Genomic DNA, 54,720 nt, shown 5'->3' with positions numbered 1-54,720 from the left:
CGCCGGGCCGGTCGGCTTCGGCGTCGTCGAGGTACGGCAGGAGGGGGAAGTCGCGGGCGGGCGGGGCGACCCGGGCCGTCTCCAGGGCCTCCAGCGGGGTGACCCAGGCGGAGACGGAGGTGGCGAACGACTTGCCGAGGAAGGGGCCGAGCGGCACGTACTCCCAGGCCTGGATGTCGCGCGCCGACCAGTCGTTGAGCAGGAACAGCCCGAAGACGTGGTCCTCGAAGCCGGCCAGCGGAACCGGACGGCCCTGCTCGGACGGGGTGCCGACGACGAAGCCGACCTCCGCCTCGATGTCGAGCTTGACGGACGGCCCGAAGACGGGCGCGGCGTCGGCCGGGGTCTTGCGCTGCCCTGAGGGGCGCACGACGTCCGTCCCCGAGACCACGATCGTGCCGGAGCGGCCGTGGTAACCGATCGGCAGGTGCTTCCAGTTGGGGGTCAGCGCCTCGCCGTCCGGGCGGAAGATGTGGCCCACGTTGGTGGCGTGGTGCTCGCTCGCGTAGAAGTCGACGTAGTCCGCGACCTCGTACGGCAGGTGCAGGGTGACGGCGTCGAGCGGCAGCAGGTGCGCTTCGACCGTCCCGCGGTGGCCGGGGTCGGTCACCCACGCGGTCAGCGCGCGGCGCACGTCGCGCCAGGTGGTGCGGCCGGCGGCGAGCAGCGGGTTGAGCGAGGCCTGCCCGAGCAGCGCGGCGTACGGGGAACCGAGCGCGGCCGCGGCCGCCCCCGCGTCGAGCACGTGTCCGCCGATGCGCACGCCGATACGACGGCGGGCCGGCTCCGCGGCGGTCGAGAAGACGCCGTACGGGAGGTTGTGCGGCCCGAACGGGTCGCCCTCGGGGACATCGAGGGGGCTCTGCTGGGGCATGGGGTACTGCCTCGCTTTCGATGCGGACCGGGGGTGTCCCGGGGGCTGGTTGATACGTTACGTGGCCAGTGGGGCCGGTGGGAGGCCGGATTGCGGCTCTATTTGTAGGACTTGTCCAAAGGGGTCCGTATCCTTGCGCCGTGACTTCCGCCCTGTTTTCGGCCCTCCCCTTCGCCTTGATCGCCACTGACCTGGACGGGACCCTGCTGCGCGCCGGAGACACCGTCTCCGCCCGCTCGTACGCGGCGCTCGCGACGGCGCGCGCCGCGGGCGCCCGGCACATCATCGTCACCGGACGCCCCGTCCCGCAGGTCCGTCACGTACTCGACGACCTCGGCTACACGGGGCTCGCGGTGTGCGGGCAGGGCGCGCAGGTGTACGACACGGCGGCCGCGCGCCTGTTGCACTCCGTCGTGCTGGACCGGGAACTGGCCGATGTGGCGCTCGGGAAGATCGAGGCGGAGATCGGCGAGGTGTACGCGGCGGTCAACCAGGAGGGCGTGGACGCCGAGATGCTGATAGGGCCCGGCTACCGGATGTGGCATCCGCACCTGCCGACGGTCCGGGTGCGCAGGCGCGCCGACCTGTGGGCGGCGCCGATCAACAAGGTGCTGCTCCAGCACCCGGAGCTCGACGACGACGAGCTGACACGGGTGGCCCGCGCGGTGGTCGGGGACCTGGTGAACGTGACGATGGCGGGGGAGCACACGGTGGAGCTCCAGCCGCCGGGCGTCAGCAAGGCGAGCGGTCTGGCGCTGGCGGCGCAGGCGCTGGGCGTCGGCCCGTCGTCGACGATCGCCTTCGGCGACATGCCGAACGACATCCCGATGTTCGCCTGGGCGGCCCACGGAGTGGCCATGGCCAACGCCCACCGCGAACTGATGGAGGTGGCCGACGAGCTGACCCTCTCCAACGAGGAGGACGGCATCGCGGTGGTCCTGGAACGCCTCTACCGCGGCTGATCCGCCCCGCGGAGCCCCCGGGGCCTTCCCCGGGGTCCGGGACGCGGCCCCGGGGAAGGGGAAGGGGGAGGGGAAGGGGGAGGGGGAGGGGCCGGTGGGGACCGGCCCCGCAGGGCCCTCAGCCCGCCGCCCTCGGCAACCGCCTCTCCCACGTCCGGTGGAAGAGGATCTCCTCCCCCTCCCGGCACACCACCTCGTTCGAGGTCAGGAACCCGCCCTCGTCACACGTGATCTCCGACCGGGTGTCCACCCGCACGTCCCACCCCGACTCCGGCCGGTGCAACCGGATCCGCCACTGCGAGCCCGCCCGCGCCGACAGCGCGTCCGCCGAGTCGATCTCGTAGACCTCCTCCGCGTCCTCCCCGTACTCCAGCCCGTCCGGATACACCCGCGTCCCCCCGTACCGCGGGTCCACCTCCAGCCGCCACCGCCCCCGCGCCACGTCCCGTACGACCAGCCGCTCCGGCCGCGGCTCGTCCAGCGTGGCCGGGTACGACACCCCCAGCGGCTCCGCCTGCTCCGGCGGCTCGAAGCCGACCTCCGGCTCCGACCCCGCGGAGCGGACCGGCAGGACCACCGCACTTCCCGCCGGATCCAGTGTCCACCCCGCCTCCGAGCCGGCCCGCGGCCAGATCCACGGCCAGTACGCCGACGACAGCGCGAGCCGGATCCGGTGCCCCGCCGCGAACCGGTGCCCGATGCCGTTCAGCTCGAACACCACGTCCTCGTACGCGCCCACCGGCCACGGCACCGCCTTGTCCCGCCCCAGCCGCGCCGAGAGGTTCAGCGCACCCCGCGTCACCAGCGTCGAGGACCCGTCGGGCGCCACGTCGCACAGCCGCGCCACCACCTGCCCGTACGGGACGTCCATCCGCAGCCGGGCCGTCACCTGCGCGCGGCCCAGGATCTCCACCGGCTCGCGCCCCACCGGGAACTCGAAGCAGGCCGACTTCGCGTCCTCCTCCCGCTGGTCCGGCGGCAGGTCCGCCTCGTTGCCGAAGGGGAAGAACCGCCCCGCGTCCAGCCCCGTGTGCTGCGGGGAGGCCACGGCCACCGGCGCGCCCTGGAGCGCGTACGTGACCGGGGTGACAGCCGGGGAGGGCCACTCGGCGTCCCCGACCCAGCGCCCCGGCAGCGCCTCGTACGTGGTCGCCGGAGGGTGGGACTCCGAGATCCAGGACCGCAGCAGCGGCTGGTCCATCACCCCGTTCTCTGCGCCCTTGAGCCAGTGGTCCCACCACCGCAGGGTCTCCTGCAGGAACCCGATCGCCGGCCCGGGCGGCAGTCCCCGGTCCGGGTACTGGTGCGACCACGGGCCGATCAGCCCCCGCACCCGGTCGGCGGGCAGGTGCGAGACCAGCCGCAGCACGGCGTCGCGGTACGGGTCGTGCCAGCCGCCCACCGCCAGCACGGCGGCGCCGATCGCCGGGTAGTCCTCGCAGACGCTGCCGTGGCGCCAGTAGTCGTCGCGCGTCTGGTGGGAGAGCCAGGTGTGGATCAGGGGTTCGACGGATTCCAGCCGCGCCAGCCACTGCTCCCGCCAGCCGTCCCCGGCGAAGAGCGGGTCCGGCGGCCGCGCCGCGAAGGCCAGCATGGTCGCGGCCCAGGCGTGCATGTCCACGGCCAGCACCGAGCCGCCCATGTAGTGGACGTCGTTGTCGTACCGGTCGTCCGTCGAGCAGACCGTGACGACCGCCTTCAGGGCCTCGGGGGCCAGCGCCGCGATCTGGAGGGAGTTGAACCCGCCCCACGAGATCCCGAACATGCCCACCGACCCCGTGCACCACGGCTGCTCCGCCAGCCACTCCACCACCGCGACCCCGTCGGCCAGTTCCCGCGCGTCGTACTCGTCGCCCGGGTTCCCGCCGCTGCAGCCGTGGCCCCGTACGTCCACCCGGACCGAGGCGTAGCCGTGGCCCGCGTACCAGGGGTGGCGCTGCCAGTCGCGGGGCGCGGTCCAGTCGGTCAGCCGGTACGGCAGGTACTCCAGCAGGGCCGGGACCGGCTCGTCGGTCAGCGGGCGCCAGATCCGGGCGTACAGCTCGACGCCGTCGGGCATCGGGATCCGGACGTCCTCGTGCGCCGTCTCGTACGGGAACTCGGTGCGGATGATCATTCGGCAACCACCTCAGTGGACGGGGTGCATCGTGCGCCGCAGCCACGGCGCCAGCGCGATCACGGCCAGTCCGGCCACCACCGCGATGGCGCCGTTGACGCCGAAGTACGCGGGGGCGGACACCTGGCCGTAGAGCTTGACCACCTGCGCCTGGATGCCGTTGGCGAGGGCCAGCGAGAGGAACCACAGCGCCATGGTCTGGCTGGCGAAGGCCTTCGGGGCGAGCTTCGTGGTGGCCGACATGCCGGAGGTCTCCAGCAGGACGTCGCCGAGTCCGAGCAGCAGGTACGAGCCGACGATCCACCAGGCGGCCATCCGGTACGCCTCCCCGCCGTGCCCCGAGGTGGGGATGACCATCAGCAGGAAGGACAGGCCGCCCAGGATGACGCCGATGGCGATCTTGTTCGAGGCGTGCGGCTGGCGGCGGCCCATCCGGACCCACAGCGCGGCCACGACCGGGGCGAGCGCCACCTCGAACGCGCCGAGCGCGGAGGCGTACCAGCTCGCGGGGAAGTGGAAGCCCAGGATCTCGGTCCGGGCGTTCGTCGACGCGAGCAGCATCATCGTCGAGTACGCCTGGAAGAGGATGAAGTTGAAGGCGACCGAGGCCAGGAAGAGCACCACGTACGGGCGCAGCCGCCCGCGCTCCTCGCGCGCCACCCGCGGGCTGCGGAACATCACCGCGAAGTAGACGGCGGGCGCGATCACCGAGACCAGCGTGAGCAGGTCGACGAAGCGGTCCATGGTGAGCAGGCCGACGCCCGCCAGAAGGGTGGCGAGCGCGCCCGCGGCAAGGAGTCCGGCGGTGATCCACCGCACGGCGCGGCGCATCGCGCCGGGCGCGAGGGCGTACTCGGCCGAGTGCTTTCGCCCGGCCAGATGGCGGCGGCCGAGGACGTACTGGACCAGGCCCGCGGTCATGCCGACGGCGGCGGCGGAGAAGCCCCAGTGCCAGCCCTGGTGCTCGCCGAGCCAGCCGGTGATCAGGGGTCCGGCGAAGGCGCCGATGTTGATGGCCATGTAGTAGAGGGCGAAGCCGGCGTCGCGCCGGTCGTCGTTCGTCCGGTACAGCCTGCCGACCATGCTGGCCACGTTGGGCTTGAGGAGACCGGTGCCCGCGCTGATCAGGCCGAGGCCCGTCCAGGTCATGGCGGCCGTCGGCACCGCCATGGCGTAGTGGCCGCAGGCGATCAGAATGCCGCCCCAGAGCACGGCCCGGTACGAACCGAGGATCCTGTCGGCGAGCCACCCGCCGGCGACGGAGACGAGGTAGACCATGGTCCCGTAGGCCGCCGCGACGGATGCCGCGGTGCCCGGGTCCATCCCCAGGCCGCCGTTCGCCGCCGTGTCCGCGAAGTACAGGACGAGGATGGCCTGCATGCCGAGGAACGAGAAGCGCTCCCAGACCTCCAGTCCGGAGAGCGTGGCGAGGCCCCTGGGGTGCCCGAGGAAAGCGTGGTCGTCTCCGGGCGGCGGCTGGTCCGCCTCCGGGTCCACCGGTTCCGCCGGCTCCTCTATTGCGGTGACAGTTCTGGACAAAACGCGTTCTCCGGTTGTTTCGGCTCCTCACGAACATACCGGTGCGCATCGGGCAGTGCGCGGGTGGCGACATGGCGGCCGCTCTCGGTGATCGAAAACAGACCGGATACGCTGGCTTGAGTGATGGCAGCGACACATCGACAATCCAGGTGATCGTCACCGTGATCGTCAGCAGACAGGAGTACCCCTCGTGACCGTCGTCGGGCCGTTCGGACTGAGCGTGCGGGACCAGGCTCTTGAGACCGATGTCCAGGCCGGACTGGCCGCCGTCGAGGCGGGTCTGCTGGAGGCCACCAAGAGCGAAGTCCCCTTCATCACCGATGCCGCGCAGCACCTGCTGCGCGCCGGGGGCAAGCGGTTCCGGCCGCTGCTGGTGATGCTCGCCTCCCGATTCGGCGACCCCTACGCGCCCGGCATCGTGCCCGCCGCGGTGGTCGTCGAGCTCACCCACCTGGCGACGCTCTACCACGACGACATCATGGACGAGGCGGACGAGCGCCGGGGCGTGGCCAGTGCCAACGCCCGCTGGGGCAACTCGGTGGCCGTCCTGACGGGTGACTTCCTGTTCGCCCGCGCCTCGCACATCCTGGCCGACCTCGGGCCGGAGGCCGTACGCATCCAGGCCGAGGCCTTCGAGCGGCTGGTCACCGGCCAGATCCTGGAGACGGCCGGCCCGCGCGACGGCCGCGACCCGGTCGCCCACTACCTCGACGTCATGGCCGGCAAGACCGGCTCGCTGATCGCGGTCTCCGGCCGGTTCGGCGCGCTGATGTCCGGCGCCGACGAGTCGGTCGTCGACATCCTGACCCAGTACGGGGAGCGCCTCGGCATCGCCTTCCAGCTCGCCGACGACGTCCTGGACATCGCCTCCGACTCGCACGAATCCGGGAAGACTCCGGGGACGGACCTGCGCGAGGGCATCCCGACGCTGCCTGTGCTGCGGCTGCGCGAGATGGCCGCCCAGGGCGGCGACCCCGACGACCTGGAGCTCGTGCGCCTCCTCGACGGGGACCTGACCGACGACGCCCTGCACGCGGAGGTGCTCGCCCGGCTGCGGGTCCACCCCGCGCTCGAGCAGGCCCGCCGCGACACCGTCCGGTACGCGCAGGAGGCGCGGGCCACGCTGGCGCCGCTGCCGGAGGGCTTCGCGAAGTCGGCGCTCGAGGAGCTGTGCGACGCGGTGGTGCACCGCGCCGGCTGACGGCCGTTCGGCACGGGCGAGGGCCCGGCATCCCCTACGGGTAGGGGATGCCGGGCTCTCGCCGTGTCATCCCTGGGGCGTACGCCGAGTTGGCCCCGGGGAGTGACGCCCCGACCCGCTCTCCTTTGGTCATATGGAGACACACCAGAACGGGTGACACAGAGGTGGGGCAGACATGGCAACGAACGCAAAGACCCGCAAGGCCGCCCGGTACGCCGTACCGGTAGCGGTGGCGGGTGTGGCCGCCGCGACCGTGGCGATGGTCCCGGCCTTCGCGAACTCCGGCGGCCCCGACCTGCCGAAGATGACCGCGCAGCAGCTCATCGAGAAGGTCGCGGCCTCCGACGTGCAGCAGCTGTCCGGCAGCGCGAAGATCAGCACCGACCTGGGTCTGCCGAAGCTGGCGAGCGGCCTCCTCGGCGGCGGGGGCATCGCGGGCGGCTCGGCCAACCCCGAGGACAAGATCGCGCAGCTGGCGAACGGCTCGCACACCGTGCGCGTCGCGGCCGACGGCCCGGACCGCCAGAAGCTCACGTTCGTGGACGGCAAGGACGAGTACAGCCTCGTCCACAACGGCGCCGACGTCTGGGGGTACGACAGCAAGGCCAACGAGGTCTGGCACGAGAAGGACCCCGAGGCGGCAGCAGCCGGCAAGGACCGGAAGAAGACGGCCGAGCGGCTCGGCGGCGCCTCGCCCCAGCAGCTGGCCCAGGACGTGCTGAAGGCCGCAGGCCCGACCACGGACGTCAGCGTGGGCGAGACCGCGCAGGTGGCCGGCCGGGACGCGTACCAGCTGGTGCTGAAGCCGAAGCAGAGCGGATCCACGGTCGGCTCGGTCAAGATCGCGGTGGACGCCAAGAACGGCGTGCCGCTGCGGGTGCAGCTGCTGGCGGCCGAGGGCGGCAAGCCCATCGTCGACGCCGGGTTCACCAAGGTGGACTTCGCCAAGCCGTCCGCCGACACGTTCGCGTTCACCGCGCCCAAGGGCGCCAAGGTGACCGAGGGCGCTGCCGAGGCCGGCAAGGACGGCCACGGCAAGGAGTTCAAGGGCCTGGACTCCTTCCCCGGCCTCGACGCCCTGACCGGCGGCATGGGCGGCGCGGGCAAGGGCGGCGAGACGAAGGTGCTCGGCGAGGGCTGGGCGACCATTGCCCGCATCGATACCGGTGCCGGCAAGGGCCTCCAGGACCTCGGGAAGTCCGCGGACAACAAGGACGCTCCGAAGGAGGCCAAGCAGTTCCTCGACTCCCTCGGCGGCAAGGTCACCGGCAAGTTCGGCGAGGGCCGGGTCTTCAAGACCCGCCTGGTCAACGCCCTGATCACGGACGACGGCAAGGTCTATGTCGGCGCGGTCACCAAGGACGCGCTGGTGCAGGCGGCCGACGCCAACAAGTAGGGCCGCACGGCCGGTAGAGCTGTCCGAAGGGGTGGGCGGGGACTGTGTCCCTGCCCACCCTTCGGCCGTTCCGGTCCTGTGTACAGCGGGTCCGCTGTACCGTGAAGAGCATGTCGAGACACGTCACCATCCGCCTGGACGAAGAGTTCCACGAGCGCCTCAAAGCGCGCGCGGCGGCACTGGGGACGACGGTCACCGCGCTGATCACCGAGGTGACCGAACGCGAACTCGACGAGGACCGGAAGAACTTCCTGTCCGGCATCGAGGAGTTCGCCGACCACTGGAGCTACTTCCAGGAGCGGTTCGGCAATTGAAGATCACCATGGAGTGGGCCTGGACCGCTCTGGCCCACCATCTCCCGTCAGATCCCGCCGTGTGGGATCCCTCCGGGGTGGTCGCCGCGGTCGCCCGGCACCAGAACGACCTCGTCCTGGTGCCCGAACAGCCCGCCCCGGACACCGCGTGGCGGGCCGCCGCGTTTCTGCACACCCTCGCGGTGTGCCCGGCGCTGGAATCGCCGATGAACGAGTTCTACGCGGCCGCCGCCACGCGCTCGTACCTGCGCGTGGCGGGGGCCAAGCAGCTGCCCTCGCCGGAGGACCTCGGCGACCTGGTCGAGGCGGCCAAGCTGGGCCGCGCCGACATCGCCGCGGTCGCCGAGGAACTCCGGGTCCTCATACAGGAACCGCAGACGGCATCGTCCTAGGCCCGTTCCCGCTTCAGAAGGTGATCTTCCAGCTGTTGATGTAGCCGGTGTCCTGCGCCGCCCCGTCCTTGACCTGCAGCTTCCAGAGGCCGTTGGCCACCTCGCTCGACGCGTTGACCGTGTACGTCTGGACGATGTTGTCGGCGCTGCCGCCACTGCGGTTGTGCAGGTTGTAGACGGTGCCGTCGGGGGCCACCAGGTCCACCACCAGGTCACCGCGGTAGGTGTGGACGATGTTCACGTCCACCTTGGTGGTGGCCGGGGCGTTGCCCGTGACGCCGGAGACCGTGATCGGCGAGGTCACCGCGGCGCCGGGGGAGTCCGGGATGTTCACGTCCGCCGTGTTCTCGAAGGACTGGCCCGGCGGGACCGGGGTGGCCGCCCCCAGGTTCCAGATCGCGTACGCGATGGCGTCCGAGTTGCGGTCCAGGGCGGTGTCGTCGATGTTCGCCGAGGTGTCGCAGGAGGCGTGGTAGCAGCGGTCGAAGGCCTGCCCGGAGGTGCCGCCCCACTTCTGCGCCTGCGCCGCCGTCTTGGTGTAGTCGGCGCCGGAGAACAGACCGCCGACCGGGATGCCCGCACTCTTGAACGGGGCGTGGTCGGAACGGCCGTCGCCCTCGGTCTCGATCTCCGTCGGGATGCCGACGCCCGCGTAGTAGTTCTTGAAGGTCTGCTCGATGGTCGGGTCGTCGTCGTAGACGAAGTAGCCCGGGTTCGGCGAGCCGATCATGTCGAAGTTCAGGTAGCCGGAGATCTTCGACTTCTCGGCGGCCGGCAGGTTGTTCACGTAGTACTTCGAGCCGATCATGCCGAGCTCCTCGGCGCCCCACCAGCCGAACCGCAGGTGCTTGGTGGGCTGGAGCTGTGCGCGCGAGACGGCCAGTGCCGTCTCCAGGATGGCGGCCGAGCCGGATCCGTTGTCGTTGATGCCGGGACCGGCGGTCACCGAGTCCAGGTGCGAGCCGGCCATCAGCACCGAGTTCGGGTCACCGCCCGGCCAGTCGGCGATCAGGTTGTAGCCGGTCGCACCGCTGCTGGTGAAGGTCTGCAGGGTGGTGGTGAAACCGGCCGCGTCCAGCTTGGCCTTCACGTAGTCGATCGAGGCCTTGTAGCCGGCCCGGCCGTGGGCGCGGTTGCCGCCGTTGGCGGTGGCTATGGACTGCAGCTGTGCCAGGTGCGCCTTGACGTTGGCGACCGGGATGTCGGGCGGGGTCGGCGCCGCGGTCGCCGCCGTGGGGGCGGCGAGTGCGGCGGGAGCGGTGGAGGCGAACAGGCCGGCGACCGCGATCGCGGTCACGGCGGCGAGACGCCGGGAGACGTACAGGCTCATGTGGGGGACTCCGGGATTCCGTTGGGGATTGAACGGAACGTGCGGGGTGGCGCAATTGAGCGATCGTGCGTCAGTGCGAGCCTGATGTTCAGTGGAAGGGTGACTGCCCGTCAAGACCGAGATTCGGTCAGGGTCGTTCGGAAAACGGACGATCCCCGCCACGGAAGTTCCGTAGCGGGGATCGTGGGGGTATTGGGGGCTCGGCGCGGTGTCACGCCGGCTCGGTCGCCGGGGCCGGCACCGGAGCGGTGGCGGCGCGGGCTGCTTCGAGCCGGGCCCGGTTCTTCCGCGCCGTGCGCAGCGCGTCCCAGGTCAGCAGCGCCAGCGCGACCCAGACCAGGGAGAACCCGGCCCAGCGCTCCGGCGGCATCGCCTCGTGGAAGTAGACGACGCCGAGCCCGAACTGGAACACCGGCGCCAGGTACTGCAGCAGCCCGAGCGTGGACAGCGGGACCCGGATCGCGGCCGCCCCGAAGAAGACCAGCGGGATCGCGGTGACCAGCCCGGTCGCGGCGAGCAGCGAGGCGTGCCCGAGGCCCTCTGCGGCGAAGCTCGACCTGCCCTGGGCGCCCAGCCACAGCAGGTAGCCGAGGGCGGGCGGGAACAGCAGTGCGGTCTCGGCGGCGAGCGATTCGACCCCGCCCATGTTGAGCTTCTTCTTGATCAGCCCGTAGGTGGCGAAGGAGAAGGCCAGGACCAGTGAGATCCACGGCGGCCGCCCGTACCCGACGGCGAGCACCAGCACGGCGGCCACGCCGATGGCGACCGCCGCCCACTGCGCCCGGCGCAGCCGCTCGCCGAGGAGCAGCACGCCGATCGCGATGGTGACGAGCGGGTTGATGAAGTAGCCGAGGCTGGCCTCGACGACCGCGCCGTTGTTGACCGCCCAGATGTACAGGCCCCAGTTCACGGAGATCACCGAGGCGGCCAGCGCGGTCAGGGCCAGCTTGCGGGGCCGGCGGAGCAGGTCCCGTATCCAGGCCCAGCGGCGCATGGCCAGCAGCAGGATCCCGACCACGCCCAGCGACCACACCATGCGGTGGGCCAGGATCTCGATGGCCCCGGACGGCTTGAGCAGCGGCCAGAACAGGGGGACCAGCCCCCACATCCCGTATGCGCCGAATCCGTAGAGCAAGCCCGTGCGTTGCTCGTTCTCCGCCTTCACGGGGCCCTCCAGTCGTGATTCGGCCAACCTCACGAAGGTAGCGCCGCAGCGACCGGATGTCATGCCCGTTCACAGGAGATACTCATGACACGTCCCGGGTCTTGCGTGGCCGCGCCGAGGCGGACTCAGGCCAGCGCGGAGGCGATCGCGTGGGCCACCGGGGTCGTCGGGCGGCCGATGAGCCGGGACAGGCCCCCGCCGGTGTGGGCCAGCCGGCCGCGGGAGATCGCCGCGTCCACGTCGACGAGGATCGCCGCGAAGCCCTCGGGCACCCCGGCGCCGGTCAGGATCGACAGGTGCGCCTCGGCCGGGACCTCGCTGTACGCGACCTCCTTGCCGGTCTGCGCCGCGACCTCGGCCGCGTACTCCGCCAGGCTCCACGCGGAGTCGCCCGACAGCTCGTACACCCGGTTCAGGTGGCCCTCGCCGGTCAGTACGGCGGCCGCGGCGGCGGCGTAGTCCGCCCGCGCGGCGGAGGCGATCCTGCCCGCGCCCGCGCTGCCCACGACCGCGCCGTGCTCCAGGACGGTGCCCAGGTGCCCGGTGTAGTTCTCGTGGTACCAGCCGTTGCGCAGGAAGGTGTGGGGCAGGCCGGAATCGAGGATGGCCTGCTCGGTGACCTTGTGCTCGGCGGCCAGGTCGAAGTCGGCCTCGGGGCCGCCGAGGATCCCGGTGTACGCGAGCTGGGCGACGCCGGCGGCCTGCGCGGCGGCGATCACGGCGAGGTGCTGCGGAACGCGGCGGCCGACCTCGTTGCCGGAGATCAGCAGGACGCGGTCGCCGGAGCGGAAGGCGCCGGCCAGGGTCTCGGGGGCGTCGTAGTCCGCGATGCGCACCTCGACCCCGCGCGCGGCCAGGTCGGCGGCCTTCTCCTCGCTGCGGACGACGACGGCGACGCGCTCGGCGGGGACCTGGTTCAGCAGCTCCTCGACGACGAGGCGGCCGAGGGCTCCGGTGGCTCCGGTGACGACGATGCTCATGGGGTGCGCTCCTTGGGTGGGGACCGTGTCTTGTTTCGCGGTGTGACACCACCCTAGGGAGAGCGCTAACCTTTCGTAAGTACCCACTTCAAAGTAAGGTACTGGTATGAAGGTAAGTGAGCAGCCCCCGGTCAGCGTGAAGGCCCCGATGTGCCCCTCCCGCGGAGTGCTGGAGCACGTCACCAGCCGCTGGGGCGTCCTGGTGCTGGCCGCGCTCGTCGAGCGCTCGTACCGCTTCAGCGAGCTGCGCCGGGAGGTGGGCGGTGTCAGCGAGAAGATGCTGGCCCAGACCCTCCAGACGCTGGAGCGCGACGGATTCCTGCTGCGCGACGCCAAGCCCGTGATCCCGCCGCGCGTGGACTACTCCCTGACCGGGCTGGGGCGCGAGGCCGCCGATCAGGTGTGGGCGCTCGCCCGCTGGACCGAGCGGCGCACCGCCGACGTGCAGGCGGCGCGGGCCGCGTACGACGAGGCCCGGAGCTCCTGAGGCAGGAGCTCCGGGCCTCGTCGTACCGTCCGGCGGGCGCGGGTCAGCCGACGACGGTCCAGGTGTCGTTGCCGGCGAGGAGGGTGCTGAGGTCGCCCTTCCCCTTGGCGTCGACGGCCGTCTCCAGCTGCTCGGCCATCAGCGTGTCGTAGACCGGCCGCTCCACGCTGCGGAAGACCCCGATGGGCGTCTGGTGCAGGGTGTGCGGGTCGGCCAGCCGGGACAGGGCGAAGGCGGTGGTCGGGCCGGCGCCGTGCGCGTCGTGGACCAGGATCCGGGACGCGTTCTCGGGGGTCACCGTGACGACCTCCAGCTCACCGGTGGCCTGGTCGCGTACGACGCCCTTGTGCCCGTCGGCGCCGAAGCGGATCGGCTGCCCGTGCTCCAGGCGGATCACCGCCTCCTGCGCCTGCGCATTGTCCTTGAGGACCTCGAAGGCGCCGTCGTTGAAGATGTTGCAGTTCTGGTAGATCTCCACCAGTGCCGTGCCCTGGTGGTCGGCGGCCGCGCGGAGCACTTCGGTGAGGTGTTTGCGGTCGGAGTCGACGGTGCGGGCCACGAAGGTGGCCTCGGCGCCGAGCGCCAGCGAGACCGGGTTGAAGGGGGCGTCGAGCGAGCCCATGGGGGTGGACTTGGTGATCTTGCCGACTTCGCTGGTGGGCGAGTACTGGCCCTTGGTCAGTCCGTAGATCCGGTTGTTGAAGAGCAGGATCTTGAGGTTGACGTTGCGGCGCAGGGCGTGGATCAGGTGGTTTCCGCCGATGGAGAGCGCGTCGCCGTCTCCGGTGACCACCCATACCGACAGGTCGCGGCGCGAGGTGGCCAGCCCGGTGGCGATGGCGGGGGCGCGGCCGTGGATCGAGTGCATCCCGTACGTGTTCATGTAGTACGGGAAACGCGAGGAACAGCCGATCCCCGAGATGAAGACGATGTTCTCCTTGGCCAGCCCCAGCTCGGGCATGAAGCCCTGCACGGCCGCCAGTACCGCGTAGTCACCGCACCCGGGGCACCAGCGGACCTCCTGGTCCGACTTGAAGTCCTTCATCGACTGCTTGGCCTCGGCCTTCGGCACGAGGGAGAGCAGATGGGGAGCGTCGGTCACCTCAGTCATTGATGGCCTCCTCGAGAACCTTCGCGAGCTGCTCAGCCTTGAACGGCATTCCGTTGACCTGGGTGTACGACTGGGCGTCGACCAGGTACTTCGCCCGGATCAGGGTGGCGAGCTGCCCGAGGTTCATCTCCGGCACCACTACCTTGTCGTAACGCTTCAGGACCTCCCCGAGATTCCTCGGGAACGGGTTGAGGTGGCGCAGGTGGGCCTGTGCGACGGGGCTGGCGACATTGCGCAGGCGGCGGACGGCTGCGGTGATGGGGCCGTAGGTGGAGCCCCAGCCCAGGACGAGGGTGCGGGCGCCGTCGGGGTCGTCGACCTCCAGGTCCGGGACCAGGATGCCGTCGATCTTGGCCTGGCGGGTGCGGACCATGAAGTCGTGGTTGGCCGGGTCGTACGAGATGTTGCCGGTGCCGTCCTGCTTCTCGATGCCGCCGATGCGGTGTTCGAGCCCGGGCGTGCCCGGCACCGCCCACGGGCGGGCCAGCGTCAGCGGATCGCGCTTGAACGGCCAGAAGACCTCGGTGCCGTCCGCGAGCTGCTGGTTGGGCCCGGCGGCGAACTGGACCTTCAGGTCGGGAAGGTCGGCGACGTCCGGGATCCGCCACGGCTCGGAGCCGTTCGCGAGGTACCCGTCGGACAGCAGGAACACCGGCGTCCGGTACGTCAGCGCGATCCGCGCGGCGTCCAGGGCGGCGTCGAAGCAGTCGGCGGGCGTCCGCGGGGCCACGATCGGCACCGGGGCCTCGCCGTTGCGCCCGAACATCGCCTGCAGCAGGTCCGCCTGCTCCGTCTTGGTCGGCAGCCCCGTCGACGGGCCGCCGCGCTGGATGTCCACGATCAGCAGCGGCAGCTCCAGCGAGACCGCGAGCCCGATCGTCTCGGACTTGAGCGCGACTCCGGGCCCGGAGGTGGTGGTCACGCCGAGCGCGCCGCCGAAGGCCGCGCCGAGCGCCGCGCCGATGCCGGCGATCTCGTCCTCGGCCTGGAAGGTCCGCACGCCGAAGTTCTTGTGCCTGCTCAGCTCGTGCAGGATGTCCGAGGCCGGGGTGATCGGGTAGGAGCCGAGGTAGAGCGGCAGATCGGCCTGCCGGCTCGCCGTGATCAGTCCGTACGACAGGGCCAGGTTCCCGGAGATGTTCCGGTACGTGCCCGTCGGGAAGGCCCGGGTCGCCGGGGCGACCTCGTACGAGACCGCGAAGTCCTCGGTCGTCTCGCCGAAGTTCCAGCCGGCCCGGAAGGCCGCCACGTTCGCCTCGGCGATGTTCGGCTTCTTCGCGAACTTCTGCCGCAGGAAGTTCTCCGTGCCCTCGGTGGGCCGGTGGTACATCCAGCTCAGCAGGCCCAGGGCGAACATGTTCTTGCTGCGCTCGGCCTCCTTGCGGGAGAGCCCGAAGTCCTTCAGTGCCTCGACGGTGAGCGTCGTCAGCGGCACCTGGTGGATGTTGTAGGCGCCCAGCGAACCGTCTTCCAGCGGCGAGGTCTCGTAGCCCACCTTCGCCATCGGGCGCTTGGTGAATTCATCTGTATTGATGATGATCTCGGCCCCGCGCGGAACGTCCCCGATGTTCGCCTTCAGCGCCGCCGGATTCATCGCGACCAGTACGTTCGGGGCGTCGCCCGGCGTCAGGATGTCGTGATCGGCGAAATGCAGCTGGAACGACGAGACGCCCGGCAGGGTGCCGGCGGGGGCGCGGATCTCGGCCGGGAAGTTCGGCAGCGTGGAGAGGTCGTTTCCGAAGGACGCCGTCTCCGAGGTGAACCTGTCACCCGTGAGCTGCATGCCGTCACCCGAGTCACCCGCGAAGCGGATGATCACGCGGTCCAGACGGCGTACTTCCTTGCCCCCCGGAGCCGGGGGGGTCCGCTGTTCGCCGACTACGGCACCTTCGGCCCCGTCGGCCTGTTCGGCTGGACTACTGACCTGGCTGGTCACTGAACTGGACCTCCTTCGAGGCGTGGCGTTCCCGTTCCCAAGGTCAACCCTACGTCGGCAGGGCCGGCCTTCTCGGGGGACGCTCGTATTCTGGACCGTCGTCTGCGGCGGTCTGTCGAGAGAATCCCGTGGGATTACGCGGGTCCACGGGATTCCGAGAGATTCCGAGATTTCGTGCCGTGCAGAAATGGTGCGAGCCCCCAGCGGCCCGGTGCGGTAACGCCACACCTGACAGGGTGTCAGTTGATCAAGGTTTTGATCAATGCCCCCGATCTTTCGATCAAGACCGCAGGTAAGTGAGAACGGCCAGAACCCGCCGGTGGTCCCCATCGCTCGGTGACAGCCCGAGCTTCATGAAGATGTTGCTGACGTGCTTCTCCACCGCTCCGTCGCTGACCACGAGCTGCTTGGCCACGGCCGAATTGGTCCGGCCCTCGGCCATCAGGCCCAGCACCTCGCGCTCGCGCGGGGTCAGCCCCGCCAGCACGTCCTGCTTCCGGCTGCGCCCGAGCAGCTGGGCGACCACCTCCGGGTCCAGGGCGGTCCCGCCCCGGGCCACCCGTACGACGGCGTCCAGGAATTCCCGCACGTCGGCCACCCGGTCCTTGAGCAGATACCCCACCCCGGTACTGGAACCGGCCAGCAGTTCGGTGGCGTACTGCTCCTCCACGTACTGCGACAGCACGAGCACGCCTATCCCGGGATGCTCGCGCCGCAGCCGTACGGCGGCCCGCACGCCCTCGTCGGTGTGCGTCGGCGGCATCCGTACGTCCGCCACCACCACATCCGGCAGCGCATCCTCGGCGGCCAGCTCCGCCACCGTCTTGATCAGGGCTTCCGCGTCCCCGACGCCGGCCACGACGTCATGCCCCCGGTCGGTCAGCAACCGGGTCAGGCCCTCACGCAGCAGCACCGAATCCTCGGCGATGACCACACGCACCCTGTCTTCCACGTCCAGCAGCTCCCGCGTCCACGTCGTCCGATGTACCTGACGCAGCCAAGCATCCCAGCCCGGGGGCCGGATGGAGGCGAGTAGGGATCATCGGACGAGGCGTACGCGGGAGCCGGGAACGGGACTGCCGGGAAAGGCGCTGCCGGGAACGGACTACCGGGAACGCCAGGGGAGCTCGGCGGTGACGGTGGTGCCGCCGCCGGCCGGGGAATCGAGTACCAGCACCCCGTCCACGGCGTCCAGCCGCTCGGTGAGACCGGCCAGCCCCGTGCCGGAGCCCGTGCTGTTCGCGCCGCCGCGCCCGTCGTCCGCGACCTGGATCAGCAGCCGGTCCCCGGACTTCCACACGTCCACGCTCGCCGTGCGGGCCCCGGAGTGCTTGCTGATGTTCTGGAGCAGCTCGGACACCGTGAAGTACGCGATTCCCTCGATCGCGGCCGCGGGCCGCTCCTCCAGATCCGCGGACACCCGCACCGGCACCGCGCAGCGGGAGGCGACCGAGGACAGTGCCGCGTCCAGGCCGCGGTCCGTCAGCACGGCCGGGTGGATCCCGCGCGCCAGGTCGCGCAGCTCCTGGAGCGCGATCTTCACCTCTCCGTGCGCCTCGTCCACCATGCGGGCGGCGGCCCCGGGGTCCTCGGTCAGCTTCTCCTTCGCCAGTCCGAGGTCCATGGCCAGGGCCACGAGGCGGGCCTGGGCGCCGTCGTGCAGGTCGCGCTCGATGCGGCGCAGGTCGGCGGCGGCGGTGTCGACGACGACCCCGCGGTCGGACTCCAGCTCGGTGACCCGGTGGTCGAGGCGCGAGGGGCCGAGCAGCCCGGCGACGAGGACCCGGTCGACGGTGGTCAGGGCCCGCACGACCCAGGGAGTGGCCAGGGTGAAGGCCAGCCCGACCAGGCAGGCGAGGACGATCTCGGCGGGGGAGTCGAGGTAGAAGGTGTAGTCGTCGTTCTGGAAGAGCTGGAGCCCCGGCCAGTCGGTGTAGGCCGGGAAGACCCAGAACCAGACCGGGTACAGCAGGAAGGCCCAGCCGTACGTCCAGAACACCAGTGCCAGGGTGAAGGCGAACACGGCCCAGGGAAGGTGGATCACGGAGTACAGCGCGTGCCGCCAGGCGCTGCCGCTCTTGAGCAGGGCCCCCATGGCGGCGAGCGGACCCCGCTTCTCGGCCCGGACGGGCGCGGGCTCGGCGATGTCGACCCTGAGCATGGCCCGCGCCCGGCCCCGCTCGACGCGCCCGAACCCCCGGCACATGGCGAGCACCCCGGCGAGCACCGGGATCCCGAGGAAGGTGACGAGCAGCCCGGCGCCGAGGCTGACGCCGGTGATCGCGAGCGAGAAGTACAGCAGGCTCAGCGGCAGCCCGAGCAGCAGATACCCGAACTCCCGCCAGGTCCGCCCCTCAACTGGAGCCCGCAGCACACGCACGAAACCCATCATCCCGACCCGCCCTCCCAGACACTTCCCACGATCACCCCACCCTCCCGTCCGGGAGCCCCGGAAACCATCGGGCGGGTAGGCGTCCCCATGGTGGGGATAACCCCACCACCCCCCGATCCAGCCCGGCCGGACCCCGGCCGTACCCGGCCCCGGCCGGCCCCCGCGGGCCCGTCCGCCGGCGGGACGCGCGACACACGACCGGGACCCCCGCCCGTACCCACCCCGGACGGGGGTCCCGATCGAAGGGCCTCAGGGCCTGTCCGACCCTGATCCGCCGGACAGGCCCTGGCCGCCGGCTCAGCCGCGCCCGCGCCACGGCAGCTCCGCCGTGACCACCGTCCCCTCCCCCGCGGGGGAGTCGACCACGAACACCCCGTCCACGGCCCGCAGCCGCTCCGCCAGCCCCGCCAGCCCCGATCCGCCCGTCACGTCGGCTCCGCCCCGCCCGTCGTCCGAAACCCGGATCAACAACCGCCCCGAAGCGGTCCCCGAGCTCCGCCACACCTCCACGCTCGCCCCCCGGGCCCCGGCGTGCTTGCTCACGTTCTGGAGCAGCTCGGACACCGTGAAGTACGCGATCCCCTCGATGGCGGCCGCGGGCCGCTCCTCCAGATCCACCGCCACCTTCACCGGCACCACGCACCGCGAGGCCACCGACGACAGCGCCGCGTCCAGCCCCCGGTCCGTCAGGACCGCCGGGTGGATCCCCCGCGCAAGGTCCCGCAGCTCCTGGAGCGCCAGCTTCACCTCGCCGTGCGCCTCGTCGACCATCGCCGCCGCCGCGTCCGGATCCTCCAGCAGCTTCTCCTTCGCCAGGCCCAGCCCCATGGCCAGCGCCACCAGCCGCGCCTGCGCCCCGTCGTGAAGGTCCCGCTCGATGCGCCGCATGTCGGCCGCGGCCGTGTCCACGACCACCCCCCGGTCGGACTCCAGCTCCGCGATCCGCCGCTCCAGCTCGTCCGAGGGCGACAGCAGCCCTCGTACCATCAGCCGGTCCACGTTCGACAGCCACCGCACCACGTACGGCAGCACGGGCCACAGCACCAGCAGCCCCACCAGCGCCACCGTGAACGTCAGCACCCCCCACGGCAGCCGCACCAGTTCGTACAACACCGTCCGCCATGCCACCGGGTCCTTCACGCCCGCCCACAGCCAGGGGAAGAACCCGCCGGCCCGCCGCGGCCCCGGCAGCGGGGTCGGCTCCTCCACCCGTACGCCGAGCAGCACGCGCGCCCGCGCCCGCTCCAGCCGTCCCAGCTGGCGGGACCCGAGCAGACCGATCGCGAGCAGCGGAAGACCGATCGCGGTCACGGACAGGCCGCCGGCGGTCGCCACCATGGTCACCGTGTAGACGAAACCGACCAGCGCGAGCGGAAGATTGCCCAGCAGGTGGACGGTCTCTTTCCACGCCGCGGCCCCCAGGGCCGGGCGTACGGGCGGGGGCCGGTCGTTGTCGGGACCTGGGTGGGAGACTTGAATGGGCGCGGTCATGCCGCCCAGCCTGCCAATTCCGGGCCGCCGTTGCCATGGGGCAGCCGGGCCGCGGTAAACGGGGGATAACCCCACCCTGTGTGGGCCAGGCCCTAGACTCCCGTCCGTACCAGATCATCGACAGTGGCCAAGGAGCGAGGAACGGACGTGCCCGACCCAACGGTATCGACCGTAACCGTGCTCGCGGCGGACTATTTCCGGAGTTATTCGGTCGTCGGCCTGCTGGCCGTCCTCGGTGTGCTCTTCGTGGCCGTCGCGTTCGGCGCGGGCCGCCTGCTGAGACCGGTCGTCCCGACCCCTGAGAAGCTGCTGACGTACGAGTGCGGCGTGGACCCCGTCGGCGAGGGCTGGGCGCACACCCAGGTCCGCTACTACGTCTACGCGTTCCTCTACGTCATCTTCGCCGTCGACTCGATCTTCCTCTTCCCGTGGGCGACGGTGTTCGCCGACAGCGGCTACGGCGCCACCACGCTCGTGGAGATGTTCATCTTCCTGGGCTTCCTGGCCGTCGGCCTGCTCTACGCGTACAAGAAGGGCGTCCTCGAATGGACGTGACACCGGCCGTGACACCGGCCGAGCCCCAGCTGCTCCCGGAGCCCAGGCGCCTGGGAGTCCTCTCCCGCCTCGCGCCCGAGCCCATGAAGGTGGTCCTGAACTGGGGCCGCCGCTACAGCCTGTGGGTCTTCAACTTCGGCCTCGCCTGCTGCGCGATCGAGTTCATCGCCGCGTCGATGGCCCGGCACGACTTCATCCGCCTCGGCGTCATCCCGTTCGCGCCCGGCCCGCGCCAGGCGGACCTGATGATCGTCTCGGGCACGGTGACGGACAAGATGGCCCCGGCCGTGAAGCGGCTGTACGAGCAGATGCCTGAGCCGAAGTACGTCATCTCCTTCGGCGCCTGCTCCAACTGCGGCGGGCCTTACTGGGACTCGTACTCGGTGACGAAGGGCGTCGACCAGATCATCCCGGTCGACGTCTACGTCCCCGGCTGCCCGCCGCGCCCGGAGGCGCTGCTCCAGGGCATCCTCAAGCTCCAGGAGAAGATCGCCAGGGAGTCGCTGGCGGACCGCTACGCGACCGACCCCTCGACCGCCCAGCTCACGAGCGGCCTGGTCAAGCCCCCGCCGGCACCGGGAGCGGGCGCATGAACCTCTACGACTCCCTCCCCGACGCGGTGGCAACGGTCTTCGGCGCGGAGGCGCTGGCCGACCACTCCTACGACGTCCTGACCGTGGACGTCCCCGCCGGAAGCTGGATCCCGTCGCTGGAGATCGCCCGGGACAAGCTGGGCTGCACCTACTTCGACTGGCTGAGCGCGGTGGACGAGCCGGGCACCGGCTTCCGTGTCTGCGCGCACGTCGTGTCCCTGGAGAACCACCGGGTACGCCGCCTGCTGCTCCGTACGACGGTCCCGCACTCGGCGCCCTCCCTCCCGTCCGCGGTCGCGATCTACGCGGGCGCCGAATGGCACGAGCGCGAGACCCACGAGATGTTCGGAGTGGTCTTCACGGACCACCCGCACCTGGTCCCGCTCCTCCTCCCGGAGAACTTCGAAGGCCACCCCCTCCGGAAGGACTTCGTCCTGGCCGCGCGCGTCGCGAAGGCCTGGCCGGGAGCCAAGGAGCCGGGCGAGGCACACGACCCCGCCGCCCCGAAGCGCCGCCAGATGCTCCCGCCGGGCGTCCCGGACCCCAACGACTGGGGCCCGATGAAGGGCCAGCTCCCCCCGGCCCCCACCCGCCCCGCCCGCACGGCCCGCACCCCCCGCGCAGCCGCCGCCGGCGCCCCGGCGGCCGAAGCCCCCGCCCGCCCCGCCCGCCGTACCCGCTCGGTCGCCGACGGCCCGGCCGGCCAGGCGGCGCAGCCGGAGGCAGCGGCCGCTCCACAGGCCGACGCCCCCGAGCGCAGCACCCCCCCGGCAGCCGAAGGCCCGGCCGGCCGGGCCGTCACCCCGGCCCAGCCGGAAGCCGAAGCCCCGCCGCGCCCCGCCCGCCGTACCCGCTCCGCATCGGACGGCTCGGCGAGCCAGGCCGGGACCCCGGCCGAGCCCGGGACCGAGGGCGCGCCGCAGGCGGACACAGCCGCGCGCCCGGAGGGCCAGGCGATCCGGGGCCGCACGGTGGCGCCGGGCAGGCGCCCCGCCCCCCGCAGCGCGGACGCGCCCTGGCACAGCCCGCAGCCCGCCTTCACGGGACCCGGACCGGACCCCGATCCGGATCCCGAGCCCGCCCCCGCGGCGGACCCGGGCCCGAAGGGCGAGCCGAAGACCACGCCCGACCCCGGCCCGCGGCCCGATGCCGAGCCGAAGGCCACGCCCGATCCCGGCCCGCGGCCCGACGCCGAGCCGAAGCCCGTACAGGCCCCCGGCCAGGACGACGCCGAGGCAAAGCCCGACCCCGTTCCCGGCGCCGAGTCCGCGCCCACCGGCACACCCGAATCCGAACCCGACCCCAACGGAGGCGACGCGTGAACGACGTCCTCGACGTCGCGCTGCGACTCATCGTCGTCTTCGCCGTGTTCCTCGTGCTCCCGCTCGTCGTCGGGCAGACCGAGCACAAGGTCATGGCCCACATGCAGGGCCGCCTCGGCCCCATGTACGCCGGCGGCTTCCACGGCTGGGCCCAGCTCGTCGCCGACGGCGTGAAGTTCGCGCAGAAGGAGGACATCGTCCCGGCGGGCGCCGACCGCCGCATCTTCCAGCTCGCCCCCGCCGTCGCCCTCCTCCCGTACCTCCTCGTCCTCGTCGCCGTCCCCATCGGCCCCGGCGAAGGCGCCGTCGGCCAGGTCATCGACGCCGGACTGTTCTTCGTACTCGCCGTCATGGGCGTCGGCGTCCTCGGCAGCCTCATGGCCGGCTGGGCCTCGGCCAACAAGTTCTCCCTCCTCGGAGGACTCCGCACCGCCGCCCAGCTCCTCGCGTACGAGCTCCCCATGCTGCTCGCCGCCGCCTCCGTCGCGATGGCGGCCGGGACCGTGTCCCTCCCCGGCATCGTCGACGCCTTCCAGTGGTGGTGGCTCCCCTGGCAGATCACCGGCGCGCTCGTCTTCTTCACCGCCGGCCTCGCCGAACTCCAGCGGCCCCCCTTCGACATGCCCGTCGCCGACTCCGAGATCATCTTCGGCGCGTACACCGAGTACACAGGCCTGCGCTTCGCGCTGTTCCTGCTCGCCGAGTACGCCGGCATCGTCGTCCTCTGTGCCCTCACCACCGTCCTCTTCCTCGGCGGCTGGCACGGCCCGATCGCCGGCGGCTGGGTCTGGACCCTCCTCAAGACCGCGGTCCTCGCCTTCGTCGTGATCTGGCTCCGCGTCAGCTACCCGCGCCTGCGCGAGGACCAGCTCCAGAAGCTCGCCTGGACCACACTCATCCCGCTCGCGCTCGCCCAGATCGCGCTCACCGGCATCGTGAAGGTGGCGATCAGCTGATGCCCATCCCCGGATCAGGCCTCGCCAAGGGCCTCGCCGTCACCCTGCGCACGATGACGAAGCGCGCGCACACCGCCCAGTACCCCGAGGTGCAGCCCGAACTCCCGCCCCGCACCCGCGGGGTCATCGGCCTGTTCGAGGAGAACTGCACGGTCTGCATGCTGTGCGCCCGCGAGTGCCCCGACTGGTGCATCTACATCGACTCCCACAAGGAGACGGTCCCGGCCGCCGCCCCCGGCGGCCGCGAGCGCAGCCGCAACGTCCTCGACCGCTTCGCCATCGACTTCTCCCTCTGCATGTACTGCGGCATCTGCATCGAGGTGTGTCCCTTCGACGCCCTCTTCTGGTCGCCGGAGTTCGAGTACGCGGAGACGGACATCCTCGAACTCACCCACGAGCGCGACAAGCTGCGCGAGTGGATGTGGACCGTCCCGGCCCCGCCCGCCCTGGACCCCGCCGCGGAGGAGCCCAAGGAGATCGCCGCCGCCCGCAAGGCGGCGGAGAAGGCCGGAGCCGCGGCCGCCGCGGCAGCCGCCGCCGCAGCCGAAGCCGCCGCGCCCACGACGCCCGAGACCGACAGCCCCACCACCCCGGAGGGAGACGCGTGAGCGACCTGAACCCCGCGGCCACCACCCTGGCCGCCGCGGCGACGGGCCACGGGTTCCTCTCCCCGACCGGCGTCGAGATCGCCTTCGTCCTCGTCGGCCTCGCCACCCTCGGCGCGGCCGTCGTCACCGTCACCACCAAGCAGCTCGTGCACGCCGCGCTCTGGCTGGTCGTCGCCCTCGGCGGCATCGCCGTCGAGTACCTGCTGCTGACCGCCGAGTTCATCGCCTGGGTCCAGGTCCTGATCTACCTCGGCTCCGTGGTCGTCCTCCTCCTCTTCGGGCTGATGCTCACCAAGGCCCCCATCGGCCGCTCCCCGGACGCGGACTCGAACAACCGCTGGGTGGCCCTCGGCGTCGCCCTCGTCGCGGCCGCGTCCCTCGTCTGGGTCGTCGCCGACGCCTTCCGCACCACCTGGATCGACCTCGACGGCCCCGCCCAGGGCTCCACCAAGGTCTCCGGCGAGATCCTCTTCCAGCACTGGGTGCTGCCCTTCGAAGCGCTCTCCGTCCTCCTCCTCGCGGCCCTGATCGGCGCCATCGTGCTCTCCCGCAGGGACACCGCGGCCGGCGGATCCGACGACGACACGAACACGAAGGGGCAGCAGCGCTGATGCACCTCGCCTACCCCGCCGTGCTCGCGGCGCTCCTCTTCTGCACGGGCCTGTACGGAGTGCTCGCCCGCCGCAACGCCATCTTCGTCCTGATGTCCGTCGAGCTGATGCTCAACGCCGTCAACCTCAACCTGGTGGCCTTCGACGTCTGGCTGCGCGACGCCCTGCACGGCGGCCAGGCCCTCACCCTCTTCACCATCGCCATCGCCGCCGCCGAGATCGGCATCGGCCTCGCGATCGTGCTGATGGTGTACCGCAACCGCGGCACCTCGGACGTGGACCGGCTGCGGGACACCGCCGAGGGCCACGAGCCCGCCCCGAACGACCAGACCACCCCGAACAACCAGAGCGAGGTCACCGCGTGAGCACCACGACCCTCGCGGTCCTCGTCCCGCTCCTGCCCTTCCTCGGCGCGGTGGCGGGACTGCTGCTCGGCCGCCGCGCCCCCGGGTTCGTCCGGCCGCTCGCCGTGCTGCCGGCGCTGGCCTCGGCCGTACTGGCCGTGCTCGTCGCCGTCCGCCAGGGCGGCGGCACGCCGATCCTCGCCTCGACGGAGCTGACCCCGACCGGCTCGGTGCCGATCGAGCTCTCGCTCTACCTGGACGGCTTCGCCGCCCTGGTCGCCGTGCTGGTCGGCGTCGTCGCCACCTGCGTACAGCTCTACTCCACGGCGTACCTCCGCGAGGACCCGCGCTACCCCTCGTACGCCGCCCTGGTCTCGCTGTTCACCTCGGCCATGCTGCTCGTCGTCTACTCCGGCGACCTGATGGTGCTGCTCGTCGGCTGGGAGGTCATGGGCATCTGCTCGTACTTCCTCGTCGGCCACTACTGGGAGACGGAGGCGGCCCGCTCCGCCTCCCTGAAGGCCTTCCTCGTCACCAAGCTGGGCGACGTCCCCTTCCTGATCGGCCTGTTCGCGCTCGCCACCGACGCCGACTCCTTCGAGATCCCCAAGATCCTGGGCACCGTCGCCGCGGGCGGACTCGACCACCCCACGCTGATCGCGCTCCTGCTGCTCGCCGGAGTCGCGGGCAAGTCCGCGCAGTTCCCGCTGCACACCTGGCTCCCCGACGCCATGGCGGGCCCCACCCCGGTCTCCGCGCTGATCCACGCCGCGACGATGGTCGCCGCCGGCGTCTACTTCGTCGCCCGCCTCCTCCCGGTCTTCGCGGCCTCGCAGGCCGCACTGGTGGTCATGGCCGTCATGGCGGCCGTCACGATGGTCGGCTCCGGCCTCGCCGCCCTGGCCCAGGACGACATCAAGCGCGTCCTCGCCTACTCCACGATCGGCCAGCTCGGCTACATGACCGGGGCCCTGGCCGTCGGCGACCGCGGCGCCGCCGTCTTCCACCTCCTGTCCCACGGCGCCTTCAAGGCGCTCCTGTTCCTCGGCGCGGGCGTGATCATCCACGCCGCCGGTACGAACTCCCTGGCCGCCATGTCACGGATGGACGGCCTGGCCAAGCGCATCCCCGATGCCTTCTGGACGATGACGATCGCGCTGCTCGCGCTCGCCGCGATCCCGCCCTTCGCCGGCTTCTTCTCCAAGGAAGCCGTCCTCGTCGCCGCCGAGCACGCCGCCGGCGGGCACTCGGAATCCGCCCCCAGCGCGGCCGGCTGGATCGTGCTCGTCTCCGGCGTGCTGACCGCCCTGCTCACCGCCGCCTACGCCACCCGGCTGTGGCTGATGGCCTTCCGCGGCCGGGGCCCCGCCGCCCCCGACCACGGCAAGGAGCCCGTCGCCATGACCGGCGTGCTGTGGGTGCTCGCGATCCCGTCCATCGGACTCGGCCTCGCCGCCGGCCCGATCGCCGACTGGTTCGACGGCAACGGACTCACCCCGACGCCGGTCACCTCCGTCCTCGGCACCGGAGCCGCCGCCGTCGGCGCGGTCCTGACGTACGCCCTGTGGCAGCGGGCCACCGCGCAGGCCGCCACGGCTCCGGCCGTGGCCCGACCCACCACCGCCGCCGCGGCCGAGCAGCCCGCCGCCGTGGCCGCCGGAGTGTCCGCGGCCACCGCGGCCGCGGAATCCGCGGCCGAAGCACCCGAGGTCGCGGAGGTCACCCACGAGCACCCCGCCGTCCCGGCGGGTCCCGCCGCCGACCCCGGCCGGGCGCTGCTCGGCCCCCTGCACCGCCACGCGGCCGACGGCTTCCACCTCGACGCCGTCTACGACCGGCTGTTCGTCCGCCCCGTCCGCGCCGCCGCGAGCCTCGTCCGCTTCCTCGACCGCGAGGTCGTGGACACGTACGTCAGCGGCGCCGGAGCCGGCCCCCGGCTGCTCGGAAGCCTCGTACGCCGGGCCCAGACCGGCAACGTACAGAGCTACCTGAGCGCCCTGCTCGCCGGCGCCCTGGTCCTGGCGATCGCCACCGCCGTCCTCGCCAACGTCAACGCCGGATCGTGAGCCGTGAGTCAGCCGTGATTGATATCAGCCCGTCCGTGATGCAGTTCCTTCTGGCGTTCGTCGTGGCCGCACCGCTCCTCGGCGCCGTCGCCGCCCTCCTGCCCGCCCCGCCCGGACTCAAGGGCAAGAGCCCCGAACAGGCCGTGCTGCGCCACGGCGTGACCGTGACCGGCGTGATCCTCGCCGCGGCCATCGCCCTCTCCCTGGGCTTCGACCACGGCACTCCGGCCCGCTTCCAGGCGACCACGGACATCAGCTGGATCCCGGCGCTGGACGTCCGGATCCACCTCGGCGTCGACGGCATCTCGCTCCCCCTCCTCCTGATGACCGCGCTGCTGTTCTTCCTCTGCGCGCTCTACAGCTACTTCAAGCTTCCCGAAGGCCCCTCCCCGAAGGCCTTCGTCGCCCTGCTCCTCGTCCTCGAATCCGGCACCCTCGCGACCTTCGCCGTCCTCGACCTGCTGCTGTTCTTCCTCGCCTTCGAGATGGTCCTCATCCCGATGTACTTCCTCATCGCCCGCTGGGGCGGTGCTCAGAGGCAGGCCGCCGCCTGGAAGTTCATCCTCTACACGCTCCTCGGATCCGTGGTCATGCTCCTCGGACTGCTGCTCATCGGAGTGAACAGCGGCACCTTCGACATGGTGGCACTCGCCTCCGACAACGGCCGCGAACTGAGCCACACCACCCAGCTCCTGGCCGTCCTCGCCATCGGCATCGGCCTCGCCGTGAAGACCCCGATGTGGCCGCTGCACAGCTGGCTGCCCGACGCCCACACGGCCGCCCCCACCGTCGGCTCCGTCCTGCTGGCCGGCGTCCTGCTCAAGATGGGCACCTACGGGTTCGTCCGCATCCTGCTCCCCGTCACCCCCGACGGCATGGCGACGTTCGCCCCCTACCTGGGCGCCTTCGCCGCCGTCGGCATCGTCTACGGGTCGCTCGCCTGCCTCTCCCTCGCCCGCAAGGGCAACAAGGGCGACCTCAAGCGCCTCATCGCGTACTCGTCGGTCGGCCACATGGGCTTCGTCCTCCTCGGCATCGCCTCCATGACCCCCACCGGCGTCAACGGCGCGCTGTTCGCGAACATCGCCCACGGCCTGATCACCGGCCTCCTGTTCTTCCTCGTCGGCGCCCTCAAGGACCGCTACGGCACCGCCGACCTCGACACCCTCGCCGGAGCCACCGGCGCCGCCCTGTACGGCCGCGCCCCCCGCCTCGGCGCCTTCCTCGCCTTCGCCGCCGTCGCCTCGCTCGGCCTGCCCGGCCTCGCCGGCTTCTGGGGCGAGATGCTCGCCCTGTTCGGCGCGTTCGAGCCGGCGCGGGGCCTCTCCCGGCCCGCCTTCCTCACGTACATGGCCTTCGGCGCGTTCGGCACCCTGCTCACCGCCGCCTACCTGCTGATCGTCGTACGCCGCGTCTGCATGGGCGACCCCGCGGTCCGGCCGGAGCACCCGTCGGGCCCCGCGCTCGAACTCGCCGACATCCAGCGCTACGAGTTCGCCGCCTGGACCCCGCTCGTTGCCCTCACCGTCCTCGCCGGCCTGTGGCCCGCCGTCCTCCTCGGCCTCACCGACCCGGCCGTCCAGAAGCTCCTCGCAGGAGGCAACGCATGACGGCCCTGACGGCCTCCGTTCTGTCCGCTCCGTCGGCGGCCCCGGCCGCCGAGGCCGCGAGCCGCGTCCAGAGCGTCGACTGGCTCGCGATCACCCCCGTGGTCCTCACCGCCGCCGTCGCCCTGGTCGTCCTGGTCGCCGACCTCTTCGTACCGGAGCGGCGCAAGCCCCTGCTCGGCTGGCTCTCCGTCGCCGGCCTCGCCGCCGCGACCGCCACCCTGCTGCCGCTGCGCGCCGGCGACCGCGCCACCTTCTGCCTCACCACCGACCCCGGTGCGTGCAGCTACACCGCCGACCACTTCGCGCTCGTCATCCAGTTCCTGGTACTGGCCGGCGCCCTGGTCACCGCCCTGCTGTCGGTCACCACCGTCCGCGAGGCGCGCATGCCGGCCGGCGAGTACTGGTTCCTGCTGCTGTCCTCCGCCGCCGGCGCCGCGCTGCTGCCCGCCTCCCGCGACCTCGCCACCCTGATCGTCGCCCTCGAAGTCGCCTCGCTGCCCGCGTTCGCCCTCGTCGGCATGCGCCGCGGCGACCGCCTCTCCTCCGAGGCCGCCCTCAAGTTCTTCCTGTCCTCCGTCACCGCCACCGCCGTGTCGCTGATGGGCGTCAGCTTCGTCTACGCCGCCACCGGCACCCTGCACCTCACGCAGGTCGCCGACCGGCTCGAAGACGTTCCCGGGCAGCTCGACACCCTCGCCATGGCCGGCGTCGCGCTCACCCTCGTCGGCTTCGCCTTCAAGACCGCCGCCGTCCCCTTCCACTTCTGGGTCCCGGACACCTACGTCGGCGCGCCGCTGCCCATCGCGGGCTACCTCTCCGTGATCGGCAAGGCCGTCGGCTTCACCGGCCTCATCCTCGTCACGGTGATCGCCTTCCCCGCGTACTCCGACATCTGGGGCCCCGCCCTCGCCGTCCTCGCCGCGCTCACCATGACGCTCGGCAATGCCGCCGCCGTGCGCCAGAACGCGGACCGGCCGAACAGCGCCGTCCGGCTGCTCGCCTGGTCCTCCGTCGGCCAGGCCGGCTACCTGCTCGTCCCGATCGCAGCCGCCGCGTACTCCGAGCGAGACCAGATCGGCGCCACCGTCGCCTACGCCCTCATGTACGCCGCCGTGAACCTCGGCGCCTTCGCCGTGGCCGCCCTGGTCGCCCGCACGAAGCCGCAGAACCGGATCAGCGACTACCGCGGCCTCTACGCGGAGCGCCCGGCCGCCGCCCTCGCGCTGGCCTTCTTCCTGCTCTGCCTGGCCGGACTGCCGCCGGGCCTCATCGGCCTCTTCGCCAAGGTCACCGTCTTCCGCGCCGCCGTCGACGCGGGCCTGGGCTGGCTGGCCGTGGTCATGGCGGTCAACGTCGTCATCGCCCTGTACTACTACCTGCGCTGGACGGCGCTGCTCTTCCGCGCCCCGGATGCCCCCGCCGAAGGCGCCCGGACGAAGGCCCCGTGGCCGGTCACCGCCGCCATCGCGGTCACCGCCGTCATCGCCGTGGTGCTGTCGGCAGCCCCGCAGCTGGTCCTGCGCTTCGCGTCGGGCGGCCTGTTCCCGCAGTAGCCCGCGGTAACGCGGGCCGGTGCCGGCCCGTACTCGGCCCGTACGCGCCGGTACGCGGGCCGGTGCGTCGGCCCGTACGCGGGCCCGCGCGCCGGCGAACCCGTACGCCGTGACCCGTACGGCCCAACGCCCGCCGCATCCCCGCCGTCCCGGCCTCCCGGGCGGCGGGCCCGCCGAGCCCTGGGAACCAGACGCCCTCACCTCGCGTTGAGCCAGGAGGGAGGGTCCACTGGACCGTAGACCCTCAGATCCAGGACGGGGCTCCCCTGCCGCACCATTTGGAGGGCGTACCGTGCACCGCCGGCACAACGGGCTGAAGACCGCCGTACTCCTCGGCGGGCTGTCCGCACTCATCATCCTCATCGGAAGCTTCTTCGGGCGGGGCGGCCTGATCATCGCCGTCATCGTCGCCCTGGGGACGAACGCGTACGCGTACTGGAACAGCGACAAGCTGGCTCTACGCGCGATGCGCGCCCGCCCCGTGAGCGAGTTCGAGGCTCCGCAGCTCTACCGCATGGTGCGCGAGCTCTCCACGTCCGCACGTCAGCCCATGCCCCGGCTCTACATCTCGCCGACCGAGGCGCCGAACGCGTTCGCCACCGGCCGCAATCCGCGCAACGCCGCGGTCTGCTGCACCGAGGGCATCCTGCGCATCCTCGACGAGCGCGAGCTGCGCGGGGTGATCGGCCACGAGCTGAGCCACGTCTACAACCGCGACATCCTCATCTCCTCCGTCGCCGGAGCGCTCGCCTCCGTCATCATGTTCCTGGTGAATTTCGCATGGCTGATCCCGATCGGCCGGTCCAATGACGACGAGGGGCCCGGCATCCTCGGCATGCTGCTGATCATGATTCTGGGCCCGCTGGCCGCCTCCGTGATCCAGCTGGCCATCAGCCGCTCGCGCGAGTACGAGGCGGACGCGTCCGGCGCCCAGCTCACCGGCGACCCGCTCGCCCTGGCCGGCGCCCTGCGCAAGCTGGACGCCGGCGTCAAGCAGCTCCCGCTGCCCCCCGAGCCCAGGCTGGAGACGGCGAGCCACATGATGATCGCCAACCCGTTCCGCCCGGGCCAGGGCCTTTCCAAAATGTTCTCGACGCACCCTCCGATGGCCGAGCGCATCGCCCGGCTCGAACAGATGGCAGGACGTAGCCGATGAATACCATCCTCAACATCATTTGGCTCGTACTCAGCGGCATCTGGCTCTTCCTGGGCTACTGCCTCGCGGGCGTGATCCTCTGCATCACGATCATCGGGATCCCGTTCGGCATCGCGGCCTTCCGCATCGCCCTGTACGCCCTCTGGCCCTTCGGCTACACCACCGTCGAGCGCCATGACGCGGGCGCGGGATCCTGCGTCGGCAACGTCCTGTGGCTGGTCCTGGCGGGCTGGTGGCTGGCCCTCGGCCACATCGTCACCGGCATCGCCCTGTGCGTGACGATCATCGGCATCCCGTTCGGCATCGCCAACTTCAAGATGGTCCCCCTGTCCCTGCTCCCGCTGGGCCGTGAGATCGTCCCGACCGACGCGCCGTTCGCGTCCCGGTAGTGCCCCCTGCCGGCTCGGCCACGACGCTCTCGGTCATCGTGCCGATGTACAACGAGGAAGAGGCCCTCCCCGCCCTGGTGGGCCGCCTGCGCCCGGTCCTCGACGACACCGGCGTGCCCTACGAGGTCCTCGCCGTCGACGACGGAAGCACCGACCGGACCGCCGAACTCCTCGAGAAGTTCCGTACGGACTGGCCCGAGCTCCGCATCGTCCGGCTGCGCGGCAACTCGGGCCACCAGGCCGCCCTGCGCGCCGGACTGCACAGCTCGGTCGGGGCGTACGTGGCCAGCATCGACGCAGACCTCCAGGATCCGCCGGAGAAGATTCCGGAGATGCTGGACCTGGCACGGTCCGAGAGCCTCGACATCGTCTACGGCGTCCGCTCCGACCGCAGCACCGACACCGCCTTCAAGCGCCGCAGCGCCGGTGCCTACTACTGGCTGATGCGCCGCATGGTCGGCAAGCAGGTGCCCGCGCAGGCCGGGGACTTCCGGCTGCTCAGCCGCGAGGCCGTGGAGGCCCTCACCTCCCTGCCGGACCAGCACCAGGTCTACCGGCTGCTGGTGCCGTGGCTCGGTTTCCCGAGCGGGCAGGTGACGTACCGGCGGGCCGAGCGGGTGGCGGGCGAGACCAAGTACCCGCTGAGCAAGATGATCCGCCTCGCCGTGGACGGCATCACCAACTTCTCGGCCGCGCCGCTGCGGCTGGCGACCTGGCTCGGCGTCATCAGCTTCGTCACCTGCTTCGTGATGATCGCCTGGACGCTGGTGGTCTTCCTGCTCGGCAAGACCGTGCCCGGCTGGAGCTCGCTGTTCGTCGCCATGCTGTTCCTGGGCGGTGTGCAGCTGATCTGCGTGGGGCTGCTCGGCGAGTACATCGGCCGGATCTACACCGCCGTGCAGCGTCGGCCCACGTACTTCATCGGGTACGACTCGGCGCGCGAAGACGCGGGCAAGAGCGCGGGGAAGAACGGGAACTGACGGCGACGCCGACTCGCCCGCCCTCGCCGACTGGCTGCGCGGCCGGCTCGACGGCACCGCCTGGTTCTGCGGCGACGCGCAGGACGCGGGGCTGGAGATGGAGCTCTGGGCGGAGTTCAGATCCCGGCTCTGAGCCGGCCGCGCACCGCGTAGGCGGCGGCGCCCACGGCCAGTACCGCCGCCCCCGCGACCGCCCCCGCGGCCGGCAGCGCGCAGGCCAGTACGACACAGCCGGACAGCCCGACCGCTGCCACGGCCCGGCCCTTGAGACCTGAATCGAGAGTCCACGCGGAAGCGTTCGCGATCGCGTAGTAGGCCAGCACCCCGAAGGACGAGAAGCCGATCGCGCCCCGCAGATCGGCGGTCGCCGCGAGCACCGCGACCACTGCACCCACGGCGAGCTCCGCATGGTGCGGCACCTGATGCCGGGGGTGCACGGCGGCCAGCGCGCGGGGGAAATGGCCGTCCCGGGCCATCGCCAGGGTGGTCCGCGACACCCCGAGCAGCAAGGCCAGCAGCGAGCCCAGCGCCGCCAGGGCCGCCCCGACCCGGACCACGGGGGTCAGTCCGGGCAGGCCGGCCGCCCGTACCGCGTCGGCCAGCGGGGCCGGCGAAGCCGCCAGGGCCCCGGCACCCAGCACCGACAGCACCGCCACCGTCACCGCGGCGTACACGAGCAGGGCGATCCCCAGGGCGAGCGGCACCGCCCGCGGGATCGTGCGCTGCGGATCACGCACCTCCTCGCCCAGGGTGGTGATGCGGGCGTACCCCGCGAATGCGAAGAACAGCAGTCCGGCCGCCTGCAGCAGCCCGCCGGCTCCGCCGTCGCCCAGGCCGCCGAGCCGTCCGGCGTCCGCCGCCCCGGAGGTCAGGCACCCCACCACGACCGCGGCCAGCACGGCCAGCACCACCGCCACGATCACCCGGGCGATCCGGGCCGACTTCCGGACGCCGCCGTAGCCCGCGGCGGTCAGCGCCACCACCGCGGCGACGGCCACGGCATGCTGCCGCCCGGGCCAGACGTACGCCCCCACGGTGAGCGCCATCGCCGCGCACGACGCGGTCTTGCCGATGACGAAGCCCCAGCCGGCCAGGTATCCCCAGAACGGGCCGAGCCGCTCCCGCCCGTACACGTAGGTCCCGCCGGAGGCCGGATAACGGGCGGCCAGCCGTGCCGAGGAGTGCGCGTTGCAGTAGGCGATCAGCGCCGCCACCGCCAAGGCCGCGAGGAGCGCGCCCCCCGCGGGCCCCGCCGCACCCGCCGCCGGGGCGAGCGCGGCGAAGATGCCCGCTCCGACCATGGCGCCGAGCCCGACGACGACGGCGTCGAATACCCCCAGCGTGCGCTTCAACTCGTTGTCCACGGGGCGGAGGGTAGCCCCCCTAGATGACGCCTTCCCTGCCGGTCAGTGGCGTCCGGTTCTGTTCCCAGCCGTGGAGGGCCGTCAGGCAGGCGTGGTCGAGGTGGCGCAGCCCGCTCAGGTCGAGGCGTACGGGGTGCCCGGCCGGCAGCGCGTCGAGCGCGTCGAGCAGCTTCGGCAGCCGAAGGAAGCTGGCGCTCCCCAGGACCTGGACGTGCAGCTCCCCGCCCTCCCACACCTCCTCGATGTGCACGTGGGAGGTCTCCCAGGCCGCCTTGACCACGGCGAGCCCCAGTCCGATCAGCACGCCCTCGAAGAGGTTCGTGGCCACGACGGCCCCGGCCGTCGCCACCAGCACCACCGCCTCGCCCCGGTGCGAGCGCCACAGGCCGGCGACGGCCCGGGCCGGCAGCAGTTTCCAGCCGGCGTGCAGCAGCACCCCGGCCAGCGCGGCGAGCGGGACGATCCGGAGCAGCTGGGGGAGTGCGACGGCGAACAGCAGCAGCCAGCCGCCGTGCATGATCCGTGAGGCCCGGGTGCGGGCCCCGGCCTCCACGTTGGCCGCGCTGCGCACGATCACGGCGGTCATCGGCAGCGCGCCGAGCAGTCCGCAGACGGCGTTGCCGACTCCCTGCGCCACGAGCTCCCGGTCGTAGTGGGTCCGCGGACCGTCGTGCATCCGGTCGACGGCGGCCGCGCTGAACAGGGTCTCGGCGGAGGCGATCAGGGCCAGGGCGATCACGGTGCCGAGCGCCCCGGCGGAGGCCAGCATCCCGAAGTCGGCCCAGCGGGGCGGGGCGACGGCCCCCAGGACGCCGGTCACGGTCACCTTCTCGACGGGCAGCCGCAGCATCACCGACACGGCGGTGGCGGCCGCCACCCCGACCAGCGCGCCCGGTACGAGCCGCAGCCGGTCCGGCATCCGGCGCCAGGCCACGAGGACGGCGATGGTCCCGGCCCCCAGCGCCACGGCGGCCCAGTCGGCCTCCGCGGCGAGCGCCGGCACCGCGGCGAGCTTCTCCAGGGTCGCGCCGGGAGCCGGTACGCCGCCCAGGGCGTACAGCTGCCCCGCGATCAGCACGAGCCCGATCCCGGCGAGCATCCCGTGCACGACGGCGACGGAGATCGCCCGGAACCACCGCCCGAGCCGCAGCGCCCCCATGCACAGCTGCAGCACCCCGGCGGCCAGCACCAGGACCCCGAGTGCGCGGGCCCCGTGCGTGTGCACCGCCTCGTAGACCAGCACCGTGAGCCCGGCGGCCGGCCCGCTCACCTGGAGCGAGCTCCCCCGGAACCATCCGGCGACCAGCCCGCCCACCACGCCGGTCACGATGCCCAGCTCCGCGGGCACGCCGGAGGCGACGGCCACCCCCACGCAGAGCGGCAGTGCGACGAGCGCGACAACGACGGACGCCCCGAAGTCTTCGCGAAACGTTCCGACTCCGGGCATCCGTGACCCTCCCCTGTCCCGCGGCGATGAATACCGCCAGGTTGGCGGGTGCGCGCACGGTTGCCCAAGTGCTCATTGGGGGCTGGTGAGGCGCACGCGCCGCGCACGCCGGGTACATGATCCGCACGCCCCCGATGACGGCCGCCGGAGGGCAGAGGGGACCGCGATCGACGCCGATCTCGGCGAACTGCACGGCCCATCGCCGTTGCCTCTGTATCGGGGAGAGGGACAGTGTGCTTTCCGTCGAGGTCTCGGGGCGGAAGACGGCCCGCACCTGCGCGGCACTCGGGTCGGCCCACGGGCGGGACCAAGGGTTAGCGGTTGCCTCGGGTGCTCGCTGCTCGGTGAGGTAGGCGGCGGAGTGCCGTCCGGGCAGTCGGCTGCCGAGTGAGGCGGAGCTTTGCGAAACGCACGGGGTCGCGCGGATGACCGCGCGGCGAGCGGTGCAGGTCCTTCGGGAGCGCGGTCTCGTGGTCACCGAATGGGGGAAGGGCAGTTTCGTCCGGCAGGGTGACTAGGGCTCGAACAGGAAGCCGTCAAACAGCACGCGACCCCGGTTCCGAATCTTGGAACCGGGGTACTGTTTGTTTCAAGTCGGCAGGTGTCAGCGGACAACAGGACCCCGGCCGGCCCGCCAGTCGTTGATGCGCTTGCGGATGCTCGGCACCATCGGGAGATCGTCAATCGCATCCTGGGCGAACCATGCGACCTCGAATGACTCGTCCGAGGTGCGGAGCGTGCCGCCGGTGGGGCGGGCCAGGAGGCAGATCGAGAACTCCTGACGCACCTCCCCGTCGGAGTAGGCGAACACGTGCCCGGGGTTGGTGTACGTCCCGACGATGCCCGTGATCTCGACGGTCACCCCGGTCTCCTCGAACGTCTCCCGGATGGCGCACTCTCCGATGGACTCTCCCAAATCCATCTTTCCGCCGGGCAGGGCCCACATCCCGTTATCGGTGCGCCGCTGCAACAGCACCCGTCCGTCCTCGTCGACAACGACGGCAGAAGCGGCAGGCACCAAGCTGTTCGCCTCGGGAGCGTTGGGGTCGTCCTCGTAGTCACGCCTGGCCATCTTGCGGTGCCTCCCTGATGTCGCGCCCTCGGGTCCACAGCTCCTCGACGTGTGCGGAGAAGCGATCGAACATTCCGTCCGTCTGCGCACGCCGCAGGTGCATCATCGGCGAATCGTGACCGACCCTGCGGGCAAGGATCGGTGTCACGATCATCTCGTCATCGAATCGGAAGACCGAGAGGTTGACGTGGCCTGTCTCGAAACGGCCCTCGATACTGGTGACGTCCCGCAGCTTCTCCAACTCGGCGAGTGTCACCGCGATTCGAGTGGAGAGCGTGAGCGGTACGCCTTCCTCAGCTTCGCGTGCCGCGGTGACAGGACTGGTGGGGTCACCGATCAGGAACCGGACTCGGCACCCGCTCTGCGCCTTCCGACGTAGGGCGCCGGCCAGGTTCGCCTGCTCCAACCACAGGAAGTAGTTGGTGTATCCGGCGAACACCAACTCCCGCTGCGCCTTGGTCACCAGGGAACGCCACAGGCTTGACGGTGCTGCCGAACGGTAGGGAAAGACCTGAACGATTTCCCGATCGGGCCCCGTCGCGAGTGCCGAGCGGATGGCATTGGGCCACAACACTTTCTCCTCCTCGCCTAATGCCTCGCAGGCTGCCCATCTGTGGCGGGCGTGGGGGACGCGGTTCGGCTCGGTGATCCATCGGCCGATCGTCTTGGCATCGACACCGCAAGCCTGTGCGAGTTGCTTCTCGGTCATCTTGGCACTCGCCATCGCGCGGCGGAGAGCGTGGTTCACAGTTCGCCTCCCTGGGCCGTTGGGAACGGGACGAACCGTATTAGCGGAGCGTCCCAAACGTCCGCCAAACGGGGTAGTAACGCTCTGACGTGGGACGCAGCATCGTTATGTGCCCGGCGTACCCCCTGTGAGCAGACTCCTCCGGGCCGCGACGCGTAGCGAACCGCTGCTAGAGAGAGGCCAGTTATGCGTAGTAAGTCGCCGATGCTCGGTGCTCTTGCCGGGTGGCCGCTGTGATCCGGGGCCTGGGCGATGAAGAGCCGCGCGTCCTGATGACGCTCCGGGTGTCCCGTGACTCAGGGCAGACCTGGGAGCAGGAATCCGCTGTGGACGCTTCGCGGGCCCCTCTGCCTGGCGATGCTCGTCGGCTCCATCGGCCTGTACGCCGCAGGCATCTACGTCACCTCGTAGCCGGTCAGTTCAGCCGGCATTCCCAAGCCCCTCCCGGTTCCCGCGACGACACCGGACCCGGGAGGTTGCACCGCCGCAACGGGAACCCCCGTTGCGATCACCAGCCAGCAAGGAAGGTGACCAGCATGGACAAGATCATCACGGCAAGCGACCCCGAGCAGGACGAGGAGGTTGTGGCCCTCGGCAACGCGGCGGCCCTCACAAAGGGCAGCAGCAGCGAGAGCGTCGAGAACAAGCGCTCCCCGTACTCCGCCTGATCCCCAGCGGCGGCACCCGGTCCGGGTGCCGCCGCGCCCTTCCACGGAGGTGATCACATGGGCTGGTTCGGCGGCTACCTCACGAGGGCCCCTCGGCCGGCGGTCCCTGTCGGGGCGCAGATTCTCTTGCAAGACCCTCCGGTGTGGTCCGACGGCGTGCCGGTTCGGCTGGTCGACGGGCCTGACGGGCGACGGCTGGTCGTATTCGGCCCGTGTGGTGCCACGGGGGACGACCTTGATCGGGTGGTGTGGGCCGGGGATCTCCGCTCGCTAGATTCGGCGGCCACGGCCTGGGCGGGCGCCTACACCTTGCTCTACGGCGATGGCCACGGCGGACAGACGGTTTGGGCCGACCCCGCGGGGGCTTGCCCGCTCTACACATGCACCTTCAACGGGTCGACCGTGTGGGCTTCAAGCTCGGTGGCCTTGGCCGCCCTGTGCGGCTCGCTGCCGGATGCCGGATGGATGGCTGTCCATCTCGTGGACCCCACGGGATGGACGCCGGGATTCTCCGCCTGGTCCAGCGTTGAACAGGTGGCGCCCGGCCACAGGGTCGCCGCCGGCCTTGGGACTGAGCCTGTCCCTGTCCCGTACTGGACGCGGCCCACCCTCTCGCGAGAGGAAGCGGTGGACCGGCTGCGGGATGACCTGGCGGAGGCGGTCCGCATCCGCGTCGCCGGCCGCCCGGCTTCCTCTGATCTCTCCGGTGGACTGGATTCCAGCACCCTCGCGGCACTGGCTGCCCGCTGTGGACCGGTGACCGGGGTCACGTACCACCCCGAAGGGATCAAGGCGGGCGGCGACGTCGACCACGCGCGTCTCGTGGCGCGTGCGCACCCCGCGATCCGACATGAATTCATGGCCCTGGGCGACTCGCACCTTCCGTTCAGCGAACTTGACGCCTTACCGCTCACCGATGAGCCCGCGCCGTCCGCGATCACCGTGGCGCAGTTCACCGCGCAACTGCGGTTCCTTGCCGACCACGGCGCCGTGGTCCACCTGACCGGAGATGGCGGGGACAACCTGTTCATGCCGCCGCCGGTCCATCTGGCAGACCTCGCCCGTTCGGGCCGCTGGCTGCGACTGGCGGCCGATGCGCAGACCTGGGCTCGTCTCTACCGGCAGAGCCCTTGGCCTCTCCTCGCGAGCGCGGTACGACGGCCTCGCACGTTGGCCGGCGCATCGAGGCCCATGCCGTGGATGACCGACTGCGCCAAGGAACTGGCTGCACCCGTCACGGCGGCCTATCCGGACACGCTGAGCATGGGACACGCGGATCGTGCCCTACTGGCCGAAGCCAGGTACGTGGGACGCACCGCGGCGACCGAGAACCAACTCGCCGCCGCGCACGGTATCGAGATGCACAACCCCTTCACCGACACGCGAGTCGTGGAAGCTGCCTTGGCGGCCCCGGCTGTCGAGCGCTGGTCCGCTCGTCGGTACAAACCGCTGCTCTCCGACGTCGTGGCCGGCCTACTGCCGCCGCCAGTTGTCCGACGGGGCGCCAAAGGCATGTTCGCCGTCGATCACCACCACGGGTTGCGCGCCAATCTGCAACGGACGCTCGATTTGGCAGACGGGCGCCTCGCAGACCTCGGCCTCATCAACCCGGCGGCGGTCCGCGCGACGCTACGCCGTGCCGTCCTCGGAGTCGACATCCCTTGGGGCCGAATCGAACCCGTCCTCGGGGCGGAACTGTGGCTGAGGGCTGCAGAGAAGGTCGATCAGTGGATCACCTGGGAGGAGAGAGCCGCATGATTCCCGTTCCTACAGCGGAGACCCGGACCGCCGTGACCGACCGCGCTGGGGTCGTCGTCAACTACCGCACTGGCGCCACCATCGTCCTGACGGGCGGTGCCCTGGATGAATGGCTGTCCGCCGTCCGGCAGACCAACGCACCCGAGCCGGTTACCGTCACCAGCCCCGGCGCGTCATGGGGGACGCACGAGACGGCGGCCCGACTCGAAGCCCGTGACGCCCCGCCCTGGGCTTGGCGGGTCGCTGCGCTGGCCTGTGTCGCTCTCACGCTTACCGTCCGCCAGACCGGCCGTTCTGAGCGTAGGTTCGGGCGCCTGGTCCGCCTTGCCGAGGTCGGCGACGCGTTGCCTCCGGCTGGCACTGCTCACGCTCGCACGGCGGTGCGCTCCGTCCGGTGGGCCGCGCGTGCCATTCCGGCCCGGGTCGCCTGCCTTGAAGAGTCCACCGCGGCTTCCCTGCTCCTCGCGGCCGGCGGCCGTGGGAAGGCGTGGCGCCACGGTGTCGCCGCTGACCCGATCCGGCTTCACGCCTGGATCTCCGATGAACACGGACGCCCGGTGGAGGAACCCGGGCACACTGACGACTACACCCCGATCAACGCGTCCAACCCCTCTGGAGCCGAACCCCGATGAGCACTCCGCACATCCTGCTGGCCGGCGAGCGCGTCAGTCTCGCGATGACCGATCGCGACCACCTGCCCGACTACCACCGGTGGGAGAACGACCCCGCCACAATCCTCGGCTACGGCACTCAGGTGACCCAGTCCTGGGAGGTTCGTGCCGGCGGTTGGGAGGGCCAGGGCCGTAACCGCGACTACGCCCAGTTCGAGATCATCACTCCTGACGATCACACCCCGGTCGGGCTCACCACCTTGCAGATCGACTCGGCGGTACGGACGGCTGAGTTCGTCATCCTCATCGCCCCCGAATTCCGAGGGAAGGGGCTCGCCACCGAAGCCACCGCCCTGACCCTGCGTTGGGCCTTCGAGTACGCCGCGCTGCGCATGGTCTGGCTCAAGGTTCTGGAGGCGAATGCCGCAGGCGTGACGGCGTACCAGAAGGCTGGATTCCAGGCCGCCGGCCGCCTGCGACAGTCCGGCTACTGGCTCGGTCGATCCTGCGACGAGATCCTGATGGACGCCACCGCCGACGACTTCCTGAGCGCGGCCGAGTCCGTCTGAACACGACGCCGCCGCCCCGTCACCCGTGCTCGTGGGTGGCGGGGCGGCGCTGGCGAACTGCTACGCGGTGTGTGGGGCGGCGGCCTGGTCGGTGAAGCGGGCAGCGATCGCAGAACGCAGGCCGTTACTGGCGTCCGCGGTGCCGTCGGTCTCGCGGCGAAGGCCGGCGAGACCGACCTTGATCGGCGGTTGTACGTCGACCCTGCCGCCGGCAAGGAGAGCTCTCGGGCAGCTGCCGAGCGGTGGCGCACGTCGGCGGTGCGCCCGTCCACAACTGCCTCCCGCGTCGAACGGGGTCTGCGGAATCACGTCCATCCGACGTTCGGCGACAGGCCCGTAGCCAGCATCCAGTATCCGCCCATCGGACATACAAGCGTGGATCCAAGGACCGATCGCAGGTGCTCGCGCCCTCGACGCTGGCCGTGACGTACGAGTACCTGATCACGCCGCTACAGACGGCCGTCCGAGACCGGATCATCGCGGGCAATCCGTGCGAGGGCGTACGTCGCCCAAGCAGCGTAAGGCCGAGATTGTGCCCCTGCATTTGGATGCGGTCCGGGCACTCATGGATGCCGCGCCCGATCGGTACCGGGCCCTGCTCCTGCTCGCCGCCTCATCCGGCCTGCGGCAGGGGGAGTTGTTCGGTCTGGAGGTCGACGGCGTCGACTTCCTGCGCCGCGAGGTCACCGTGCGCCAGCAGCTCATCGACCCGGACGGCGACCTGCCGTACATCGGCGACCCAAGACGCATGAGAGCTACCGCACGGTCCCGCTCACCAAAGCGGCGGTGGACGCCCTCGCCGCGCACCTCGAACGGTTCCCCGCGCCGGCGGCGTACGAGCAGGCGCGTGCGGCGTGGCTGCGGTCAGGCAAGCCCAAGGGGGGCGAGCCTGCCCGCATAGAGGCACCGGACGGCGCGAACCTGCACGACCTGCGGCACTCCTACGCCTCGCTGCTCATCAAGCACCGCGAGAACGTCGAGACGGTTCAGAAGCGACTCGGTCACGCCAAACCGTCGATCGCGCTCGACACGTACACGCGCCTGTGGCCCGACGAGGAAGACACAACGAGGGCCGCCGTCGAGGCCGTGCTCGGCGATGTGCCCCCGTTGTGCCCTGCAAGGTCTGCCTGGCCACGTCCGTGCAGGTCAGATCACTTGATCAGCGGTAGTTCACGAACTGGATCGCGAAGTCGAGGTCCTTGCCCTTGAGGAGGGCCTGGATGGCCTGCAGGTCGTCACGGCTCTTGGAGCTGACGCGCAGCTCCTCGCCCTGGACCTGGGCCTTGACGCCCTTGGGACCCTCGTCCCGGATGATCTTCGCGACCTTCTTGGCGTTCTCCTGGGAGATGCCCTCCTCGATCGAGGCGAAGATCTTGTACTCCTTGCCGGACAGCTGCGGCTCGCCGGCGTCGAGCGCCTTCAGCGAGATGCCGCGCTTGACCAGCTTGGTCTCGAACACGTCGAGGACGGCCTTGACGCGCTCCTCGGAGTTCGCCTCCATCAGGATCTTCTCGCCGGACCAGGCGATGGTGGCGCCGGTGCCCTTGAAGTCGTAGCGCTGCGAGAGTTCCTTGGCGGACTGGTTGAGGGCGTTGTCGACCTCCTGCCGCTCGACCTTCGAGACGATGTCGAAACTGGAGTCGGCCATGTGCTGTGGCTCCTTGAAGTCGGCTGTCATTGCCCCGGAGGGCGCGGCCGGACATGCCCGGACCGCTCGGCAAAGCCTAGCCACCGCGCCCGCCCCGGGTGCTGATCAATCCGGTGGCGAAGCACCCCCGGGCATCAGGTATCGTTTACGTCGTTGCCAGGGAGCACCGCCGCGAGGCGGAAAAATGGCAGCGATCATGGCGGTGTGCCCGAGTGGCCAAAGGGAGCAGACTGTAAATCTGCCGGCTCAGCCTACCCAGGTTCGAACCCTGGCGCCGCCACGCGAGTGAAACCCCCGTTTACTGCGGAAACGCAGTGGCGGGGGTTTTCTCGTACGAGCGCCGCATCGTACGTATCGTCTGCGTCGCGTGTTCGTTCTCCGGACGTGACCTTCATTTCTGACACGCGCGGGAGGGTCGGCGGCGGCGTGCTCCTCGCCCTCCTCGGAGCCGGGATCCCGGCCCTCGTCGGCGCGGCACTGCACAGCCACGTGGGCCAGCCCTACCAGGAAACCACCCTCTACTTCGGCACCGAGCGCCCCGGCGGCCGGGCCCCCGTCGCGGAGCAGGAGTTCATGGGCTTCCTGGACCGGGAGATCACCCCCGCCTTCCCCGAGGGACTCACCCTCCTGGACGGGCGCGGCCAGTGGCAGCGCGCCGGCAAGGTCATCCGCGAGACCTCGTACGAGGTGGTGCTCCTCTACCCGGAGAAGGAGGCCGAGGAGCGCAGCGCGCGCATCGAACGGATCCGGCAGGCCTACGAGGACCAGTACCAGCAGGACTCCGTCGGACGCTCCGACGACAAGGTGAGCGCCGAGTTCTGAGCCTCAGTTGCCCGCGACGGCCTTGACGGCCACCTCGACCGGGGTCGATCCCTCGACCAGCTCCAGCGTCAGGCCGGCCGTCGCCGGGGTCTCGACCAGCTCCGCCAGCACGACCGCCACGTCGTCGCGCGGCACCGCCCCGCGGCCCGTCCGCGCCTCCAGCCGCACCTGCCCGCTCCCGGGGTCGTCGGTCAGCGACCCGGGCCGCAGGACCGTCCACTCCAGGCCCAGCCGCGTCCGTACGTGGTCGTCCGCCTCGCCCTTCGCCCGCAGGTAGAAGTCGAAGACGTCCTCGCCCTCGTGCTGTGCGTCCGCGCCCATCGAAGAGACCATCAGGAAGCGCCTTACCCGCGCCCGTTCGGCCGCGTCCGCGAACAGCACCGCCGCGCCCCGGTCCACGCTGTCCTTGCGCGCCACACCGCTGCCGGGGCCCGCGCCGGCCGCGAACACCGCGACGTCCGCGCCCTGCAGAATGCCCGCCACGTGCTCGACCGAAGCCGACTCCAGGTCGCAGAGCACCGGTTCGGCGCCCGCCTCCCGCAGGTCGTCGCCCTGCTCCGGATCGCGGATGATGCCCGCGACCTCGTACCCGCGCGCGGCGAGCAGCTGCTCCAGCCGCAGCGCGATCTGACCGTGTCCACCCGCGATGACGATGCGCATGCCCCGACCGTACGACGAGCCGGGCGCCCCCGCCCGCGAAAGTGTCCGCCGCAGGACCGGCGGACACTCAGGGCCCGGGCTCCACACGGCCCTGCCGGGGCAGGTCCAGGGCCACCGCGACCGCCGAGTCGCAGTACTCCCGTACGGCACTCGTCCGGGCTACCACCCGGCCGCGGTGGATCACGATCCGGCTGTACGCCAGGGACAGCACGCCCGCGATCCGCTCCCCCCGCACGGCCAGCAGCTCGGCCGGGAACCCGGCCTCCACCCGGACCTCCGGCAGGCCCATCGCCTCCCGGGCGGCGCCGCTGACGGACGCGTAGGCCTCCGGCGCCCGCAGCCCGCCCTGGGAGGCCAGCAGGAAGGCGGCCTCCAGCGGGTCGCCGCGGCCGACCGGGTTCCCGGCGTCCCGCAGCGCCCCGCTGCCGGCCGCGACCCGGACCTCGGCGGCGCGCAGCAGCCGTACGGGCGCGGTGCGCAGACCGCGCCGCTCCAGGGCCGCGCAGTCGCCCTGGGGCAGGCAGGTCACCCGTACGCCGGCCGCGGCCAGCTGGTCGGCGGCCCGGTGCGCCACGTCCAGCGGGAGCCGTGACAGGCCCCCGCAGGGGCCGATCGTCACCCCCGGGCGCAGTCCGCCGGCCATCGCGGCGAGGCGGGCCAGCCGGCCGGGGTCGTCACCGTCCGTGTGCAGGTCCACCGGGCAGCCGTGCTCGGCGGCGAGTTCCAGGACGGCTTCGAGGAAGCCCGTCGGGTCCGGGTCCAGGTCCGGGCAGCCGCCGATGACGGAGGCGCCCATCTTGACGGCGTCCCGCAGCATGGCCAACCCGTCGGCGCCGGCCACGCCCGTGAGGAGGCGGGGCACGGCGACGGTGGTCAGGTCGGTGAGCCCGCGCAGCGAGCGGCGGGCCTGGAGCACGGCCTCCATGGGCCCCAGGCCGTGCACGTCGCCGATCCGGACGTGGGAGCGCACGGCCGTGGCCCCGTGCCCGAGCTGGAGCAGGGCGGCCTCGGTGGCCCGGCGCTGCACCTCGTCGGGGGCGTACGAGACGGGCCCCTCGCCGTCGGCGGTCAGGGCGGTGTCCCCGTGGGCGTGCGGCTCGGCGGGGGCGGGGAGCAGCAGGTAGCCGGTGAGGTCGACCCGGGCGAGCGCGGGGGAGGGCAGGCTGCCCGCGGTGCCGACGGCCTGGATCCGGCCGCCGCCGAGCCGGACGTCGACCGTACGGCCGTCCGTGAGGCGGGCCCCGGCGAGCAGGAGGGTGGTGGACTCGGCGGCGGGCGCGTTCGCGTTGCCGGGCGGGCGCTGGGGCCCGTGGCCGCCGCCCTCACCACGGCCGCCCGGCGGGAAGGGGGACGGCTGCTGCGGCTGGCTGTCGGACATCGCGCTCCTGCGGTGGCTCGGGCGGTTCCTGGGCCGAGTGGCCGCGGCCCGCGGCCCAAGATCACGCAGCGTGCTCAGAGCCTAGGGCGCAGGGCTCCCCGCTTCGCGGAAGAGCGCAATAGTCGTACCGGTGTGGTGCCCGCGCGCCGCGGGGCGCAGGCATGCGCCGGGCCGGGTGCGGATGCTTCCTCGTCGCGCGTACCGCTCCCGACGGGAGCGACGGGCGCGGAGTGCCTCGCGGGGCGGCTGGGAATGTGAGCCTGGACACAATCTGCCCCGAAATGGGCCTCGGTGGCGCCGGGACCCTGATCGGGGAAGCCCCGGCAGCCCCTCGGAGGCCAGTCGCCGCAAAGGATTTGGGCGATGGGCGGGCAACCGTGTAATGTCTTCATCGCTCGCCCCAATAGCTCAGTCGGTAGAGCGTCTCCATGGTAAGGAGAAGGTCTGCGGTTCGATTCCGCATTGGGGCTCTGGTGAGAGAGGTTCCCCGCCCTCGGGTGGGGAGCTGATCACATCAAAGCGGCGTAGCTCAGTCGGTAGAGCAAGCGGCTCATAATCGCTGTGTCACCGGTTCAAGTCCGGTCGCCGCTACCCAACAGTAGCCGATTGCGGGGTCGGTCTCCCGATCGGCTACTCTTTTATGCGTTCATCCGTCCCATAGTCCGTCAAGGAGCACTCACGTGGCTGCCACCGACGTCCGCCCGAAGATCACGCTGGCCTGCGTGGAGTGCAAGGAGCGGAACTACATCACCAAGAAGAACCGGCGTAACAACCCGGATCGCATGGAGATGAAGAAGCACTGCCCGCGCTGCAACTCGCACACCGCGCACCGCGAGACCCGCTGACCCTAGCGAGTCTCGAAATACAGGCACCGTCATGAGGTCGTCCCCTTCTTTGGGGGACGGCCTCGTGTCGTTTCCGTGATCGCCGGCCTGTGATCGTTTTCCTCATGTGACCGACTTTTACCAAATCAGGAGGTAGGGAGCCATGGCGCTCGACCAGTCCTTCGTGGGGCGGAGCTACCCGCCCACCGATCCGTACGAGGTCGGCCGGGAGAAGATCCGCGAATTCGCGGTTGCGGTGGGAGACGCGAATCCCGTCTACACCGACCCCGATGCCGCCAAGGCGTTCGGTCACCTGGACGTGATCGCCCCGCCGACCTTCGTGTTCGCGATCACATTCGCGGCGGCGGGCCAGGTCGTGGAGGACCCGCAGCTGGGTCTGGACTACAGCCGCGTCGTGCACGGCGACCAGAAGTTCGCGTACTCGCGTCCCGTGCGTGCGGGTGACCGGCTGTCGGTGACCTCCACGATCGAGGCCGTGAAGTCGATGGCCGGCAACGACATCATCGACATCCGCGGCGAGGTCCACGACGAGACCGGCGAGCACGTGGTGACGGCGTGGACGAAGCTCGTCTCCCGCGCCCCCGAGGAGGCCTGAGATGACCGCGCAGATCAAGTACGCCGACGTCGAGGTCGGCACGGAGCTGCCGGCGGGCTCCTTCCCGGTGACGCGCGCCACGCTGGTGCGGTACGCGGGCGCCTCGGGCGACTTCAACCCGATCCACTGGAACGAGAAGTTCGCCAAGGAGGTCGGACTGCCGGACGTGATCGCGCACGGCATGTTCACGATGGCCGAGGCGATCCGCGTGGTCACCGACTGGGTCGGCGACCCGGGTGCGGTCGTCGAGTACGGGGTCCGCTTCACGAAGCCGGTCGTCGTCCCGAACGACGAGGCGGGCGCGCTGATCGAGGTCACGGCCAAGGTCGCGGCGAAGCTGGACGACAACCGCGTACGGGTGGACCTGACGGCGATGAGCGCGGGCCAGAAGGTCCTGGGCATGTCGCGCGCCCTGGTGACCCTGGCCTGAGCCCGGTGCAACATGCCGAGCCGGGCGCCGGACGGGGGATCCCGCCCGGCGCCCGCTCAGCTGGTGCCGATGCCGTGGGTGGTGCCCTCCGCGACGGCCCTGAGCATGTCGGGGTTGGCGACGTTGTGGATGGCGGTGATACGGCCGTCGGCGCCGAAGTCGAAGGTGACCGTGGCGACCACGCGGTCCGCTCCGCTGAACACCATGCCCGGGCCGCCGTTGATCTCGACGAGTTCGGCCTTCATGCCGGCGGGGGCGATGCCCTGGTAGGTGACCGTGCCGGTGGCGGCGAACCAGGCGGCCACCGTCGGGGCGCCCACGACCGGACGCATGGCCTGGCGGACCTTGCCGCCTCCGTCGGTCCACAGGGTGACGTCCGGGGACAGCACCTCCATCAGGGCATTGACGTCCCCGCCCGTCGTGGCGGCGAAGAACGGCTCGGTCACCTCGCGCTGCCGCGACCGGTCGGCGGTGAAGCGCGGCCGTCGGGCCCGTACGTGCTCGCGGGCCCGGTGCGCGGCCTGCCGCACCGCCGCCTCGGAGCGTTCCAGCGCCTCCGAGATCTCCGCGTGGCTGAAGTCGAAGACCTCCTTCAGCACGAACACCGCACGCTCCAGCGGACTGAGCGTCTCCAGTACGACGAGCACGGCCATCGACACCGACTCGGCGTCCAAGACGGTCTCGGCGGTGTCGCCCGTGGTGAGGATGGGCTCGGGCAGCCACGGACCGACATAGGTCTCGCGCTGGTACCGGGTGGACCGCAGTCGTGCCAGCGCCACGTTGGAGACGATCCGCGTCAGGTACGCCTTGGGCTCGGCCACCTGTGAGCGGTCGGCGGCCGACCACTTGATCCAGGCGTCCTGGACCGCGTCCTCCGCGTCGGCCGCGGTGCCCAGGATGCGGTAGGCCACCGAGAAGAGCAGGTTCCGGTGCCGGTGGAACACCTGCTGGTCGAGGTCGGCGGACGGGCCCGTCATCGGACCGCGCCGTTCCGGGTGAAGCGGCCGCCGCGGGGCCATACGGCCCCCGAGGCGGGCACCTTCTTCATGCGGCCGTACGCCGGCCAGGGCGCGGCCGTCACCGCCTCCTTGTACCGGGCCGCCGCGCGGCCGGTCAGGTACATGCGCCGGGGGCTGTCGTCGGGGCGCGTGAACTGCACCACCGCATCGCCCCGTCCCAGGCTGACCGGCGTGTGGTAGTAGCCGAAGCGGAACGGCCGGGGCTGCTTGCCCTTCAGCGCGCGGACGATCGACACCGCGGCGTGCACACCGGTCGGCATGCCGCCCTGGCAGGTGCCGTGCATGACGCCGTAGCCCTGGCGGATCGCGGCCGCGTCCCCCACGGCGTACACCTCCGGGTGCGACACCGACCGCAGCGCGGCATCGGTGACGACGCGACCGCGTTCGTCGACGGCCAGCCCGGCGGCTGCCGCCAGCGGCGACACCCGCGTACCGCTGGTCCACAGGACCGCGTCGGCGGGGATGCGCTCGCCCCCGGCCAGCTCGACCGCATCGGGCAGCACCTCCACCACCTCGGCCCCGCTGCGCACCACCACGCCCAGGCGGTCGAGTGCGGCCCGCAGGTACGCCCCGGCCTTCGGGGTCATGGCGGCGCCGGGTTCCTGCCGGCCCAGCAGGAGGACGTTCAGCTGCGGGTGCCGCTCGGCGATCTCCGCGGCGGACTCGACACCGGTCAGCCCGCTGCCGCCGACGACCACCGTGCCGCTGCCGAGCCGCTCCAGCCGGTCGGCCAGCACCCCGGCGTCCTCGGCGCTGTTCAGGGTGTGGGCGTACTCCCCGGCGCCCGGCACCGCCGACAGGTCGGCCACACTGCCCAGCCCGTACACCAGGGTGTCGTAGTGAAGGACCCGGTCGTCATCGATCCGGACCGTTCGCGCGTCCGCGTCCACCGCCGTCACCCGGCCGCGGACGAACCGCGCGCCCGTACCTTCCAGAAGTTCCGGGATGCCCAGACCGGCGACCTCCTGCCCGGTGGCCGTCATGTGCAGCCGCAGCCGCTCGGTGAACCGTTCCTGCGCGTTCACCAGGGTCACCTGCACGTCCCGGCGCCGCCCCACCCGGGCGCCGAGCTGGACGGCCGCGGACATCCCCGCGTATCCCGCCCCCAGGACCAGGACCCGGTGGGTGGCGACCGTGCCGTCGGCTCCGTCTCGTGCGCTCATCGCTTCGCCTTCCTCCACTCGCTGTTGACGATCATCGGATGCAAGCTGCCGCCCGGTTCGTGACACGGGTCCGGTGTGACGCGCGACACGGCGGCAGCCCCCGGACCGGCCGGGGAGCGGAGGGGTTGACTTAGTTAGTGATTGAGCACTAACTTTGAACCATGGCAAGGATGAGTGCGGAAGAGCGGCGCGAGAGCGTCATCCGTGCGGCGGTGCACGAGTTCGCCCGCGGCGGCTATCACGGGACCTCCACCGAGGCGATCGCCAAGCGGGTGGGCGTCTCGCAGCCGTACCTGTTCCGGCTCTTCCCCGGCAAGTCGGCCATCTTCCTCGCCGCCGCCGAGCGCTGCCTGCGGGAGACCCGCGACCTCTTCGCGGCGGCCGCCGAGGGGCTGGAGGGCGAAGAAGCCACGCAGGCCATGGCGAACGCGTACGCCCGGATCATCGCCGAGGATCCGGACAAGCTCCAGATGCAGCTCCAGATGTACGTCGCCGTCGCCGCCGCCGACGCGGCCGGTGATCACGAGCTCGGCGAGCTCGTGCGCAAGGGCTGGACGGAACTCTGGGACACCGTTCACGGACCCCTCGGCGGGGACGTGAAGGAGACCACGGCCTTCATGGCCTACGGAATGCTGATCAACACGCTGGCCGCCATGGGCTTCCCGCCCGGGCACCGGGTCTGGGAGGGGCTGTACCCCTCCGCCCGCGTCGGCGGCGAGGACCGGCCGGGGGCGTGAGTCCCAGGTGTCCCGCGCGCCGCATTTTCATGGGCGCGGAAGTTAGTCAGCAATAACTAACAAACTGTCCTCACCATCAGGGGGAATCGTGAACGGCAAGCACGACACACAAGACACCGCGCTCCGCGGACCCGCCGTCTGGGCGCTCGTCCTCACCTCCGTCGCCGGCTTCATGGCCGCCCTCGACAACCTCGTCGTCACCACCGCCCTCCCCGCCATCCGCAAGGACCTCGGCGGCGCGCTGGAGGACCTGGAGTGGACGGTGAACGCGTACACGCTCACCTTCGCCGTCCTGCTCCTGTTCGGCGCGGCCCTCGGCGACCGCTTCGGACGGCGCCGGCTCTTCATGGGCGGCCTCGCGATATTCACCGGAGCCTCCGCCTTCGCCGCCCTCTCGCCCGGCATCGACGAGCTCATCGCCGCCCGCGCCGTCCAGGGCGTCGGCGCCGCGGTCATGATGCCGCTCACCCTCACCCTGCTCACCGCCGCCGTCCCGCCCGCCCGCCGCGGCATGGCCCTCGGGATCTTCAGCGCCGTCAGCGGCCTCGCCGTCGCCAGCGGCCCCCTCGTCGGCGGCACCCTCACCGAGCACATCTCCTGGCAGTGGATCTTCTGGCTGAACGTCCCGATCGGACTGGCCCTGATCCCGCTCGCCCGCCTCAAGCTGGCCGAGTCCACCGCCCCGAACTCCCGTCTCGACGCACCCGGAACGCTCCTCATCAGCGGCGGCCTCTTCGGCATCGTCTACGCCCTCGTCAACGCCAACGCCCACGGCTGGACCAGCGCCCCCGTACTCACCGGCCTGATCGCCGGCACCGCGCTCGTGGGTGCGTTCGTCGTCTACGGCTTCCGCAGCGCGAACCCCATGCTGCCCATGCGCCTCTTCCTGAACCGCGGCTTCCTCGGGATCAACCTGGCCAGCCTCCTGATGTACCTGGGCATGTTCGGCTCGATCTTCCTGCTCAGCCAGTTCCTCCAGGGCGTCGCCGGCTACTCGCCCACCCAGGCCGGCGTGCGGATGCTCCCCTGGACCGCCATGCCGCTGGTCGTCGCCCCGATCGCCGGCATCCTCTCCGACCGGATCGGCGGCCGGCCCGTCGTCGCCGTCGGGCTCGCGCTGCAGGCCCTCGGCCTCGGCTGGTTCGCGGCGGTCCTGAGCACCGACGTCTCGTACGCCGCCCAGCTCCCGGCACTGATCGTCAGCGGCATCGGCATGGGCCTCTACTTCGCCCCCGCCTCCAACATCCTGATGTCCACCGTGTCCCCCGCCGACCAGGGCAAGGCCTCCGGAGCCAACAACGCCCTGCGCGAGGTGGGCGGCGCCCTCGGCGTCGCGGTCCTGGCCTCGGTCTTCTCGGCCCAGGGCGGCTACGAGTCCCCGCAGGCCTTCACCGACGGGACCGTGCCCGCGCTGTGGATCGGCGCCGCCGCGGTGGCCGTGGCAGCCGCCTTCGCCCTCCTGGTCCCGGGCAAGCGGAACGAGAAGCCCGCCGCACCGGCCGCCGTCGGCGACACCCCCGAGACCGGATACGCGACCTCCGCCAAGATCCCCGCAGCCGGCTGACCTCCCCGGAAAGGAACGCACGCCATGCCCGACGTCCCCTGGTCCACGCCCACCCCGCCCGCTCCCGACGCCGAGGTCTACGTCATGGCCTCCCGCTTCGAGACCCGGACCCTCGCCGGCGCCTTCCGGTTCTTCCTCAAGTCGCCCGGCATCGTCCTCCAGATCCGCAAGGCCCCCGGCGCCCACGGCGCGGCCCTCCGCGCCCGCCCCTTCGGCCGGACCTTCCTCACCCTCTCCGCCTGGCAGGACCGCGACGCGCTCCACCGCTTCGCCCGCAGCGAGCCGCACCGCTCCAGCTCCCGCGCCGCCGCCGCGTTCATGCGGGAATCGGTCTTCACCTTCTGGACGGCCCCGGCCTCCGCCCTCCCGGTCACTTGGGCCGAAGCGGAGCACCGGCTCGCCGAGGAGGCCGCACGCTCGTGACGTACGGTCCGTGGCCCCGCAGGGATGCGAGGGGTACGGACCGTACTCTTGTCCACGTGCAGGAACTCCACGACGCCCCCCTCGCCCCCCTGACCACCTTCCGCCTCGGTGGCCCCGCCACGCGTCTGGTCACCGCGACCACCGACGCCGAGGTGGTCGACGCCGTCCGCGCCGCGGACGAGAGCGGCACCCCGCTCCTCGTCATCGGCGGCGGCAGCAACCTGGTCATCGGCGACCGCGGCTTCGAGGGCACCGCCCTGCGCATCGCGACCACCGGCTTCCACCTGGACGGGACGCGGCTGGAGCTCGCCGCCGGCGAGAACTGGAGCGACGCCGTCGCCCGCAGCGTCGAGGCGGGCCTGGCCGGCATCGAATGCCTCGCCGGAATCCCCGGCTCCGCCGGTGCCACCCCGATCCAGAACGTCGGGGCGTACGGCCAGGAGGTCTGCGACACGATCACCGAGGTCGTCGCGTACGACCGCACCACCAGCGAGACGGTCACCCTCACCGCCGCCGAGTGCGCCTTCCGCTACCGCAACAGCACCTTCAAGGACCAGCCCGACCGCTACGTCGTCCTCCGCGTGCGCTTCGCCCTGGAGGACGCGGACGGCCTGTCCGCGCCGATCAAGTACCCCGAGACCGCCCGCGCCCTCGGCGTCGAGGCCGGCGACCGGGTCCCGGCCGCCACCGCCCGCGAGACCGTACTGCGGCTGCGCGCCGGCAAGGGCATGGTCCTCGACCCCGCGGACCACGACACGTGGTCCGCGGGCTCCTTCTTCCACAACCCGATCCTGAGCGACGAGGCGTACGCCGCCTTCCTCACCCGCGTCCAGGACCGGCTCGGCCCCCAGACCGCCCCGCCCGCGTACCCCGCCGGGGACGGCCGTACGAAGACCAGCGCGGCCTGGCTGATCGACAAGGCCGGCTTCACCAAGGGCTACGGCACCGGCCCGGCCCGGATCTCCACCAAGCACACCCTCGCGCTGACCAACCGCGGCGAGGCCACCACCGAGGACCTCCTCGCCCTGGCCCGCGAGGTCGTCGCGGGCGTCCACGCGGCCTTCGGCGTCACCCTGGTCAACGAGCCGGTGACGGTCGGCGTCAGCATCTGAGGAGTCCCGGCCGCCATGCTCTGTCCACTGCACGGGGCCGGTACGGACCCCACCCGCCTGGTGGGGCGCACGATCAGCAGGATCGTCGCGTCCTGGCACGTCTACGAGGGCGAGCGCTCCGAGGCGCCGCTCGACGTCTGGCTGATCGACAGCGAGGGCGAGTCCACCAGGATCAGCACCGGGTCCGACTGGTGCCTCATCGTCGAATCCGCCCCGCCGCACGAGCCGTACGACATGGGGGAGTGGGGCCGGATCGAGGTCGGCGAGGACCTCGGCGACCACCCCTTCCTGCGCCACCTCGGCGACACGGTGACCACCGTGGCCGAGTTCGCGGCGCCGGAGACCGGGCGCACGCAGCTGGAGATCGGCTTCCCCGACGGCGACCGGGTACGGGCCGACTGCTGGGAGGGCGACCTGCGGCTCACGCGGTGAGTCCGGGGCGGGGCGGGAGCCTCAGGTCGCCAGCCAGTGGTCGATCCCGGCCAGCAGCTTGTCCTGTACGTCCTCCGGAGCGGCGCTGCCGCGCACCGACTGCCGGGCCAGCTCGGCGAGCTCCGCGTCCGTGAAGGCGTGGTGGCGGCGGGCGATCTCGTACTGGGCCGCCAGCCGGGACCCGAACAGCAGCGGGTCGTCCGCGCCGAGAGCCATCGGCACCCCGGCCTCGAACAGGGTGCGCAGCGGGACGTCCTCGGGCCGCTCGTAGACCCCGAGGGCCACGTTCGACGCAGGGCAGACCTCGCAGGTGATCTGCCGGTCCGCGAGCCGCTTCAGCAGCCGGGGGTCCTCGGCGGCCCGCACGCCGTGGCCGATGCGGGAGGCGTGCAGATCGTCCAGGCAGTCGCGGACGGAGGCGGGGCCGGTGAGCTCGCCGCCGTGCGGGGCCGCGAGCAGGCCGCCCTCGCGGGCGATGGCGAAGGCCCGGTCGAAATCGCGGGCCATGCCGCGGCGCTCGTCGTTGGAGAGTCCGAAGCCGACGATGCCGCGGTCGGCGTAGCGGACGGCGAGCCGGGCGAGGGTGCGGGCGTCCAGAGGGTGCTTCATGCGGTTGGCGGCGATGAGGACCCGCATGCCGAGGCCGGTCTCGCGGGAGGCCGCCTCGACGGCGTCCAGGATGATCTCGACGGCCGGGATCATGCCGCCGAGCAGGGGGGCGTAGGAGGTGGGATCCACCTGGATCTCCAGCCACCCGCTGCCGTCCCGTACGTCCTCCTCCGCGGCCTCGCGGACCAGGCGGCGGATGTCCTCGGGCTCGCGGAGGCAGGAGCGGGCGGCGTCGTACAGCCGCTGGAAGCGGAACCAGCCGCGCTCGTCGGTGGCGCGGAGCTTGGGCGGCTCGCCGGCGGTCAGCGCGTCGGGGAGCCGCACGCCGTACTTGTCGGCGAGCTCCAGGAGGGTCGAGGGGCGCATCGACCCGGTGAAGTGCAGGTGGAGGTGGGCTTTCGGCAGAAGCGTGAGATCGCGTACGTGCTCCATCCGGTGATCCTGCCGCACATGTCACCCGTTCGGCAGCCCCATTCCCTGAACGGGACCTTGCCCGAACGCAAAAACGGGGTCGGCGGGCCGCGACCCGGACCCCGAAAGGCGGTGGGACCACTCTGAAGGGGCACAGGGCCGTCGAACAACGGAATTTCCGGTGTCGCCGAGGGGCACGGTCACGA

At 71.6% G+C, this 54,720-nt stretch carries 54 protein-coding genes, 3 tRNA genes and 1 pseudogene (1 of these 58 only partly in view); 37 read left to right on the top strand and 21 right to left on the bottom strand.

Annotation, left to right across the window (positions count from 1 at the left end; translation table 11 throughout):
• Positions 1-874 carry the 5' portion of a fumarylacetoacetase gene (gene fahA, locus ACFXGI_RS23395; protein ID WP_384709824.1) on the bottom strand. Its footprint begins 353 nt before the window's first position, so 874 of the gene's 1,227 nt are visible here — the first part of the coding sequence; it begins with the start codon at positions 872-874; its stop codon lies off the left edge, out of view.
• A 140-nt stretch (positions 875-1,014) separates the two neighbouring features.
• Between fahA and ACFXGI_RS23390 the strand changes: the two genes are divergently transcribed.
• Positions 1,015-1,836 (top strand): Cof-type HAD-IIB family hydrolase, encoded by an 822-nt coding sequence (locus ACFXGI_RS23390; RefSeq protein ID WP_384709821.1) that lies wholly within the window; start codon positions 1,015-1,017, stop codon positions 1,834-1,836.
• A gap of 118 nt (positions 1,837-1,954) precedes the next feature.
• On the opposite strand, the gene ACFXGI_RS23385 is transcribed toward ACFXGI_RS23390, so the two are convergent.
• Together ACFXGI_RS23385 and ACFXGI_RS23380 are read right to left on the bottom strand one after the other, a co-directional pair.
• Positions 1,955-3,952 carry a CocE/NonD family hydrolase gene (locus tag ACFXGI_RS23385; protein WP_384709819.1) on the bottom strand — a complete coding sequence of 666 codons (1,998 nt, stop codon included), beginning with the start codon at positions 3,950-3,952 and terminating at the stop codon, positions 1,955-1,957.
• A gap of 12 nt (positions 3,953-3,964) precedes the next feature.
• Positions 3,965-5,449: a peptide MFS transporter gene (locus ACFXGI_RS23380; RefSeq protein ID WP_384709816.1), complete on the bottom strand. Its 1,485-nt coding sequence runs from the start codon at positions 5,447-5,449 to the stop codon at positions 3,965-3,967.
• Positions 5,450-5,681: 232 nt separating this feature from the next.
• Between ACFXGI_RS23380 and ACFXGI_RS23375 the strand changes: the two genes are divergently transcribed.
• The 4 genes from ACFXGI_RS23375 to ACFXGI_RS23360 all read left to right on the top strand — a co-directional run bounded on the left by ACFXGI_RS23375 (position 5,682) and on the right by ACFXGI_RS23360 (position 8,794).
• Positions 5,682-6,692 (top strand): polyprenyl synthetase family protein, encoded by a 1,011-nt coding sequence (locus tag ACFXGI_RS23375; RefSeq protein WP_384709813.1) that lies wholly within the window; start codon positions 5,682-5,684, stop codon positions 6,690-6,692.
• Between the two features lie 175 nt (positions 6,693-6,867).
• The gene (locus ACFXGI_RS23370; RefSeq protein WP_384709810.1) at positions 6,868-8,088 is read left to right on the top strand and encodes an outer membrane lipoprotein carrier protein LolA; all 1,221 of its coding nucleotides are present in this window, start codon (positions 6,868-6,870) and stop codon (positions 8,086-8,088) included.
• A gap of 110 nt (positions 8,089-8,198) precedes the next feature.
• The gene (locus ACFXGI_RS23365) at positions 8,199-8,402 is read left to right on the top strand and encodes a ribbon-helix-helix domain-containing protein (RefSeq protein ID WP_229337077.1); all 204 of its coding nucleotides are present in this window, start codon (positions 8,199-8,201) and stop codon (positions 8,400-8,402) included.
• Positions 8,399-8,794 carry a hypothetical protein gene (locus ACFXGI_RS23360; RefSeq protein WP_384709807.1) on the top strand — a complete coding sequence of 132 codons (396 nt, stop codon included), beginning with the start codon at positions 8,399-8,401 and terminating at the stop codon, positions 8,792-8,794. The genes ACFXGI_RS23365 and ACFXGI_RS23360 overlap by 4 nt, the downstream gene beginning before the upstream one ends.
• 13 nt (positions 8,795-8,807) lie before the next feature.
• Here the strand turns inward: ACFXGI_RS23360 and ACFXGI_RS23355 are convergent, their stop codons facing one another.
• The 3 genes from ACFXGI_RS23355 to ACFXGI_RS23345 form a co-directional block, all read right to left on the bottom strand.
• Positions 8,808-10,124, bottom strand: a complete 1,317-nt coding sequence (locus ACFXGI_RS23355; protein WP_384709804.1) for a M28 family metallopeptidase — start codon at positions 10,122-10,124, stop codon at positions 8,808-8,810.
• A 211-nt stretch (positions 10,125-10,335) separates the two neighbouring features.
• Positions 10,336-11,289: an EamA family transporter RarD gene (gene rarD, locus ACFXGI_RS23350; RefSeq protein WP_384710004.1), complete on the bottom strand. Its 954-nt coding sequence runs from the start codon at positions 11,287-11,289 to the stop codon at positions 10,336-10,338.
• A 125-nt stretch (positions 11,290-11,414) separates the two neighbouring features.
• Complete coding sequence (locus ACFXGI_RS23345; protein ID WP_384709801.1) at positions 11,415-12,269, bottom strand: NAD(P)H-binding protein; 855 nt, start codon at positions 12,267-12,269, stop codon at positions 11,415-11,417.
• Between the two features lie 106 nt (positions 12,270-12,375).
• Between ACFXGI_RS23345 and ACFXGI_RS23340 the strand changes: the two genes are divergently transcribed.
• A complete protein-coding gene (locus ACFXGI_RS23340; RefSeq protein ID WP_384709798.1) occupies positions 12,376-12,756 on the top strand; it encodes a winged helix-turn-helix transcriptional regulator in 381 nt (126 codons plus the stop codon).
• Between the two features lie 43 nt (positions 12,757-12,799).
• On the opposite strand, the gene ACFXGI_RS23335 is transcribed toward ACFXGI_RS23340, so the two are convergent.
• The 5 genes from ACFXGI_RS23335 to ACFXGI_RS23315 form a co-directional block, all read right to left on the bottom strand.
• Positions 12,800-13,867 (bottom strand): 2-oxoacid:ferredoxin oxidoreductase subunit beta, encoded by a 1,068-nt coding sequence (locus ACFXGI_RS23335; protein WP_384709795.1) that lies wholly within the window; start codon positions 13,865-13,867, stop codon positions 12,800-12,802.
• Positions 13,860-15,803 (bottom strand): 2-oxoacid:acceptor oxidoreductase subunit alpha, encoded by a 1,944-nt coding sequence (locus ACFXGI_RS23330; RefSeq protein WP_384709792.1) that lies wholly within the window; start codon positions 15,801-15,803, stop codon positions 13,860-13,862. Before ACFXGI_RS23330 ends, ACFXGI_RS23335 begins: the two co-directional genes overlap by 8 nt.
• 280 nt (positions 15,804-16,083) lie before the next feature.
• Complete coding sequence (locus ACFXGI_RS23325; protein ID WP_030161942.1) at positions 16,084-16,743, bottom strand: response regulator transcription factor; 660 nt, start codon at positions 16,741-16,743, stop codon at positions 16,084-16,086.
• Positions 16,744-16,908: 165 nt separating this feature from the next.
• Positions 16,909-18,192 carry a sensor histidine kinase gene (locus ACFXGI_RS23320; protein ID WP_384710001.1) on the bottom strand — a complete coding sequence of 428 codons (1,284 nt, stop codon included), beginning with the start codon at positions 18,190-18,192 and terminating at the stop codon, positions 16,909-16,911.
• Between the two features lie 300 nt (positions 18,193-18,492).
• Entirely contained in the window at positions 18,493-19,686 is a 1,194-nt protein-coding gene (locus tag ACFXGI_RS23315; RefSeq protein WP_384709789.1) for a sensor histidine kinase, read from the bottom strand.
• A gap of 147 nt (positions 19,687-19,833) precedes the next feature.
• On the opposite strand from ACFXGI_RS23315, the gene ACFXGI_RS23310 reads away from it, so the two are divergent.
• The 13 genes from ACFXGI_RS23310 to ACFXGI_RS23250 all read left to right on the top strand — a co-directional run bounded on the left by ACFXGI_RS23310 (position 19,834) and on the right by ACFXGI_RS23250 (position 32,429).
• Positions 19,834-20,241 (top strand): NADH-quinone oxidoreductase subunit A, encoded by a 408-nt coding sequence (locus tag ACFXGI_RS23310; protein ID WP_030870082.1) that lies wholly within the window; start codon positions 19,834-19,836, stop codon positions 20,239-20,241.
• Positions 20,232-20,834 carry an NADH-quinone oxidoreductase subunit B gene (locus ACFXGI_RS23305; protein WP_384709785.1) on the top strand — a complete coding sequence of 201 codons (603 nt, stop codon included), beginning with the start codon at positions 20,232-20,234 and terminating at the stop codon, positions 20,832-20,834. The genes ACFXGI_RS23310 and ACFXGI_RS23305 overlap by 10 nt, the downstream gene beginning before the upstream one ends.
• Positions 20,831-22,156, top strand: a complete 1,326-nt coding sequence (locus ACFXGI_RS23300; RefSeq protein ID WP_384709782.1) for an NADH-quinone oxidoreductase subunit C — start codon at positions 20,831-20,833, stop codon at positions 22,154-22,156. Before ACFXGI_RS23305 ends, ACFXGI_RS23300 begins: the two co-directional genes overlap by 4 nt.
• The gene (locus ACFXGI_RS23295; RefSeq protein ID WP_384709778.1) at positions 22,153-23,112 is read left to right on the top strand and encodes an NADH-quinone oxidoreductase subunit H; all 960 of its coding nucleotides are present in this window, start codon (positions 22,153-22,155) and stop codon (positions 23,110-23,112) included. The genes ACFXGI_RS23300 and ACFXGI_RS23295 overlap by 4 nt, the downstream gene beginning before the upstream one ends.
• Positions 23,109-23,720, top strand: a complete 612-nt coding sequence (locus ACFXGI_RS23290; RefSeq protein WP_384709998.1) for a NuoI/complex I 23 kDa subunit family protein — start codon at positions 23,109-23,111, stop codon at positions 23,718-23,720. Before ACFXGI_RS23295 ends, ACFXGI_RS23290 begins: the two co-directional genes overlap by 4 nt.
• Before the next feature lie 5 nt (positions 23,721-23,725).
• On the top strand, positions 23,726-24,331 hold the full coding sequence (locus tag ACFXGI_RS23285; protein WP_384709996.1) for an NADH-quinone oxidoreductase subunit J: 606 nt from the start codon (positions 23,726-23,728) through the stop codon (positions 24,329-24,331).
• Positions 24,331-24,696 carry an NADH-quinone oxidoreductase subunit NuoK gene (nuoK, locus tag ACFXGI_RS23280; protein WP_384709775.1) on the top strand — a complete coding sequence of 122 codons (366 nt, stop codon included), beginning with the start codon at positions 24,331-24,333 and terminating at the stop codon, positions 24,694-24,696. Before ACFXGI_RS23285 ends, nuoK begins: the two co-directional genes overlap by 1 nt.
• Positions 24,693-26,741, top strand: coding sequence for an NADH-quinone oxidoreductase subunit L (locus ACFXGI_RS23275; protein ID WP_384709772.1), 2,049 nt, complete (start codon positions 24,693-24,695; stop codon positions 26,739-26,741). The genes nuoK and ACFXGI_RS23275 overlap by 4 nt, the downstream gene beginning before the upstream one ends.
• A 38-nt stretch (positions 26,742-26,779) precedes the next feature.
• Positions 26,780-28,351 (top strand): NuoM family protein, encoded by a 1,572-nt coding sequence (locus tag ACFXGI_RS23270; RefSeq protein WP_384709770.1) that lies wholly within the window; start codon positions 26,780-26,782, stop codon positions 28,349-28,351.
• On the top strand, positions 28,348-29,904 hold the full coding sequence (locus ACFXGI_RS23265) for an NADH-quinone oxidoreductase subunit N (protein ID WP_384709767.1): 1,557 nt from the start codon (positions 28,348-28,350) through the stop codon (positions 29,902-29,904). Before ACFXGI_RS23270 ends, ACFXGI_RS23265 begins: the two co-directional genes overlap by 4 nt.
• A gap of 292 nt (positions 29,905-30,196) precedes the next feature.
• Complete coding sequence (gene htpX / locus ACFXGI_RS23260) at positions 30,197-31,060, top strand: zinc metalloprotease HtpX (protein ID WP_384709764.1); 864 nt, start codon at positions 30,197-30,199, stop codon at positions 31,058-31,060.
• On the top strand, positions 31,057-31,449 hold the full coding sequence (locus tag ACFXGI_RS23255) for a YccF domain-containing protein (protein ID WP_384709761.1): 393 nt from the start codon (positions 31,057-31,059) through the stop codon (positions 31,447-31,449). The genes htpX and ACFXGI_RS23255 overlap by 4 nt, the downstream gene beginning before the upstream one ends.
• A gap of 44 nt (positions 31,450-31,493) precedes the next feature.
• Positions 31,494-32,429: a glycosyltransferase family 2 protein gene (locus ACFXGI_RS23250; RefSeq protein ID WP_384709994.1), complete on the top strand. Its 936-nt coding sequence runs from the start codon at positions 31,494-31,496 to the stop codon at positions 32,427-32,429.
• Between the two features lie 116 nt (positions 32,430-32,545).
• Here the strand turns inward: ACFXGI_RS23250 and ACFXGI_RS23245 are convergent, their stop codons facing one another.
• Positions 32,546-33,793, bottom strand: a complete 1,248-nt coding sequence (locus ACFXGI_RS23245) for an APC family permease (protein WP_384709758.1) — start codon at positions 33,791-33,793, stop codon at positions 32,546-32,548.
• A 19-nt stretch (positions 33,794-33,812) separates the two neighbouring features.
• On the bottom strand, positions 33,813-35,240 hold the full coding sequence (locus tag ACFXGI_RS23240) for a SulP family inorganic anion transporter (RefSeq protein WP_384709755.1): 1,428 nt from the start codon (positions 35,238-35,240) through the stop codon (positions 33,813-33,815).
• A gap of 368 nt (positions 35,241-35,608) precedes the next feature.
• Here ACFXGI_RS23240 and ACFXGI_RS23235 point away from each other — a divergent pair.
• A pseudogene (locus ACFXGI_RS23235) lies at positions 35,609-35,758 on the top strand (GntR family transcriptional regulator); the annotation flags it as partial.
• Positions 35,759-35,844: 86 nt separating this feature from the next.
• Here the strand turns inward: ACFXGI_RS23235 and ACFXGI_RS23230 are convergent.
• Positions 35,845-36,312: an NUDIX hydrolase gene (locus ACFXGI_RS23230; protein ID WP_384709752.1), complete on the bottom strand. Its 468-nt coding sequence runs from the start codon at positions 36,310-36,312 to the stop codon at positions 35,845-35,847.
• A complete protein-coding gene (locus ACFXGI_RS23225) occupies positions 36,299-37,060 on the bottom strand; it encodes a DUF5919 domain-containing protein (protein WP_384709750.1) in 762 nt (253 codons plus the stop codon). The genes ACFXGI_RS23230 and ACFXGI_RS23225 overlap by 14 nt, the downstream gene beginning before the upstream one ends.
• A 536-nt stretch (positions 37,061-37,596) precedes the next feature.
• Here ACFXGI_RS23225 and ACFXGI_RS23220 point away from each other — a divergent pair.
• The 5 genes from ACFXGI_RS23220 (at position 37,597) to ACFXGI_RS23200 (ending at position 41,875) form a co-directional block, all read left to right on the top strand.
• Positions 37,597-37,728: an albusnodin family lasso peptide gene (locus ACFXGI_RS23220; RefSeq protein WP_384709747.1), complete on the top strand. Its 132-nt coding sequence runs from the start codon at positions 37,597-37,599 to the stop codon at positions 37,726-37,728.
• A 57-nt stretch (positions 37,729-37,785) separates the two neighbouring features.
• Positions 37,786-39,486 carry an albusnodin/ikarugamycin family macrolactam cyclase gene (locus tag ACFXGI_RS23215; RefSeq protein WP_384709744.1) on the top strand — a complete coding sequence of 567 codons (1,701 nt, stop codon included), beginning with the start codon at positions 37,786-37,788 and terminating at the stop codon, positions 39,484-39,486.
• Complete coding sequence (locus ACFXGI_RS23210; protein ID WP_384709741.1) at positions 39,483-40,118, top strand: lasso peptide biosynthesis B2 protein; 636 nt, start codon at positions 39,483-39,485, stop codon at positions 40,116-40,118. The genes ACFXGI_RS23215 and ACFXGI_RS23210 overlap by 4 nt, the downstream gene beginning before the upstream one ends.
• A complete protein-coding gene (locus ACFXGI_RS23205) occupies positions 40,115-40,666 on the top strand; it encodes a GNAT family N-acetyltransferase (protein ID WP_384709738.1) in 552 nt (183 codons plus the stop codon). Before ACFXGI_RS23210 ends, ACFXGI_RS23205 begins: the two co-directional genes overlap by 4 nt.
• A gap of 786 nt (positions 40,667-41,452) precedes the next feature.
• On the top strand, positions 41,453-41,875 hold the full coding sequence (locus tag ACFXGI_RS23200; protein WP_384709735.1) for a tyrosine-type recombinase/integrase: 423 nt from the start codon (positions 41,453-41,455) through the stop codon (positions 41,873-41,875).
• Here ACFXGI_RS23200 and ACFXGI_RS23195 read toward each other — a convergent pair.
• Positions 41,826-42,314, bottom strand: coding sequence for a YajQ family cyclic di-GMP-binding protein (locus ACFXGI_RS23195; protein WP_384709732.1), 489 nt, complete (start codon positions 42,312-42,314; stop codon positions 41,826-41,828). The genes ACFXGI_RS23200 and ACFXGI_RS23195 overlap by 50 nt on opposite strands.
• A gap of 198 nt (positions 42,315-42,512) precedes the next feature.
• On the opposite strand from ACFXGI_RS23195, the gene ACFXGI_RS23190 reads away from it, so the two are divergent.
• Together ACFXGI_RS23190 and ACFXGI_RS23185 are read left to right on the top strand one after the other, a co-directional pair.
• A tRNA-Tyr gene (locus tag ACFXGI_RS23190) sits at positions 42,513-42,594 on the top strand.
• A gap of 104 nt (positions 42,595-42,698) precedes the next feature.
• Positions 42,699-43,136 carry a DUF3574 domain-containing protein gene (locus tag ACFXGI_RS23185; protein ID WP_384709729.1) on the top strand — a complete coding sequence of 146 codons (438 nt, stop codon included), beginning with the start codon at positions 42,699-42,701 and terminating at the stop codon, positions 43,134-43,136.
• Between the two features lie 3 nt (positions 43,137-43,139).
• Here the strand turns inward: ACFXGI_RS23185 and ACFXGI_RS23180 are convergent, their stop codons facing one another.
• Both ACFXGI_RS23180 and ACFXGI_RS23175 read right to left on the bottom strand, forming a co-directional pair.
• Positions 43,140-43,796: an SDR family oxidoreductase gene (locus tag ACFXGI_RS23180; protein ID WP_384709726.1), complete on the bottom strand. Its 657-nt coding sequence runs from the start codon at positions 43,794-43,796 to the stop codon at positions 43,140-43,142.
• Between the two features lie 67 nt (positions 43,797-43,863).
• Positions 43,864-45,174 (bottom strand): amidohydrolase family protein, encoded by a 1,311-nt coding sequence (locus ACFXGI_RS23175; RefSeq protein WP_384709723.1) that lies wholly within the window; start codon positions 45,172-45,174, stop codon positions 43,864-43,866.
• Positions 45,175-45,571: 397 nt separating this feature from the next.
• On the opposite strand from ACFXGI_RS23175, the gene ACFXGI_RS23170 reads away from it, so the two are divergent.
• The 5 genes from ACFXGI_RS23170 (at position 45,572) to ACFXGI_RS23150 (ending at position 47,044) form a co-directional block, all read left to right on the top strand.
• Positions 45,572-45,644, top strand: a tRNA-Thr gene (locus tag ACFXGI_RS23170).
• A 48-nt stretch (positions 45,645-45,692) separates the two neighbouring features.
• Positions 45,693-45,765: transfer RNA gene (locus ACFXGI_RS23165), tRNA-Met, on the top strand.
• An 89-nt stretch (positions 45,766-45,854) separates the two neighbouring features.
• Positions 45,855-46,019: a 50S ribosomal protein L33 gene (gene rpmG / locus ACFXGI_RS23160; RefSeq protein ID WP_007265873.1), complete on the top strand. Its 165-nt coding sequence runs from the start codon at positions 45,855-45,857 to the stop codon at positions 46,017-46,019.
• Between the two features lie 142 nt (positions 46,020-46,161).
• Entirely contained in the window at positions 46,162-46,614 is a 453-nt protein-coding gene (locus ACFXGI_RS23155; protein WP_030870124.1) for a MaoC family dehydratase N-terminal domain-containing protein, read from the top strand.
• A 1-nt stretch (position 46,615) separates the two neighbouring features.
• Entirely contained in the window at positions 46,616-47,044 is a 429-nt protein-coding gene (locus ACFXGI_RS23150; protein ID WP_384709719.1) for a MaoC family dehydratase, read from the top strand.
• A gap of 56 nt (positions 47,045-47,100) precedes the next feature.
• Here ACFXGI_RS23150 and ACFXGI_RS23145 read toward each other — a convergent pair whose 3' ends face one another.
• Together ACFXGI_RS23145 and ACFXGI_RS23140 are read right to left on the bottom strand one after the other, a co-directional pair.
• Positions 47,101-48,021: an RNA polymerase sigma-70 factor gene (locus tag ACFXGI_RS23145; protein WP_384709716.1), complete on the bottom strand. Its 921-nt coding sequence runs from the start codon at positions 48,019-48,021 to the stop codon at positions 47,101-47,103.
• Positions 48,018-49,226, bottom strand: a complete 1,209-nt coding sequence (locus ACFXGI_RS23140; RefSeq protein ID WP_384709713.1) for an NAD(P)/FAD-dependent oxidoreductase — start codon at positions 49,224-49,226, stop codon at positions 48,018-48,020. Before ACFXGI_RS23140 ends, ACFXGI_RS23145 begins: the two co-directional genes overlap by 4 nt.
• 161 nt (positions 49,227-49,387) lie before the next feature.
• Between ACFXGI_RS23140 and ACFXGI_RS23135 the strand changes: the two genes are divergently transcribed.
• The 5 genes from ACFXGI_RS23135 (at position 49,388) to ACFXGI_RS23115 (ending at position 53,494) form a co-directional block, all read left to right on the top strand.
• Entirely contained in the window at positions 49,388-49,963 is a 576-nt protein-coding gene (locus ACFXGI_RS23135; RefSeq protein ID WP_384709710.1) for a TetR/AcrR family transcriptional regulator, read from the top strand.
• Between the two features lie 172 nt (positions 49,964-50,135).
• Complete coding sequence (locus tag ACFXGI_RS23130) at positions 50,136-51,527, top strand: DHA2 family efflux MFS transporter permease subunit (RefSeq protein WP_384709991.1); 1,392 nt, start codon at positions 50,136-50,138, stop codon at positions 51,525-51,527.
• A gap of 24 nt (positions 51,528-51,551) precedes the next feature.
• Positions 51,552-51,950 (top strand): DUF3291 domain-containing protein, encoded by a 399-nt coding sequence (locus ACFXGI_RS23125; protein ID WP_384709707.1) that lies wholly within the window; start codon positions 51,552-51,554, stop codon positions 51,948-51,950.
• Positions 51,947-53,062 carry a UDP-N-acetylmuramate dehydrogenase gene (locus ACFXGI_RS23120; RefSeq protein ID WP_384709704.1) on the top strand — a complete coding sequence of 372 codons (1,116 nt, stop codon included), beginning with the start codon at positions 51,947-51,949 and terminating at the stop codon, positions 53,060-53,062. The genes ACFXGI_RS23125 and ACFXGI_RS23120 overlap by 4 nt, the downstream gene beginning before the upstream one ends.
• 15 nt (positions 53,063-53,077) lie before the next feature.
• The gene (locus tag ACFXGI_RS23115; protein WP_384709701.1) at positions 53,078-53,494 is read left to right on the top strand and encodes a hypothetical protein; all 417 of its coding nucleotides are present in this window, start codon (positions 53,078-53,080) and stop codon (positions 53,492-53,494) included.
• A 21-nt stretch (positions 53,495-53,515) separates the two neighbouring features.
• Here ACFXGI_RS23115 and ACFXGI_RS23110 read toward each other — a convergent pair whose 3' ends face one another.
• The gene (locus ACFXGI_RS23110; RefSeq protein ID WP_376018190.1) at positions 53,516-54,535 is read right to left on the bottom strand and encodes an adenosine deaminase; all 1,020 of its coding nucleotides are present in this window, start codon (positions 54,533-54,535) and stop codon (positions 53,516-53,518) included.
• Positions 54,536-54,720: the final 185 nt, after the last annotated feature.

Source organism: Streptomyces sp. NPDC059355 (assembly GCF_042752335.1).
Classification (GTDB): domain Bacteria; phylum Actinomycetota; class Actinomycetes; order Streptomycetales; family Streptomycetaceae; genus Streptomyces.
Note: the sequence above shows the minus strand (reverse complement) of the source record. Positions and strands in the feature narration are given on the sequence as shown.

Bases quoted from the DNA above. Each gene is read 5' to 3' on its own strand.
- ACFXGI_RS23320 (WP_384710001.1), bottom strand. From the start codon at position 18,192: ATGGGTTTCGTGCGTGTGCTGCGGGCTCCAGTTGAGGGGCGGACCTGG.
- ACFXGI_RS23210 (WP_384709741.1), top strand. From the start codon at position 39,483: ATGATTCCCGTTCCTACAGCGGAGACCCGGACCGCCGTGACCGACCGC.
- ACFXGI_RS23145 (WP_384709716.1), bottom strand. From the start codon at position 48,021: ATGACGGGCCCGTCCGCCGACCTCGACCAGCAGGTGTTCCACCGGCAC.
- ACFXGI_RS23150 (WP_384709719.1), top strand. From the start codon at position 46,616: ATGACCGCGCAGATCAAGTACGCCGACGTCGAGGTCGGCACGGAGCTG.
- ACFXGI_RS23125 (WP_384709707.1), top strand. From the start codon at position 51,552: ATGCCCGACGTCCCCTGGTCCACGCCCACCCCGCCCGCTCCCGACGCC.
- ACFXGI_RS23305 (WP_384709785.1), top strand. From the start codon at position 20,232: ATGGACGTGACACCGGCCGTGACACCGGCCGAGCCCCAGCTGCTCCCG.
- ACFXGI_RS23335 (WP_384709795.1), bottom strand. From the start codon at position 13,867: ATGACTGAGGTGACCGACGCTCCCCATCTGCTCTCCCTCGTGCCGAAG.
- ACFXGI_RS23370 (WP_384709810.1), top strand. From the start codon at position 6,868: ATGGCAACGAACGCAAAGACCCGCAAGGCCGCCCGGTACGCCGTACCG.
- ACFXGI_RS23220 (WP_384709747.1), top strand. From the start codon at position 37,597: ATGGACAAGATCATCACGGCAAGCGACCCCGAGCAGGACGAGGAGGTT.
- ACFXGI_RS23110 (WP_376018190.1), bottom strand. From the start codon at position 54,535: ATGGAGCACGTACGCGATCTCACGCTTCTGCCGAAAGCCCACCTCCAC.
- ACFXGI_RS23345 (WP_384709801.1), bottom strand. From the start codon at position 12,269: ATGAGCATCGTCGTCACCGGAGCCACCGGAGCCCTCGGCCGCCTCGTC.
- ACFXGI_RS23270 (WP_384709770.1), top strand. From the start codon at position 26,780: ATGCAGTTCCTTCTGGCGTTCGTCGTGGCCGCACCGCTCCTCGGCGCC.
- ACFXGI_RS23135 (WP_384709710.1), top strand. From the start codon at position 49,388: ATGGCAAGGATGAGTGCGGAAGAGCGGCGCGAGAGCGTCATCCGTGCG.
- ACFXGI_RS23205 (WP_384709738.1), top strand. From the start codon at position 40,115: ATGAGCACTCCGCACATCCTGCTGGCCGGCGAGCGCGTCAGTCTCGCG.
- ACFXGI_RS23340 (WP_384709798.1), top strand. From the start codon at position 12,376: ATGAAGGTAAGTGAGCAGCCCCCGGTCAGCGTGAAGGCCCCGATGTGC.
- ACFXGI_RS23265 (WP_384709767.1), top strand. From the start codon at position 28,348: ATGACGGCCCTGACGGCCTCCGTTCTGTCCGCTCCGTCGGCGGCCCCG.
- ACFXGI_RS23215 (WP_384709744.1), top strand. From the start codon at position 37,786: ATGGGCTGGTTCGGCGGCTACCTCACGAGGGCCCCTCGGCCGGCGGTC.
- ACFXGI_RS23385 (WP_384709819.1), bottom strand. From the start codon at position 3,952: ATGATCATCCGCACCGAGTTCCCGTACGAGACGGCGCACGAGGACGTC.
- ACFXGI_RS23240 (WP_384709755.1), bottom strand. From the start codon at position 35,240: ATGCCCGGAGTCGGAACGTTTCGCGAAGACTTCGGGGCGTCCGTCGTT.
- ACFXGI_RS23180 (WP_384709726.1), bottom strand. From the start codon at position 43,796: ATGCGCATCGTCATCGCGGGTGGACACGGTCAGATCGCGCTGCGGCTG.
- ACFXGI_RS23130 (WP_384709991.1), top strand. From the start codon at position 50,136: ATGGCCGCCCTCGACAACCTCGTCGTCACCACCGCCCTCCCCGCCATC.
- ACFXGI_RS23250 (WP_384709994.1), top strand. From the start codon at position 31,494: ATGTACAACGAGGAAGAGGCCCTCCCCGCCCTGGTGGGCCGCCTGCGC.
- ACFXGI_RS23175 (WP_384709723.1), bottom strand. From the start codon at position 45,174: ATGTCCGACAGCCAGCCGCAGCAGCCGTCCCCCTTCCCGCCGGGCGGC.
- ACFXGI_RS23255 (WP_384709761.1), top strand. From the start codon at position 31,057: ATGAATACCATCCTCAACATCATTTGGCTCGTACTCAGCGGCATCTGG.
- ACFXGI_RS23115 (WP_384709701.1), top strand. From the start codon at position 53,078: ATGCTCTGTCCACTGCACGGGGCCGGTACGGACCCCACCCGCCTGGTG.
- ACFXGI_RS23140 (WP_384709713.1), bottom strand. From the start codon at position 49,226: ATGAGCGCACGAGACGGAGCCGACGGCACGGTCGCCACCCACCGGGTC.
- ACFXGI_RS23355 (WP_384709804.1), bottom strand. From the start codon at position 10,124: ATGAGCCTGTACGTCTCCCGGCGTCTCGCCGCCGTGACCGCGATCGCG.
- ACFXGI_RS23155 (WP_030870124.1), top strand. From the start codon at position 46,162: ATGGCGCTCGACCAGTCCTTCGTGGGGCGGAGCTACCCGCCCACCGAT.
- ACFXGI_RS23230 (WP_384709752.1), bottom strand. From the start codon at position 36,312: ATGGCCAGGCGTGACTACGAGGACGACCCCAACGCTCCCGAGGCGAAC.
- ACFXGI_RS23195 (WP_384709732.1), bottom strand. From the start codon at position 42,314: ATGGCCGACTCCAGTTTCGACATCGTCTCGAAGGTCGAGCGGCAGGAG.
- nuoK (WP_384709775.1), top strand. From the start codon at position 24,331: ATGCACCTCGCCTACCCCGCCGTGCTCGCGGCGCTCCTCTTCTGCACG.
- ACFXGI_RS23315 (WP_384709789.1), bottom strand. From the start codon at position 19,686: ATGACCGCGCCCATTCAAGTCTCCCACCCAGGTCCCGACAACGACCGG.
- ACFXGI_RS23300 (WP_384709782.1), top strand. From the start codon at position 20,831: ATGAACCTCTACGACTCCCTCCCCGACGCGGTGGCAACGGTCTTCGGC.
- ACFXGI_RS23365 (WP_229337077.1), top strand. From the start codon at position 8,199: ATGTCGAGACACGTCACCATCCGCCTGGACGAAGAGTTCCACGAGCGC.